General features: G+C 63.8%; 53 protein-coding genes (2 of these 53 only partly in view). 20 read left to right on the top strand and 33 right to left on the bottom strand.

The features are described 5' to 3' along the window. Together ACQRA4_RS02900 and ACQRA4_RS02895 are read left to right on the top strand one after the other, a co-directional pair. Nucleotides 1-57: the 3' portion of a dicarboxylate/amino acid:cation symporter gene (locus tag ACQRA4_RS02900; RefSeq protein ID WP_427821577.1), read on the top strand. The gene continues 1,149 nt to the left of window position 1, outside the view; 57 of the gene's 1,206 nt are visible here — the last part of the coding sequence; its start codon lies beyond the left edge, outside the window; its stop codon occupies nt 55-57. Next, entirely contained in the window at nt 54-1,325 is a 1,272-nt protein-coding gene (locus tag ACQRA4_RS02895) for a serine dehydratase subunit alpha family protein (RefSeq protein ID WP_427821576.1), read from the top strand. Before ACQRA4_RS02900 ends, ACQRA4_RS02895 begins: the two co-directional genes overlap by 4 nt. Before the next feature lie 241 nt (nt 1,326-1,566). On the opposite strand, the gene sat is transcribed toward ACQRA4_RS02895, so the two are convergent. From sat to ACQRA4_RS02860, 7 genes are all read right to left on the bottom strand, one after another. Continuing rightward, nucleotides 1,567-2,838: a sulfate adenylyltransferase gene (gene sat, locus ACQRA4_RS02890; RefSeq protein ID WP_427821575.1), complete on the bottom strand. Its 1,272-nt coding sequence runs from the start codon at nt 2,836-2,838 to the stop codon at nt 1,567-1,569. 651 nt (nt 2,839-3,489) lie between these two features. Continuing rightward, the gene (locus ACQRA4_RS02885) at nt 3,490-4,032 is read right to left on the bottom strand and encodes a single-stranded DNA-binding protein (RefSeq protein WP_427821574.1); all 543 of its coding nucleotides are present in this window, start codon (nt 4,030-4,032) and stop codon (nt 3,490-3,492) included. Nucleotides 4,033-4,241: 209 nt separating this feature from the next. After that, a complete protein-coding gene (locus ACQRA4_RS02880; RefSeq protein ID WP_427821573.1) occupies nt 4,242-4,415 on the bottom strand; it encodes a hypothetical protein in 174 nt (57 codons plus the stop codon). Between the two features lie 152 nt (nt 4,416-4,567). Then, entirely contained in the window at nt 4,568-5,218 is a 651-nt protein-coding gene (locus ACQRA4_RS02875) for a biotin attachment protein (RefSeq protein ID WP_427821572.1), read from the bottom strand. 314 nt (nt 5,219-5,532) lie between these two features. Then, nucleotides 5,533-7,782 (bottom strand): acetyl-CoA carboxylase carboxyl transferase subunit alpha/beta, encoded by a 2,250-nt coding sequence (locus tag ACQRA4_RS02870; protein ID WP_427821571.1) that lies wholly within the window; start codon nt 7,780-7,782, stop codon nt 5,533-5,535. A gap of 18 nt (nt 7,783-7,800) precedes the next feature. Further along, nucleotides 7,801-8,484 (bottom strand): DUF1847 domain-containing protein, encoded by a 684-nt coding sequence (locus tag ACQRA4_RS02865; RefSeq protein WP_427821570.1) that lies wholly within the window; start codon nt 8,482-8,484, stop codon nt 7,801-7,803. Between the two features lie 19 nt (nt 8,485-8,503). Then, a complete protein-coding gene (locus ACQRA4_RS02860; RefSeq protein WP_427821629.1) occupies nt 8,504-9,922 on the bottom strand; it encodes a biotin carboxylase N-terminal domain-containing protein in 1,419 nt (472 codons plus the stop codon). Nucleotides 9,923-10,106: 184 nt separating this feature from the next. On the opposite strand from ACQRA4_RS02860, the gene ACQRA4_RS02855 reads away from it, so the two are divergent. The 3 genes from ACQRA4_RS02855 (at nt 10,107) to ACQRA4_RS02845 (ending at nt 13,723) form a co-directional block, all read left to right on the top strand. Continuing rightward, on the top strand, nt 10,107-10,976 hold the full coding sequence (locus ACQRA4_RS02855; RefSeq protein ID WP_427821569.1) for a purine-nucleoside phosphorylase: 870 nt from the start codon (nt 10,107-10,109) through the stop codon (nt 10,974-10,976). 156 nt (nt 10,977-11,132) lie between these two features. Continuing rightward, the gene (typA, locus tag ACQRA4_RS02850; protein ID WP_427821568.1) at nt 11,133-12,968 is read left to right on the top strand and encodes a translational GTPase TypA; all 1,836 of its coding nucleotides are present in this window, start codon (nt 11,133-11,135) and stop codon (nt 12,966-12,968) included. Nucleotides 12,969-13,138: 170 nt separating this feature from the next. Next, nucleotides 13,139-13,723: a hypothetical protein gene (locus ACQRA4_RS02845; RefSeq protein ID WP_427821567.1), complete on the top strand. Its 585-nt coding sequence runs from the start codon at nt 13,139-13,141 to the stop codon at nt 13,721-13,723. Between the two features lie 366 nt (nt 13,724-14,089). Here ACQRA4_RS02845 and ACQRA4_RS02840 read toward each other — a convergent pair whose 3' ends face one another. From ACQRA4_RS02840 to ACQRA4_RS02825, 4 genes are all read right to left on the bottom strand, one after another. Then, on the bottom strand, nt 14,090-15,298 hold the full coding sequence (locus tag ACQRA4_RS02840) for an FprA family A-type flavoprotein (protein ID WP_427821566.1): 1,209 nt from the start codon (nt 15,296-15,298) through the stop codon (nt 14,090-14,092). A gap of 132 nt (nt 15,299-15,430) precedes the next feature. Further along, a complete protein-coding gene (locus ACQRA4_RS02835) occupies nt 15,431-15,568 on the bottom strand; it encodes a rubredoxin (RefSeq protein WP_427821565.1) in 138 nt (45 codons plus the stop codon). Between the two features lie 94 nt (nt 15,569-15,662). Then, nucleotides 15,663-16,043 carry a desulfoferrodoxin gene (locus tag ACQRA4_RS02830; protein WP_427821564.1) on the bottom strand — a complete coding sequence of 127 codons (381 nt, stop codon included), beginning with the start codon at nt 16,041-16,043 and terminating at the stop codon, nt 15,663-15,665. Between the two features lie 199 nt (nt 16,044-16,242). After that, nucleotides 16,243-17,214 (bottom strand): phosphodiester glycosidase family protein, encoded by a 972-nt coding sequence (locus ACQRA4_RS02825; RefSeq protein ID WP_427821563.1) that lies wholly within the window; start codon nt 17,212-17,214, stop codon nt 16,243-16,245. Nucleotides 17,215-17,495: 281 nt separating this feature from the next. On the opposite strand from ACQRA4_RS02825, the gene ACQRA4_RS02820 reads away from it, so the two are divergent. The 11 genes from ACQRA4_RS02820 to fliW all read left to right on the top strand — a co-directional run bounded on the left by ACQRA4_RS02820 (nt 17,496) and on the right by fliW (nt 28,480). Further along, on the top strand, nt 17,496-18,395 hold the full coding sequence (locus tag ACQRA4_RS02820) for a methylenetetrahydrofolate reductase (protein ID WP_427821562.1): 900 nt from the start codon (nt 17,496-17,498) through the stop codon (nt 18,393-18,395). A 32-nt stretch (nt 18,396-18,427) separates the two neighbouring features. After that, entirely contained in the window at nt 18,428-19,801 is a 1,374-nt protein-coding gene (locus ACQRA4_RS02815) for an MFS transporter (RefSeq protein WP_427821561.1), read from the top strand. A gap of 242 nt (nt 19,802-20,043) precedes the next feature. Continuing rightward, the gene (locus tag ACQRA4_RS02810) at nt 20,044-20,478 is read left to right on the top strand and encodes a DVU0524 family FlgM-associated protein (RefSeq protein ID WP_427821560.1); all 435 of its coding nucleotides are present in this window, start codon (nt 20,044-20,046) and stop codon (nt 20,476-20,478) included. 38 nt (nt 20,479-20,516) lie between these two features. Beyond that, nucleotides 20,517-20,828, top strand: coding sequence for a flagellar biosynthesis anti-sigma factor FlgM (gene flgM, locus ACQRA4_RS02805; protein ID WP_427821559.1), 312 nt, complete (start codon nt 20,517-20,519; stop codon nt 20,826-20,828). Nucleotides 20,829-20,972: 144 nt separating this feature from the next. Beyond that, complete coding sequence (locus tag ACQRA4_RS02800) at nt 20,973-22,085, top strand: flagellar basal body P-ring protein FlgI (RefSeq protein ID WP_427821558.1); 1,113 nt, start codon at nt 20,973-20,975, stop codon at nt 22,083-22,085. 1 nt (nt 22,086) lies between these two features. Continuing rightward, complete coding sequence (locus ACQRA4_RS02795; protein ID WP_427821557.1) at nt 22,087-23,466, top strand: rod-binding protein; 1,380 nt, start codon at nt 22,087-22,089, stop codon at nt 23,464-23,466. Nucleotides 23,467-23,571: 105 nt separating this feature from the next. Then, nucleotides 23,572-24,039 carry a flagellar protein FlgN gene (locus ACQRA4_RS02790; RefSeq protein ID WP_427821556.1) on the top strand — a complete coding sequence of 156 codons (468 nt, stop codon included), beginning with the start codon at nt 23,572-23,574 and terminating at the stop codon, nt 24,037-24,039. A 3-nt stretch (nt 24,040-24,042) separates the two neighbouring features. Continuing rightward, entirely contained in the window at nt 24,043-26,184 is a 2,142-nt protein-coding gene (flgK, locus tag ACQRA4_RS02785; protein WP_427821555.1) for a flagellar hook-associated protein FlgK, read from the top strand. A 17-nt stretch (nt 26,185-26,201) separates the two neighbouring features. After that, entirely contained in the window at nt 26,202-27,752 is a 1,551-nt protein-coding gene (locus ACQRA4_RS02780) for a flagellar hook protein (protein ID WP_427821554.1), read from the top strand. A gap of 15 nt (nt 27,753-27,767) precedes the next feature. Beyond that, complete coding sequence (gene csrA / locus ACQRA4_RS02775; RefSeq protein WP_427821553.1) at nt 27,768-28,004, top strand: carbon storage regulator CsrA; 237 nt, start codon at nt 27,768-27,770, stop codon at nt 28,002-28,004. Then, the gene (gene fliW / locus ACQRA4_RS02770; RefSeq protein ID WP_427821552.1) at nt 27,983-28,480 is read left to right on the top strand and encodes a flagellar assembly protein FliW; all 498 of its coding nucleotides are present in this window, start codon (nt 27,983-27,985) and stop codon (nt 28,478-28,480) included. The genes csrA and fliW overlap by 22 nt, the downstream gene beginning before the upstream one ends. A gap of 362 nt (nt 28,481-28,842) precedes the next feature. Here the strand turns inward: fliW and dnaJ are convergent, their stop codons facing one another. Continuing rightward, a complete protein-coding gene (dnaJ, locus tag ACQRA4_RS02765) occupies nt 28,843-29,952 on the bottom strand; it encodes a molecular chaperone DnaJ (protein ID WP_427821551.1) in 1,110 nt (369 codons plus the stop codon). A 350-nt stretch (nt 29,953-30,302) separates the two neighbouring features. Next, complete coding sequence (gene rpoZ / locus ACQRA4_RS02760; protein ID WP_427821550.1) at nt 30,303-30,542, bottom strand: DNA-directed RNA polymerase subunit omega; 240 nt, start codon at nt 30,540-30,542, stop codon at nt 30,303-30,305. 353 nt (nt 30,543-30,895) lie between these two features. Here rpoZ and ACQRA4_RS02755 point away from each other — a divergent pair, with 353 nt between their 5' ends. Beyond that, complete coding sequence (locus tag ACQRA4_RS02755) at nt 30,896-31,681, top strand: tRNA lysidine(34) synthetase (RefSeq protein WP_427821549.1); 786 nt, start codon at nt 30,896-30,898, stop codon at nt 31,679-31,681. An 86-nt stretch (nt 31,682-31,767) separates the two neighbouring features. On the opposite strand, the gene ACQRA4_RS02750 is transcribed toward ACQRA4_RS02755, so the two are convergent. The 12 genes from ACQRA4_RS02750 to ACQRA4_RS02695 all read right to left on the bottom strand — a co-directional run bounded on the left by ACQRA4_RS02750 (nt 31,768) and on the right by ACQRA4_RS02695 (nt 43,427). Continuing rightward, nucleotides 31,768-32,355, bottom strand: coding sequence for a 4Fe-4S dicluster domain-containing protein (locus ACQRA4_RS02750; protein ID WP_427821548.1), 588 nt, complete (start codon nt 32,353-32,355; stop codon nt 31,768-31,770). After that, nucleotides 32,348-32,731 (bottom strand): hydrogenase maturation nickel metallochaperone HypA, encoded by a 384-nt coding sequence (locus ACQRA4_RS02745; RefSeq protein WP_427821547.1) that lies wholly within the window; start codon nt 32,729-32,731, stop codon nt 32,348-32,350. Before ACQRA4_RS02745 ends, ACQRA4_RS02750 begins: the two co-directional genes overlap by 8 nt. Before the next feature lie 7 nt (nt 32,732-32,738). Then, a complete protein-coding gene (locus ACQRA4_RS02740) occupies nt 32,739-33,821 on the bottom strand; it encodes a nickel-dependent hydrogenase large subunit (RefSeq protein WP_427821546.1) in 1,083 nt (360 codons plus the stop codon). Further along, nucleotides 33,818-34,354 carry an NADH-quinone oxidoreductase subunit C gene (locus tag ACQRA4_RS02735; protein WP_427821545.1) on the bottom strand — a complete coding sequence of 179 codons (537 nt, stop codon included), beginning with the start codon at nt 34,352-34,354 and terminating at the stop codon, nt 33,818-33,820. Before ACQRA4_RS02735 ends, ACQRA4_RS02740 begins: the two co-directional genes overlap by 4 nt. A 30-nt stretch (nt 34,355-34,384) precedes the next feature. Continuing rightward, a complete protein-coding gene (locus ACQRA4_RS02730) occupies nt 34,385-34,963 on the bottom strand; it encodes a 4Fe-4S binding protein (protein ID WP_427821544.1) in 579 nt (192 codons plus the stop codon). 1 nt (nt 34,964) lies between these two features. Then, nucleotides 34,965-35,126 (bottom strand): hypothetical protein, encoded by a 162-nt coding sequence (locus tag ACQRA4_RS02725; protein ID WP_427821543.1) that lies wholly within the window; start codon nt 35,124-35,126, stop codon nt 34,965-34,967. Continuing rightward, nucleotides 35,127-35,561, bottom strand: a complete 435-nt coding sequence (locus ACQRA4_RS02720) for an NADH-quinone oxidoreductase subunit B family protein (RefSeq protein WP_427821628.1) — start codon at nt 35,559-35,561, stop codon at nt 35,127-35,129. It abuts the gene before it with no gap. Nucleotides 35,562-35,586: 25 nt separating this feature from the next. Then, nucleotides 35,587-36,558: a respiratory chain complex I subunit 1 family protein gene (locus tag ACQRA4_RS02715; RefSeq protein ID WP_427821542.1), complete on the bottom strand. Its 972-nt coding sequence runs from the start codon at nt 36,556-36,558 to the stop codon at nt 35,587-35,589. After that, entirely contained in the window at nt 36,558-40,298 is a 3,741-nt protein-coding gene (locus ACQRA4_RS02710) for a complex I subunit 5 family protein (protein ID WP_427821541.1), read from the bottom strand. The genes ACQRA4_RS02715 and ACQRA4_RS02710 overlap by 1 nt, the downstream gene beginning before the upstream one ends. A 212-nt stretch (nt 40,299-40,510) precedes the next feature. After that, complete coding sequence (locus ACQRA4_RS02705) at nt 40,511-41,521, bottom strand: NAD(P)H-dependent glycerol-3-phosphate dehydrogenase (RefSeq protein ID WP_427821540.1); 1,011 nt, start codon at nt 41,519-41,521, stop codon at nt 40,511-40,513. A 4-nt stretch (nt 41,522-41,525) separates the two neighbouring features. Next, nucleotides 41,526-43,010, bottom strand: a complete 1,485-nt coding sequence (locus ACQRA4_RS02700) for a M99 family carboxypeptidase catalytic domain-containing protein (RefSeq protein WP_427821539.1) — start codon at nt 43,008-43,010, stop codon at nt 41,526-41,528. A gap of 219 nt (nt 43,011-43,229) precedes the next feature. Further along, a complete protein-coding gene (locus tag ACQRA4_RS02695) occupies nt 43,230-43,427 on the bottom strand; it encodes a heavy-metal-associated domain-containing protein (protein WP_427821538.1) in 198 nt (65 codons plus the stop codon). Nucleotides 43,428-43,514: 87 nt separating this feature from the next. On the opposite strand from ACQRA4_RS02695, the gene ACQRA4_RS02690 reads away from it, so the two are divergent. Beyond that, nucleotides 43,515-45,887, top strand: coding sequence for a heavy metal translocating P-type ATPase (locus ACQRA4_RS02690; protein WP_427821537.1), 2,373 nt, complete (start codon nt 43,515-43,517; stop codon nt 45,885-45,887). Between the two features lie 155 nt (nt 45,888-46,042). Here ACQRA4_RS02690 and ACQRA4_RS02685 read toward each other — a convergent pair whose 3' ends face one another. The 5 genes from ACQRA4_RS02685 to ACQRA4_RS02665 form a co-directional block, all read right to left on the bottom strand. Continuing rightward, nucleotides 46,043-46,369, bottom strand: a complete 327-nt coding sequence (locus ACQRA4_RS02685) for a DMT family transporter (RefSeq protein WP_427821536.1) — start codon at nt 46,367-46,369, stop codon at nt 46,043-46,045. Beyond that, nucleotides 46,366-47,259 (bottom strand): tRNA (adenine-N1)-methyltransferase, encoded by an 894-nt coding sequence (locus ACQRA4_RS02680; RefSeq protein ID WP_427821535.1) that lies wholly within the window; start codon nt 47,257-47,259, stop codon nt 46,366-46,368. The genes ACQRA4_RS02685 and ACQRA4_RS02680 overlap by 4 nt, the downstream gene beginning before the upstream one ends. Before the next feature lie 132 nt (nt 47,260-47,391). Continuing rightward, nucleotides 47,392-49,830, bottom strand: coding sequence for a penicillin-binding protein 1A (locus ACQRA4_RS02675; protein ID WP_427821534.1), 2,439 nt, complete (start codon nt 49,828-49,830; stop codon nt 47,392-47,394). Nucleotides 49,831-50,076: 246 nt separating this feature from the next. After that, a complete protein-coding gene (locus tag ACQRA4_RS02670; protein ID WP_297828003.1) occupies nt 50,077-50,394 on the bottom strand; it encodes a TusE/DsrC/DsvC family sulfur relay protein in 318 nt (105 codons plus the stop codon). A gap of 335 nt (nt 50,395-50,729) precedes the next feature. Then, nucleotides 50,730-51,398, bottom strand: coding sequence for a CBS and ACT domain-containing protein (locus ACQRA4_RS02665; protein WP_427821533.1), 669 nt, complete (start codon nt 51,396-51,398; stop codon nt 50,730-50,732). Nucleotides 51,399-51,570: 172 nt separating this feature from the next. Between ACQRA4_RS02665 and ACQRA4_RS02660 the strand changes: the two genes are divergently transcribed. Together ACQRA4_RS02660 and ACQRA4_RS02655 are read left to right on the top strand one after the other, a co-directional pair. Continuing rightward, nucleotides 51,571-52,719, top strand: a complete 1,149-nt coding sequence (locus tag ACQRA4_RS02660) for a LarC family nickel insertion protein (RefSeq protein WP_427821532.1) — start codon at nt 51,571-51,573, stop codon at nt 52,717-52,719. 81 nt (nt 52,720-52,800) lie between these two features. Then, on the top strand, nt 52,801-53,340 hold the full coding sequence (locus ACQRA4_RS02655) for a hypothetical protein (RefSeq protein ID WP_427821531.1): 540 nt from the start codon (nt 52,801-52,803) through the stop codon (nt 53,338-53,340). Nucleotides 53,341-53,523: 183 nt separating this feature from the next. On the opposite strand, the gene ACQRA4_RS02650 is transcribed toward ACQRA4_RS02655, so the two are convergent. The 3 genes from ACQRA4_RS02650 to dut all read right to left on the bottom strand — a co-directional run. Further along, nucleotides 53,524-53,745: a TraR/DksA family transcriptional regulator gene (locus ACQRA4_RS02650; protein ID WP_427821627.1), complete on the bottom strand. Its 222-nt coding sequence runs from the start codon at nt 53,743-53,745 to the stop codon at nt 53,524-53,526. 276 nt (nt 53,746-54,021) lie between these two features. Beyond that, nucleotides 54,022-55,221, bottom strand: coding sequence for an aspartate aminotransferase family protein (locus ACQRA4_RS02645; protein ID WP_427821530.1), 1,200 nt, complete (start codon nt 55,219-55,221; stop codon nt 54,022-54,024). Between the two features lie 41 nt (nt 55,222-55,262). Beyond that, nucleotides 55,263-55,478, bottom strand: the 3' end of a protein-coding gene (dut, locus tag ACQRA4_RS02640; protein ID WP_427821529.1) for a dUTP diphosphatase. It continues 297 nt past the right edge of the window; only the last 216 of its 513 coding nucleotides appear in the window; its start codon lies off the right edge, out of view; the stop codon is at nt 55,263-55,265.

Genomic DNA, 55,478 nt, shown 5'->3' with positions numbered 1-55,478 from the left:
AACCGTCACGGCAAACTGGGGGCCATGCAGCATTCGGAGGGTTCGGAGAACGCATGAGCGCAGCCTTTCTTGACCTGATCCACCAGGAGGTGGTGCCCGCCCTGGGCTGCACCGAGCCTGTCGCCGTGGCTCTCACGGCGGCCAGGGCCGCCGAAACGCTGGCGACCGCGCCCGAAAGCCTGCATGTGGAGGTCAGCGCCAACCTGCTCAAGAACGGCATGGGGGTGATGGTGCCCGGCGTCGGAGAGGCGGGCCTGCACATCGCGGCGGCGGCCGGCGCGCTGGGCGGCAAAAGCGCGCTGGGGCTGGAATGCCTGCGCGATCTGACGTCCGGCCAGGTGGAGGCCGCCAGGGCCATGATCAAAGCCGGTCAGGTGGAGCTGCAACTGCCGGACAATGACCTGCTGCTGTACTGCTCGGTCACCGCCGTTGCCGCCGGGCATACGGCCAGGGTCGAATTGAGGGACAGCCACGCCAACATCACCAGGGTCTGGCGCGACGGAACGCTGATTTTTGAAAAGAAGGACGCCGCGACGACAAGCCAGACCGATGGCGCTGGCTGGCCCCTGACCATGGCCGGCATTTACGACTTCGCCACCACGGCTCCGCTGAAGGATATAGCCTTTATTCTGGAGGCCGCGCGCATGAATCGCCGGGTGGCCGAGGAAGGCCTGAACCGCCAGTACGGCCTGGCCGTGGGCAAGAGCATGGACGACCAGGTGCGGCGGCGCATCCTGGCCGACGACATGCCCACTTTTGCGATCAAGCTTACGGCGGCGGCCGCGGACGCGCGCATGGCCGGGGTGATGATGCCGGTCATGAGCAATTCCGGCAGCGGCAACCAGGGCATTACCTGCACCATGCCGGTGGTGGCCTGCGCCATCCGCCAGGAAAAGAGCGACGAGGAACTGGCCCGCGCCCTGATCATGAGCCATCTGACCTCCATTCACATCAAGCGCCACCTGGGGCGGCTGTCGGCCCACTGCGGGGCCATGGCTGCGGGCACGGCCGCGGCCTGCGGCATCGCCCTGCTGCTGGGCGGCGGCCTGCGGGAAATGGAAATGACCGTGCGCAACATGGTGGGCAATATGGCGGGCATGATCTGCGACGGGGCCAAAAGTTCCTGCGCGCTCAAGGTGGCTTCGGCCGTGGGCGCGGGCATCCAGGCCGTGATGCTGGCGCTGGAAGGCTCCGCCGTGCCCGGCAACGAAGGCATTGTGGATGAGGATATTGAAACCTGCATCGCCAATCTGGGCCGGCTCGGCTCCACTGGCATGCGCGAGACGGACAAGGTGATTCTGGATATCATGCTGCACAAAAAATAGCGCCCGCCCAGGGCGGGACTGACTTGCGGCCTCTTCCGCACCTTGCGGCGTTATCAGCGCATGCGGCGACAGGCCCGCAACGCTCATGCGCGGGCCTCCGGCGGCGCTGGATGAAGCCGGCTTCCACGCCGCTCAAGCCTCTGCGGCGGTCTGGACGGAGCAAACACCGCAAGGCGGCTTGTCATCAATAAAAAAAGGACGCCCCGAAGGGCGCCCTTTTTTATCATATGGAGGCGGTTCACTACATGGTGGTGCCGGCAGCGGCGCGCTGCATCTTGATTTCCACCTTTTCGGTCAGACCGGAATAGTATTCGCGCAGGATGGCGAGCACTTCTTCGCGGCCAAAGTGATCCGGCACTTCCGCGCCTTCGGAGAGCATCTTGCGCAGCTTGGTGCCCGACAGAATAACGCGGTCTTCCTTGCTGTGCGGGCAGGTGCGCATGGAGGCCATGCCGTCGCACTTTTTGCAGTAGAAGGTCCAGTCGATGTTCAGGGGCGCGCAGAGCAGGCGTTTGCCTTCCTCGGCGGGCACAGGCATCTTGCGGAAGATTTCCTGGGCTTCAAACATGCCGTAGAAGTCGCCCACGCCGGCGTGGTCGCGGCCCACCAGCAGGTTGTTGATGCCGTAGTTCTGACGGAAGGTGGCGTGCAGCAGGGCTTCACGCGGGCCGGCATAGCGCATGTCCAGCGGATAGCCGGCCTGGATCACAAAGTCTTTGACAAAATATTTGTCCACCAGGGTGTCAATGCACTTCACGCGCACTTCGGCCGGAATGTCGCCGGGTTTCAGAGAACCCACCAGAGAGTGGATGACCACGCCGTCGCAGACTTCCACACCGATTTTGGCCAGATATTCGTGCGAGCGGTGCATGGGGTTGCGCAACTGCAGGGCGGCCACTTTCTGCCAGCCGCGTTCGTCCATTTTTTCGCGCAGCTGGGCGGGGGTCATGTACACGCCGGGGAACTTTTTGGGGAATTCGCCCTGCGAGAGCACCTTCACCGGACCGGCAATGTTGTATTCTTTCTGGGCCAGCACCATTTTGACGCCGGGGTGGTCATTGGGGGCCACTTCCCAGAATTTTTCGGAGTCCGGGCCTTCGCCCTTGAAGACCAGTTCGCATTCCCATTTCTTGTCGGCTTCAGTCATCTCGTAGATTTCTTCCACCTTCATGGTGGCCATGATTTCGCCCTTGCGGACGAGGGCCACTTCCTGACCAGGCTTCAGATCTTTGGCGTCTTCGGCGGAGATGTCGAGGGTCACCGGCACGGGCCAGAAAGTGCCGTCGGCGAGCAGCATCTTTTCGCACACGCTTTTCCAGTCAGCCTTGCCCATGAAGCCGGTCAGGGGCGAAAAACCGCCAATGCCCATCATGATCAGGTCGCCCTTGGCGCGGGAAGAAATCTCGATCTGCTTCAGGCCGGCGGCTTTTTTCTTTTCATCTTCCAAGGCCTTGCCTTCCAGCAGGCAACACACCAGGCCTTTGCCGCCATGCGGGGGTACCAGTTTGGACATCGCGAAATCCTCCGTGTTTTGGTTATGAAAGCCTCACCGCGCCGGACAAATCCAGGTCGGTCGGAAAGGGGCTGTTCCTGTACACATCTTGTGAATAATCTAACAAAAAGTCAACCACCTTCAGGAATTTTTTGTGGCTGCTTTTGCCGTCTCGACGCAGGCATGCAAAAAAGCCCGCGCGACGACCTTGCGGACAGCGCGCGGGCCGACGCCCATGCTTTTGTGTATGCCGCGCGAGGGCTTTTAGGCTCAGGCCTTATAAAAAGACGTCATGGATTTTGTTTGTCGGCAAAAGGGAGATTTTTCGCTCGCCGCCGAAGCGGAGCCAAGGGCGGAACACAGCCGGCAGCACACCTGACCAGCAGCGCAGTAACAGGGTCTGGCTCTAAAGTGAGCTGCCGGCAGCCGCCGCGAAAAAGGCTGACTGTAATCATGCGGCATTGCGCAAGCCGCCGCGTCTCAAACCGGCAGCGCGTTGGCAATGCCCGCTCTGGGCTATGCGCTTTGGCAAGCCACACTTTCAAAAGCGACGCGGCATTTCCCCGCGGAGTGGGGCAAGCGCCTGAAAAACTCGCTTTTCAGGCGCGGCGGGCGCGGGCGTCCGCTCTCGCGGCCGCCGGAAGCTCATGCCTTTTGCAAAGACAATGGGTTTTAAAAGGGCACTTCGTCCATATTGGAGGCTTCCGAGGGGAAGGCCGGGCCCAGATCGTCCTCCTGGGGCTGCTGGCGCGGCGCATGACGTTGCGGCGTCTGGCCGCCTTGGTTGCGCTGGCCGCCCTGTCCGCCGCTTTGAGCGCGGGGGGCCTGCCGGGGCGCGCCGCCGGCGGGCGCGCCCGCGTACTCATCTTCATAACCGCCCTGTCCCGCGCCCTTGCGATCCAGAAACTGCACGCGCTGGGCCTTGATTTCCGTCGTGTAGCGATCCTGCCCCTGCTGGTCCTGCCATTTGCGGGTTTGCAGGCTGCCCTCCACATACACAAGACTGCCCTTGGAAAGATAGTTGGCGCAGTTTTCGGCCTGGCGCTGGAATACCGACACGCGGTGCCATTCGGTGCGTTCCACCTTGTTGCCGTCACGGTCGGTGTAGGATTCGTCGGTGGCCACATTCAGGCTGGCCACCGGCGAGCCGCTCTGGGTATAACGCAGTTCGGGGTCGCGGCCCAGACGGCCGATAATCATGACTTTATTCAGCATTGCTGTGCTCCCGGATGAATACGGATTCAGGGGCTGACGCCGGCTCAGGCCACGAATGCCTGCTCCAGCTGATCCAGCACATCTTCCAGTTGATCGCTCAGGGCGTTGGCCTCGCGCGGCTGCCAGTCGGCCAGAGCGTTTTCAATATCTCGCTTCAGGCGCGCGGCCTCGCGAATGCCCCGCCCCAGCGCCTCCCGGCGGGCATTGGACTATTTCATGAAGGTCAGGCCCTCGTCCAGTGCGCGCACCATTTCCAGCACGCCGCGTTTTTCGTGTCTGACGGGCACGCTGAAAGCCAGCTCGCTCAGTCGCGGCCAGAGTTTTTCCAGCAGATCCTCATTCCAGGTCACGGCGCTGACCCGGATTTGCAGTGCTTTTCCCATAATGACATGCCATATTGTAAGAAACCGCTGATTTGTTCTGTGAATAAATCAGCTCCATGCCCCAAGAGGCTTTTGCCCCTCATGCAACGTGAAAAGCGGCTTTTGTCTTTTCACGGCGTATCCTTAGAAAGGTTGAGCGGCATGCCGCGTCGCTACTCTTTTTCCGTCCATTCGGTCTGGACGCGCATGATCACGTCCTGAATGGCGGGAAGCTGATTTTGCGGGCAGACGCCGATGAGCGGCGCGCCCGTATCCATATTTTCGTTGTACTTGAAGTAGACGGCGTAGATGACGCCGTCCGGGCCCGTGTAGTGCAGGGGCACCTCGCGCTTCATGCGCGACATGATCAGCAGCTCCATGCCGTCCCGCACCGTCACGGAATGGGCGTCCGATGCGCGTATCTTTTTGTCCACTTCGGGCGTGAAATAGTATTTGGCGCGCTCCGGCGCGCGGAAGAGGTGCAGGGCCTTTTGCAGGATGACCCGCTGCACCTCCTCGCGGGTGAGCATGTGGCGCAGCACCGCCAAAGGCGTGCCCGCCTCCACGAAGCAGCCTTCCAGTTCGCTGTGCAGCACGCTGATTTCGCCTTTTTCCGGCGCGCAGATGGGCTTTGGGTTGCGCTCGCGCTCCAGAGTGGCAATCTGGGTGCCGGGTTTTTCCTTCCACTGGCCCTGGGGGCCCACGACCTTGTCGCCGGTTTGCAGACCGGCGAAAGTGACGCGCCCGGTATGGGGCGTGGCGATGACTATCTCGCGGTAGGGCGAGGCCTTGATTTCATCCAGCAGAGCGGAAATATCAATCATTTTTTGTCCGTAGGTTCTCTTTTGGGGCGCAACGCCCAAAGCCCGTCCGGGGAGAATGATTTCCCGGACTCCCGCGCCTCTTGCGTCGCGCGGCGGCGCCATACCGGCCGGACGCGGGGGCGGCGCGCCTCTGTTGAAACAGGAGCAAAGCCCCGATTCAAGGTTGCCGACAATACAAATTTCTGCCGCCAATGGCGACGCCCTTCCCGGATGCCTTGAATGCGGCAGCCGCTGGCGGCGCAGGCCGCCTTGCGGGCGGCGGCAGTGACTGTTTGGCAATATTTTTGTGCGACACCGGCTTTCCAGAGCGCGTGTCAGCGATAATACAAATTTCTGCCGCCAATGGTGAGCAGGGCCTGCTTGAGGTTGCCCCTGATCTGCCTCCGGTCCCAGATTCCCTGAATGTGGCCGCGCGACAGGGCGCGATAAGAGCGGTGGTACTTGGGCGGAATGTCCATGCCCGTGGTCTCCTTGATGACGCCCGGTCCGGCAAAGCCGATATTGGAGGAGCGCACCGCGAACTGATAGGGCGAACACCCCAGAAAGCTGGCCACTGGCCCGGCGAAGGAATTGGTGTCGTAAAGCACCATGTACAGGCCGCCGGATTCGATGTAGCGCCGCACGGCCACGGTGCAGCGCGGCATCTGGATCACGCCGTGGGTGCCCTCCTGAATGCGGATGCCCGCCGTGCCGTGCACATAAGCCAGGAAGGGATAGCGCTTTTTGGCGGCGCGCTGCGCGGCCTCCACGAACTTATAGCCCTCGGCCGCGCCCACGGAGCCGCCCCGGAAGGTGCCCATAAGCATGGCCACCACCATCTTGATATTGTCAATGCGGGCTTCAAAGGTCATGCAGCCGCTTTTGGCCCCGGTTTTTTTCTGCGCCTCGGCGATGCGTTCGGCAAAAGCGGGAAAGTCCAGAGGATTGCCCGCCTCGATTTCACTGTTGAACTCAAAGACCGAACCCGGGTCAAAGACGTTTTTCACATACCATTCGGGCTCCATGGGGAAGTGGTAGCCGCAGTGGCTGCACACGCCCGCGAATTCCGCGAACAGATCAGGGCCCCAGAGGTCGGGGCAACCGTACGAGGCGCTGTTGGGACAGGTCAGGGTGCGGTCAATCTTGTAACGCGGCGAAAGGTAGTTCCACTTGTGGCGGCGCGAATCTTCGGACCAGGCCGAAAGGGCGGTGAGCTCCCTGGCCCTGTTGTCCGTCCGGCTGGGCAGGTTGCGGGTCAGCTTGCGCCAGGGGGCGAACAGGCGGTTTTTGAACATCTCCCATTCATTGTCCATCTCTTCCATAAAGCTTCGTATCTGCCGCTGGTGCTTGCGATAGAAATCGTACTTGAAGCTGACCCAGGGCTTGGAAAACCAGTCCCAGAAGGCGGCGGCGGTCTTGGTCAGGAAGGGGCGGCGGTCGCGCGCGGCCTGCCGCGAGAGACGCAGAAACTTCTGCTGGCGGCGCTCGCACAGGCGGTCTTTGGCCGTCGCGGACAGGCCCCAGCGAATATGCAGTTCATCCAGATCGGCCTCGGGGTTGCGATGGCGCGAAAGCGCCAGACCGCGAAACACGGGCAGCCTGCGGGTGGAGATGACCACCTCGTCGGTGGCACGGATGACCTCCTGGCGCAGATGGCGGAAAAAGTCGAAATGCCAGGGGCGCGCGCCCAGGGGCGGCTCCTGCACAATGTGGTCGATGTAGCCGAAGCGCAGATTGTCCTGAGCCGTGATGCGCAGGTTTTCGGCGCAATGCTCGATGAGCTCGGGCGTGGCGCGCTGTCCGGCCTTGAGCCGCCCCTCGATGGCCGCCCCGCCCTCCGGCGAGATGACGGAATAATAGCCGTGCGAGAGCATCAGACGCCTGTCCGCCAGGCCGATGGCCTCGGCCCCGCCGGAGCCGCCCTCGGAAATGACGGCCACGATGGGCACGCGCAGGCCCGCCATGCCGTAAATGTTGCGGGCGATCTGCTGGGCAGCGCCGGGGTAGTCCTCCAGAGGAAAGGAACCGGGCGTGAAAATATAGGCGTGGATGGGAATGCCCTCGGTTTCGGCCACGCGCATGTACTGGAGGGCCTTGGCGTTGCCCCAGGGCTTGACGGAACCGCCGTTGCGAAACTCCGCGCCGTGCCCCTTTTCCTGTCCGATGACCATGACCGACTGGGTATAGGTTTTTTTGCCCCGGCGGCGGGTGATCACCGCGCGGGCGATGAGCATGCTGGGGTCCAGGCTGTGCTCGTCCTGGCCGCCCACTTCCGTGAAATTGTCATAGACGTTTTCCAGAATGTCCCGCAGGCAGATGCGCTGGGGATGGCGCACGATGCGCACCCTGTCCATGGGCGTGACGCCGCTTTCCAGCCGGCGTTCCACATAGGCGAACAGGTCTTCAACCGTGGAGAGCTCCGCATGGGGGTCGTTGAGCGAACCGGCGCGGGCGCGCTCGGCGAAAGCCGAGAGCCGCTCTTCCAGCAGGGCCGCGTTATCCTTGTGCTTGCCCGCGAAGATGTCCTGCATGTAGGTCAGTCTGTCGCGCAGGCTTTGGATGCGTTTTTCAATAGTGTTGTCCATAGTGTGGGGGTGCGCCGGTTACATCGGTGTCTTGAGGTAGTTGAAATAGCTGTCGCTGCACTGGACAGCGGCCAGCGGATTATGCCCCAGCATGCGGTCTTTGACGGCCAGCACCGTGGCCGGGGCCTCCAGATGGCGCAGGGCCAGAGTGTCGTGCCCCACGCAGAGGCCCAGCAGTATGTTGAAGTCCACCTGGGAGCGGTTCATCAGTTCGGCCTGAAGCAGCGGATTGCACATGCTTTCCGGCTGTTCCGGATTGAGCAGGTCATCGCCCGTCAGGCCCAGTTCGCTTTTGGACAGGCCGCCCGCCTTGCAGATCGCGGAAACAACCTCCAGGCCCTGAGCCTTGAATATTTCCGCCGCGCCCGCGGCTTCGCGCCGCAGGCCGATGCAAAAGAGCAGCCCTAGGCGCTGATAGCCCATTGCCCTGGCAAAGGCCACGATTTCAAGAATGCGGGGGCGGCAGGGCATGCGCCCGCCGCCGGCCGTCAGGATGTAGCTGCGCCGCTCCACCCTGGCGGCCTGGCGCGCGAAATGCCGGATGTCGGGCCTGGCGTAAGCCTGGCGGCTTTGTTCCACCAGGTCGCGGCAGGTCGCCGAGGGGCAGTCCGGCGGGTGTTTGCCGCCGGGAACGCAGCAGAGCCTTTCCTCGCGTTTGAAGGGGCAGGCCGCGCAATGGGGCGAAAGAGAAGCGCCGTGCATACGGAAAACCCGGTTGCGGTTAAAAAAGCAGAATGCGTCCGGTGTTGGCTTTCAGAAATTCCACGTTGGATTTGAGGGGCTCGCCCGCGCCGTTGCGGCCTTCCAGACGCAGCGTGTTCAGAAACTCCAGCCCGCGCGCCTTGACTTCGTCCAGATCCTTGCCCCAGATGATGGCCAGGGCCAGATTGGGGTCAAATTCAGTGGGGATTTCGTACGGTTCGTCACGGGGCACATGGGTCAGCATGGTCAGCCAGGGCTGGTCTTTCCACTGGAAGCGCTCGATACGGCCCACCCAGGGGGTGAAGCTGTTGTCCGGGTCTTCGGCAATGAGGCGATATTCAATGCCCACGCCTTCAGAGGCGATGTCCGCCTGGCTGTAGCCCAGAGGCTGCCCCAGGCCGATACGGATCTGCTCGGCGATAAGATCCACGCCCGGCTTGCCGCGCACATGCGAGATGCGGGCCGAAACGCCGTTTTCCACCTGAATGCGGGTGTTGACTTCCATCAGGAAGGGCTCGCCCTTGCGGGTGACGATCCATTCCCAGGTGCCCACATTGTCGTAACCCACCTTGCGGGCCATGGCCAGCGAGTAGTCCACAATGTTCGTGAGCACGCGGCCCGCGTTGAAGGTGTACTCCAACTCGTCCGGCGCGAAACCGGGCGCGACCTCGACGCGCTTTTGCAGGCCCGTGGACTGGATGGAGCAGTTGCGCGTGCCGAAATGCACGGGGTTTGCGCCCGAACGGTCAGAAACTATCTGCACTTCCAGGTGGTTGAAGTCGGTGATGCGCTGCTCGATGAGCACGCCTTCGTCCTTGAACTGGCGCATGGCGTAATTGCGTATGCGCCGGTAAACCGAACGGAACTGATCCGGATCATACACCTCCTCAATGCCCATGCCGCCGCCGCCGGCCGAAGCCTTGACCAGCACCAGCGGACGCCGGATGCCCTGCTGCTCCTGAAATTCAAAGACCGACTTGGCGATGCGTTCGGCCTCCATCTCGTCATAGATGGGCCGGTCCGACCCGGGCACCGTGGGCACGCCCAGGCTGCGCGCCAGACGCTTGGTGTTGATCTTGTCGCCCAGTTCGCGGATGATTTTCCAGGAAGGGCCGATGAATATCAGTTTGCGGTCGCGCTTGGCGACCCGCCGGGCAAAGCGGAAATCCTCGGCGAAAAAACCGTAGCCCGGATGCACCGCGGTGCATCCCGCCTCGTCGGCCACGGCCATCAGCTCGTTGGCGTCGTGGTAGGAAGAGATGCGGAAGAGACTTTTTTCGCCGCCTTCCTCGCGGGCCAGGCGCACATGGCCGGAGGCCGCGTCCTCGGCGGTATAGATGGCCGTAAAGGCAACACCCAGCTTGCGGCAGGCCCGCATGATGCGCATGGCGATTTCGCCCCGGTTGGCCACCAGAACCTTGTGGCCGCTCAACGTGATTTCCGCGGCCGCGTCCTTGGCGGCCCTCTTTTTGCTGCTGTCCTGAGCCTTGTTCAAGCCATTCCCCCGGGAATATCCTTTCCTTCGCGTCGCCCCTCACGCCCTTGTGAACGGGCAACGGGCGGGCTATAGTGGATGGGCCGTACGGCGACCCGAAAACTGCCAGAAGTCGAGAGATAATCTTATGCAAAATCCGCAAGAAGTCCAGCTTGCCGTTGACGCCTTACGGGCCGCGCTGCCCGCCGCGGCGCCGGATGAAAAACCGCCGCTGGGGCTGATTCTTGGCACCGGCCTTTCCGGTCTGGCCGCCGGGCTGCTGACCGGACGCCCGAACGGCCCGACGGCCGGGGGCGCGCCGGGCGTGCGCGTGCCCTTCGCCGGTTTGCCCGGCTTTCCGTTGCCCGGCGTGGATTCGCACCAGGGGGCCTTTGTGCGGGGCTGGCTGAACGGCGTGCCGGTGCTGGCCCAGCAGGGTCGCTGCCATTTGTACGAGGGCAGAAGCCCGGGCGAAGTCTGCATGGGGGTGAGGGTCATGGCCGGGCTGGGCGTCAGGACGCTGATCATCACCAATGCCGCCGGGGCGCTGAACCCGCGATTCGAGGCCGGAAGCCTGATGTGCATGGCCGACCAGATCAACCACACCGGCGTGTCGCCTCTGACCGGCCCCAACTGCGCGGCCTGGGGAGAGCGCTTTCCAGACATGAGCGCGCCCTTTGACCACGCCCTGCAAATGCTGGCCCTGGAAACGGCGGGGGCGCTGGGCATTCGCCTGGAGCGCGGGGTTTATATCGGCGTGCGCGGGCCTGAAATGGAAAGCCCGGCGGAAACGCGCATGTACCGCCAATGGGGGGCCGACGCCGTGGGCATGAGCACCGTGCTGGAGGTTATCGCGGCGCGCCATCTGGGCATGCGGGTGCTGGGCGTTTCCTGCCTTTCCAACAAGAATCTGCCGGACTGCATGACGCCCGTGCCCCTGGCGGAGGTCATTGCCGTGGCCGGCCGCGCGGGCGAAAATCTGGCGCGGCTGCTGCGCTCGCTGGTGACAAAGCTCTGAAAAACGCGTACAAGGCGAACTTCTTTCAGAGCATGCGGCCGGTGATCATCCCCATTCGCGATGTTCCGGGGCGTCGGCGTCAGGACGCTTGCGCGGCTCCCACGGCGGACCATTTTGTCCGCCGTTGTCATTCTTTTCTAATGTAAGGTTTTTTCCATGCAGCAGAATGATTCTCTCCGCAATGTGGCCATCATCGCCCATGTCGATCACGGCAAGACCACGCTGGTGGACGCCCTTTTCAAGCAGAGCGGCGTATTTCGCGCCGACCAGCGGGTGGACGACCGCGTTATGGACAAAATGGATCTGGAACGCGAGCGCGGCATCACCATTGCCGCCAAAAACTGCGCCGTGCGCTGGAAAGGCGTAAAGATCAACATCATCGACACGCCGGGCCACGCGGACTTCGGCGGCGAGGTGGAACGCTCTCTGTCCATGGCCAGCGGCGCCATTCTGCTGGTTGACTCTTCGGAAGGGCCCCTGCCCCAGACCCGTTTCGTGCTGCGCAAAACCCTGGAAGCCGGCCTGCCCGTGGTGGTGGTCATCAACAAGATCGACCGCAAGGACGCCCGGCCCCAGGAAGTGCTCAATGAAATCTATGACCTGTTCATTGACCTGGGGGCCAGCGAGGAGCAACTGGAATTTCCCGTGCTCTACGCCATCGGGCGCGCGGGCGTGGCCATGCGCAATCTCGATGACCCGCAGAAGGATTTGTCCCCGCTGTTTGAAACCATTCTGACCAGACTGCCCGGCCCGGCCCACGACCCTGAGCAGCCCTTTCAGATGCTGGTGGCTGATCTGGACTATTCGGAGTATCTGGGGCGTCTGGCCGTGGGCCGGATCATGCATGGCAGGGTCTTCGCCAAGGAAGCCCTGGCCTGCGTCGGCGAGGACGGCGCGCCCCGCCCCCTGCGGGCCACCCGGCTTCAGGTGTACGACGGCTTGCAGCTTTCCGAGGTGGAAGAGGCCCGGCCCGGCGACATCGTGGTGCTGGCCGGCATTGAGGATGTGACCATCGGCGACACCATCTGCACCCGCGAGAGCCCGCGCGCCCTGCCGCGCATCCGGGTGGACGAACCCACCGTGGCCATGCGCTTCGGCATCAACACGTCGCCCCTGGCCGGCCGCGAGGGCAAAATCGTGCAAAGCCGGGCCATTCAGGAGCGTCTGATCAAGGAAAGCCTGCGCAACGTGGCCATTCGCGTGGAGGAAACAGCGGACCGTGACGCGTTTCTGGTCAAGGGACGTGGCGAATTTCAGATGGCCATCCTCATCGAAACCATGCGCCGGGAGGGCTTTGAACTGTCGGTGGGACGGCCCGAAGTTATCCTGAAAAAAGACGCCGCCGGCAAGACCCTTGAGCCCATCGAGCGCCTGTATGTGGACTGCGACGAGGTTTTCATGGGCGTGGTCACGGACAAGCTGGCCCAGCGCAAGGGCCGCATGCTCAACTGCATCAATAACGGCACGGGCCGGGTGCGGCTGGAGTTTTCCGTGCCGTCGCGCGGGCTGATCGGCTATCGCGACGAATTTCTCACGGACACCAAGGGCACGGGCATCATGAATTCCTATCTGGAAGGCTATGAGGAATGGCGCGGCGACTTTCCCACGCGCTTTTCCGGCTCCATCGTGGCCGACCGCCCCGGCGTGGGCGTGGCGTACGCCCTCTTCAACCTGGAGCCGCGCGGCACGCTCTTTGTGGAGCCAGGCGACCCGGTCTACGAGGGCATGATCGTGGGCGAGCACAACCGCGACAACGACATTGACGTTAACGCCACCAAGGAAAAGAAACTCACCAACCTGCGCGCCGCGGGCAAGGATGAAAACGTCATTCTCACGCCTGTGAAAAAGATGACCCTGGAGCACGCCCTGCACTTCGTGCGCGAGGATGAACTGGTGGAAGTGACGCCCCAGTCCATCCGCTTGCGCAAGGCCGAGCTGTCAGCCCTGCGGCGCTACCAGATCGCGGGCAAGGCCGCCAGGAACAAGGGGTGACGGCCTGCCGGGGGCGGCGGTCTTCTGACGCCGCGCCGAAACGCGGATGCAATGCCCCGTCGCATGCTCGGCGGGGTTTTGCGCCCTGATCCGGGCTGTGGACTTCAATGCGCACACGCGTTTCCGCGGTCGACCTTTACAGAAGTGCGGCGGCTGAAGTAGAAACAGTCATGCTGAAGAGAAAAGTGATTCTGGCCTGCGCCGCGCTGGCGTTTCTGATCTGCGGCCTGCGCTCGGATATTCCGGCGGCGGAACGGGCAGGCGAATGGGGCAGGCGGGACGCCGCCCCCGCCGGAAAAAGGAAGGCCCTGCACGGCCCGGCCTGGGCTTTTGGCCAGTCTGGCGACCGCGATGCGGCCCTCTGGCGGGACGGCATGCCTGTGCAGCGCCTGCACGAGAGGGCCGTGGGCGGAAAAAAAGCCATGAATACCGCGTCGGGCATTGACAACGCCCTGAACGCGGCCAACGAAAACGAGAAGAAACCCAGAGGCGGCTTGGGCATCAGCGTTGAAAACGAAACCTCCACCTGGCGGGAACGCCTGCCGGCGGAGGGCGCGCGGCCCGACGAAAGTCTGCCGCTGGAAAGCCGCCATGTGGTGCGGGCATTCGCGGATGTGGAAGCCGGGGATGCTCTGAGCATCAGCGTGGGGCCGGAACTGATCATAAGGGACGAGCAGAACCGGGAGCACAGCGCCAGCAACAGCCAGCCCGATTCGGCGCTGGGGCTTGGCATGCAGTTCAAGCTGGACTTTTAGGCTCGGGCCTGCCAAAAGCCCATGCCTGCCAGCGGATTTTCCGGCTTCAAGGGGAGCCGGCGGATGGCGCAAGAGGATATGCCCAGTTAGCATGCTGAAAGCGCATGATAACTGGGCATATCTGGATTTTCTGAAACCGCTTGGCAACGTCACTGGCAAGGCGCCTTGAAACCGGCGCGCGTCAGCCGCCCGTTTGCGGGCGGCCTGTGCGCGCGAACCGGGCCATGGCCTGCCCGTGGAGCATTTTTTGATTGAAAATATCCGTTTTCAATCACTTCGCCGCCGTCATTTCGCGTTCGGAACGCGGCCTGGCGCCCATTCGGCGCGGGCGTCAGACAAGGCTGTCGCCAGAGCGGTTTGACAGCTCTAACCTTCCTGACATTTTTTTTTGAGCGCTTCGGCCACGGTTTTGCCCAGCTCGTGGCAGGCGCGGAACACGTCCTTGTCTGGAGCCCAGTTGCACTTCACGGGTTCGGCGGGCATCTCCATATTCATGGCGGCCAGTTGTTCCTGGAGATATTTGGGCGCTTCGCCGGACCAGCCGTAAGAGCCGAAGGCCCCGCCCACGCGGTTGAGCGGCCGCAGCCCCTTCATATAGGTGAGCTGCGCGGCCACCAGGGGCAGCACCGTATTGTTGTGGGTGGGCGAACCGGCCAGCACCGCGCCGCAATCGGCCAGCTCGGTCATGACGGCGCTGTGGTGGTTGTGCTTCACGGACATGATTCGCGCGGGCACGCCGTTTTCCTCCAGGCCGCTGCACACGGCATAGGCCATATGCTCTGTGGACTTCCACATGGTGTCGTAGAAAATCAGGGCGCGCTGCTGGGGCTTCTGTTCGGCCATGCGGCGGTACATGTCGATGATGAAGCGCACGGCCTTTTCGCCGCGATGGATCAGGCCGTGATCCGGGGCGATCATGTCGATGTCCAGTTTTTCCACCACGGGCAGGGCCTTGAGCACTATGGGGGAGTAAGGCAGCACAATGTTGTAGAAATATTCCTTGATCCGCTTCACAAATTCGCCTTCATCCCCGAAGTCGTCCGTAAAGCGGGCGCTGCCGGCAATGTTCTGGCCGAAGATGTCGTTGCTGATCAGCAGCTTCTCTTCGGGGATATAGGAAACCATGCTGTCCGGCCAGTGCAGCATGCGGGTTTCCTGAAACACGATATTGCGGCTGCCGATGTTCAGGGTATCGCCGCTTTTCACCGCCTGCACGGGCCAGTTGCGGCCCGCGAAATAGCCGGCCATGGATTTCAGCCCGGTCTGGGAGACGAAAATTTTTTCAGGCTTGATCCGCTCCGCCACTTCGGCCAGAGCGCCCGCATGGTCCAGTTCCATGTGGTTGCAGATAATGTAGTCCACCTTTTCGGGCGGGAGGGTCTTGGCCAGGCGGCAGAGCAGCGTGCCGGCGCAGCCCGGCGCCACGGTGTCCACCAGCACGTTTTTCTGATCTTTGATCAGATAGGCATTGTAGGTGGAGCCGTCCGGCGAGCGGGAATAGCCATGAAAGTCGCGGTGGTCGTAATCGACGCAGCCCACCCAGTAAATGTCTTTTTTGATTTCAACAGGTTGCATGTGTGTTCTCCAGAAACTGCAAAGGTGGAAAGGGGCGTTCCGTCACGAAAAGCCCCGCCCGCCGGGCGGGCCGGCAAGGCGGGGAAAGGACGAAAATACAGACCTCAATCAGAGGTTCAGGGCGCCTTTGCCCTAGGCGGGGGTGAACTGGTCCTTGCTCACGCCGCAGACCGGGCAGACCCAGTCATCAGGCAGCTGATCAAAGGGCACGTTGTCATGTTCCGCCGGATCATATTCATAGCCGCAAACGCCACAGACGTATTTCTGCATCAGGGTTCTCCTTTATGATAAGCGCGGACGCGCCGCGCAGGCGATATCAGAGCATTTTCACATTGAAAATGCTCTGCCGACAGCGAGAGAAGCTCTAGTTTTCAGCCTTCCAGAGCCCGTGCAGATTGCAGTATTCACGGGCGGTCACCCTGGCGGCGTCAACCTTGAAAAAGGCTTCGGGCGCGTCGCCGGGCTTGAGGAACTTGGTATAGCTTCTGCCGTCGGCCAGCAGTTCGATCCATTCAATATAATGCTTTTCTTCCATGGGGTGGGGCGCGCCGCCCACCTTGACCTTGTAGCCGTCGTCCACTTTTTCAATCACCGGCACATGCTTTTCCAGCGCGCCGTCGGTGGCGCCTTCTTTCATCAGCTTCATGGCTTCGCCACAGCAGACGAGTTCGGCTCCGCCGCCGTGCAGCACTTCAACAATGTTGCCGCAATGGGGGCATTTATAGATTTCCAGTTGATTCGGCATGATAATCCTCACTATGTCATAAAATCGTATGGGGCAAAGGCTGTCCGGCCCGCACAAGGGGGCGAATCGGCACACCTGCCGGCGGGCGTGGCCCGCTGGAAAGTCTTTCGGCGGCGTTCCCTGGGGATTCATTCACCGAAATACCCATATGGAGTCTGGAGCAAAAACGCTTTTTTGTAAAGCGCTGTTCAGGGCTATTTTACTGATGTGAAGAAGCGGGCCGGCCGGCCGGGGGCGCGGGGGCGTTCGCGGCCTTGCGGCGCGCGCCCAGCACATTGGGCAGAAGTGCCTTGAGATTGCCGGTCACCAGAAACGAGGGCGCATGGCTGCCGGCCAGCTCACGCCTGAGCGAGGCGGAACGCACCAGCAGGCCGGCCTGGGCCCCGCCTTCCACATACATGACCGTGCGCACGTCCAGGGGCAGGTGCAGCAACTGCTGGGCAAAGGCGTACGCCTCCACGGGCGCGCGGCAGTGCAGAAAGAGAATCCGGCCGCCGCCGTCCTGGGCCACGGCGGATATGGAATAGTGCGGCCCGCCCGGGGCCCAGAGGATGCGCCGTTCGGCGCTGATCATCCGATAGTTCTGGACTACCAGGGCATAGCGGTCGATCAGCCGCCGCCAGTCGGCATTGTCCCGATCCAGAATGGCCGCGGGGGGCAGGTCAGGGCTGTCGGGCCCGGCCACGAAAAACGCGCCGAAACGCTGCGCCAGGCGCTTGTTGTTGAGATGCTCGCCCTGGCGCATGTAGCCGGTGCTGGTGCTGCCGTCGGGCAGATACATGCTGGCGTTGATGGCGGCCGCGAGATCATACTGTTCGCCCCAGTCGCCCAGGGCGCGGGCCGGGCGGCCATCCTGGGAGCTGGCGCAGAGCAGAAAGTCGAAGCGGGCGGGGTCAATGCGCAATGCCGTGAGCCTGGCCTCGCTGTCGTCGAGCTGAAATTCGCCGAAAGCCAGGCCGGGTTCCAGCTCTGTCCAGGCCGGTTGCCCTTCCGGGTTCACGCCGTGTCGCCCCGCCGGCGCAAGCGGGGCGTTATCCGCCCCGGAAGCGGGCGACGGGCGGGCCTGCTCCGCCGCGTCTTCCGGCGGCAGGTCTGTCGTCGTGTCCGGAGCCGCCGCCGGGCTGTGCTCCGCGCTCACGGTTGCCGCCGGCAGCAGCCAGCAGAGCAGCATCAGGGCTTGCGCGAGCGCGCGGCGGCGGGCGCGGGGGGGGAGGGGGCGGGGCCGAGCTGAAGCCGGTGCAAGCGGCGCTGCGATGCGGCCGGCACAGCGGTTTGTTGCTTCAAAAAGCGTGCGCATGTTGTTCCCTTACGACCAAGCCCGGCATTTGGCAAGGCCGGGAACGCGCGGGGGCATTGACATATCAGCTTATCTTGATATATACATAACCAATATTCACTGTCACAACGCCACGAAACGGCCCCACGGGCCGGGCTCTGCGCAAGGAGCGGAACATGCAGATAAGTTCGCTGATTCAGGCCGCCACAGGGCCTTTTTTTTCTCTGGAATTTTTTCCCCCCTCGGCTGAGGCGGATTTGCCGTCCTTTTACGCCACAGTGGAGCAACTGCGCGCGCTCCATCCCCTGTTTGCGTCCGTCACCTACGGCGCGGGGGGAGCGCGGCGGCGCAACACCCTGGCGGTCACCGCCGAACTGGCGCGGCGCGGTTTTACAACGATGGCCCATCTGACCTGCGTGGGGGCCGATCCCGAGAGCATCGCCGTCTTTCTGAAGGACTTGCGCGCCGTCGGCGTGGATAATGTGCTGGCTCTGCGCGGCGACCCTCCCATGGACGGGCGCTGGGACTGGAAAGAGGGTTATTTTCAGCACGCGGTCGATCTGGTGGCCTTTACGCGCGAGCGCCAGCCGGATATGGGCATCGGCGTGGCCGTGTATCCCGCGCCGCATCCCGAATCTCCCTCTTTTGCCCTGGATCGCCGTCACACGGCGGACAAGCTGCGCGCCGGGGCGGGCTTTGCCGTGAGCCAGCTTTTCTTTGATGTGCGCGAATACGAAGCCCTGGTGGCGGACTTGCGGGCCAGGGGCCTGGACACGCCCGTGGTGCCGGGCATTCTGCCCATTCAGAGCTTCGATTCTCTGCGCCGGGTGCTCTCGTTGTGCGGGGCCAACATCCCGGGCAAGCTTTACCTCAGCCTGGAGGAGGCCGACCGCAAGGGCGGGGCCGAGGCCGTGCGCGACGCGGGACTGGACTTTGCCGTGCGCCAGATACGCCGCTTGCTGGATTGCGGCGCGCCCGGCATTCACCTGTATACCCTGAACAAGGGCGATCTCTGCCTGCGCATCGCCGAGGAAGCGGGCATGCGGCGGTCAGAACCCGCCACGGGCGGCTGTTGACCGTTGCCGCCGCTGGCGCTATATCCCGCGCCATGCCTATTGAAAAAGAACACCGCAGTCTTCTGCTGGCCGTCTGCACGGCGCTGTTTTTCATGCCGTTCATGCTGGCCGGGGTCAACGCGGTGCTGCCGCCCCTGGGCGAAAGCCTGCACGCCAGCGCCCGCCAGCTTGGTCTGGTGGGGGCCTTCTATTCGCTGGGGCTGGCGGTTTTTCAACTGACATCGGGCAGTCTGGGCGACATTTGCGGCCGCCGCCGCGTCTGGCTCTGGGGCGCGGGCGTGTTCGCCCTGGCCGGGGCGCTGCTGGGCTGTGTTGAATCCACGTCGCTCTTTTTAATGTTGCGCTTTGTGCAGGGCATGGGCGGGGCCATGTTCAACGCCAGCGGGCTGGCCCTGCTGGCCTCGGCGGCTCCGCCGGGCCAACGCGCCGCCTATCTGGGCATCAGCGGCGCGGCGGTCTATGCGGGCATTGCCTGCGGCCCGCCGGTGGCGGGGCTTATCGCCGGCTGTCTGGGCTGGCGCTGGCTGTTCTGGGGTAACGCTCTGGCTGTCGCGGGCGCGTTTTTGCTGATGAAATGCCGCGTCAGGCTGGAATGGCGCACGGCCAGGGGCCAGCCGTTCGACTGGCCCGGCTGCGTCGTTTACGGCGGCGCCATGGCCGCCCTGACCCTTGGCGCGTCGGAGCTGGCCCGGAATCCGGCGTTGGCCTGGAGCCTGCTGGGGGCCTTTGCGCTCTTGCTGGTCGTCTTTTGCCTGCTGGAGCTGAAAAGCCGCTACCCTCTGCTGGATCTGCGCCTGCTGGCCCGCAACCGGGTTTTTGCCCTCTCTTCGCTGGCGGCCTTTGTCAATTACAGTTCCTTTTTTGGCATGCTGTTTTTTTTCAGTCTCTATCTGCAGGTGGGGCGCGGCATGAGCGTGCGGCAGGCCGGTTTTTTTCTGGCCCTGCAATCCGTGATGCAGGCCCTGACCACGCCGCTGGCCGCGCGCCTCTGCAACAGGTGGAACCCCGGCCATGTCTGCGCCGTGGGCGTGGCCCTTTGCGGTCTGGGACTCATGGCGACGGGTTTTCTGCAGCTGGATTCGCACCTGGGCCTGATGCTGGGCGCGCAATGCCTGCTGGGCGTGGGCATGAGCCTGTTCGCGCTGCCCAATACCACCATCATTCTGGAAAGCGCCGGGCCGGATCATGTGGGGCAGGCCTCCGGCCTCACCGGGGCCGTGCGCACCGGCGGGCAACTTTGCAATATGGTGATCATCACCCTGACCCTGAGCCTGTTTCTGGGCCAGGAGGCCGTGAGCATCGCCAACATAGACGGCTTTATGCGCGGCATGCGCGCCGACCTGATCATTTTCGGCCTGTTCAATCTGATGGCGGCGGGTTTTGTGCTGGCCCGCAACCGGCGTTGAGGCGCGCCGGCCCGAACGCTGTTTCCTGGCTGTTCCGACCTTGCCTTTTCTTCCGATAGTCTTGATACTGGCGGGGCGGGGAAAGCCTGGCGCGGGCCGCTGCCCGGCGGGCGAGATGAATAAATATTGTATATATTTCAGTATGTTATATTAAATATGACGCCGCATCGCCCAAAAACATAAAAAAAGTCTAAAGTTTCCCGGCGAGAGGTCGAAAAAAGACAACAGGGACGGAAAACGCCATGAGCGAGACGAGCACCACGCAAATGCGCATCATGCTGCAAAGCTATGAGCAGCAATTGCTTGCGGCCCGCCGGCTGGCGCGTTTCCGGGTGCGCCGGCTTCTGGCCGAGGGGCGGGAACCGCAAGACCCCGACCCGTCCATCAAGCGCCGCGCCTATGTGGAAAAAGTGGCGCAAGAGCTGTATGACAGCCTGATCTTCACCGGCAGCGACAATCCGGTGGTGGAGGAAATTCGTCAGGAGCTGGGGCAGGCTGTGGGGCAGGACGTGCAGTTCACCTATCCGCCGGGCGGCAGGCTGCGCATTGTGGGCGAAGGCCCCGACGGGCCGCGCGCCTTGAGCGAAGAGGAGCAGCGCCGCACGCGGCATGCGCTCTGGCGCATCACGCGCCAGAAGGTCGACCAGAGCATGCTGGAAAAGCCGTCCGGTCAATAGCGGGGCATCCCGCGCCGGACAGACAGAGAGCACGAAGTATGGAAATTCAGAATACGACAGCTTCCTTGCCGGAACCCTATGCCGCCGAGTTGGGAAAGAGCGGCGAGGCGCGTGGCCGGAACAGGGCGGAAAGCGCCGAAAGCGATGCCGCGCGCGGCGACACGGTGAGCGTGTCCCAGGACGCCCTCTTGCTGACCGAGGCCCGCCGTACCGCGCAAAATACGCCTGACGTGCGCGCCGACAAGGTGGAATCCCTGCGCATTCAGGTGGCCGACGGCGCCTACAGGCCCGACAGCCGGCTCATCGCGGCCAGCCTGATTCGGGAAGAGCCGGGGCTTTTTCAGATATAGCCCGCATATCCGGGGCGCGCTTTTGGGCGTCTTCGGTCTGTGCCCGCATATTTCGCCGCTTCCGCAAGGGGGCGGCTTTTTTCATGCTCAGGCATGCTTCCTGCATAATGGGTTGTGCCGGTTCTCCGGCAAGGAGCATGCGCCATGAAATTGACGATTACCCGCCATTATGTTCTCTGGCTGACCGTAGCGGCCTTGCTGCTGTGCTGGGCTTTGCCCGCCCAGGCCGTGCGCATCAAGGATATAGCCACCTTCTCAGGCGTGCGGGACAACCAGCTGATCGGCTACGGCCTGGTGGTGGGCCTGGCCGGCACCGGCGACAAAAAAGATTCCGTATTCACCCTGAGTTCCATGAAAAACATGATGGATCGCATGGGCGTCGGCGTGAATTCCTCGGCCCTGAAGATCAAGAACGTGGCCTCGGTCATGGTTACGGCGCGCATGCCGGTATCCTCCAAGCCGGGCAGCCGTCTGGACGTGACCGTATCCTCGGTGGGCGACGCCACTTCGCTGCTGGGCGGCGTGCTTTTGCAGACCGCGCTCAAGGGCGTGGACGGCAAGACCTACTGCCTGGCGCAGGGCGCGCTGACCGTGGGCGGCTTTTCCGTTTCGGGCGCGGCCGCAAGCGCCCAGAAGAACGTCAATACCGTGGGCCTGATCCCCGGCGGCGGCATTGTGGAGCGGGCCATCCCCTTTGAGTTCAACCAGCAGGACAAGCTGACCCTGAATATGCGGGTAGGCGATTTTTCCACAGCCCAGCAGATTGCCGAGAGGCTCAACGCGGCCATGGGCGGCCCTTACGCCCGCGCCGTGGACTCCATGAGCGTGAGCATGGATGTGCCCCCGCAGTACAGAAACAACCTGGTGCCGTTGATGGCCTCGGTGGAAAACCTGGAAGTGACGCCGGACACCGCCGCCAAGGTGGTGGTGGATGAAAAGACCGGAACCGTGGTGCTGGGCCGGGATGTGCGCATTTCGCGCGCCGCCGTGGCTCATGGCAACCTTCAGATTACCGTGCGGGAAGACGAGCAGGTTTCGCAGCCCGGCCCCTTCTCGCAGGGGCAGACAGTGGTCACGCCGCAGACGGATATCAACGTGCGCGAAGAGAATCGCCGTCTGGTAATGGTGGAGGGGGCCACCCTGCAAGAGCTGGTGGACGGTCTGAACGCCATCGGCGCCACGCCCCGCGACCTTATTTCCATCCTGCGCAGCCTGCAGGTTTCGGGCTCATTGCATGCGGAACTGGAGGTGATCTGAGATGACGGCGCCCTTCAATGCCGTTTCGGCCATGATTGCGCCGGAAAGCGCGCCCAACGAAAGTTCACGGCGCGATCTCCAGGCCCGGCTTGCCGGCCTGGGCGACCTGCGCGGCAAAAGGCTTTCGCCTGAGGCCAAGGCCAAAAAATTGCGCGAAGCCTGCGAGGGCTTTGAATCGGTCTTCATTCAGAAAATGTGGCAGGAGATGCGCAATACCCTGCCCAGGAACGGCCTGCTGCACGGACGCGAAGAGCAGTTCTGGCAGGACATGTATGACCAGGAGCTGTCCAAAAAAATGACGTCCGCCGGCGGCATCGGTCTGGCGGATATGATGTATGAACAGCTTTCGCGCAATCTGGTCTCCGCCAGCCGCAGCGCGGCTGGGCCTGGCCGCGCTGCGGTCTTCACGCCTTCGGCGGCGCCTCTTCTGCCGGAAACGCCCGCGACTCCGGCGGCGGAAGGGCGCGTTGCGGCTGACGCAAACGGCGCGTCCGCCACGGGGCGGACGGCTGATGCGGGACGCGTCGCAACTTCCGTCTATGACGGCGTTGCGCCGCAAACAGGCGTGGCGGAGGGCAATGATCCGGCTGGCGCTCCGGCGGCGCGGGCCGAGGCCGCGCGTACCACAAGCGGCCAGCAGGACGCCGAAATATTGAGCAATCCCGAAGTGGAGCGGGCTTTGGCCGCTCTGCGCGCCCGGCAGGCGCTGAACCCGCCCGCACGGGAGAAGGCGGCCGGCGCGCGGCAGGACGGCCTTTCCGGTCTGGAACTGGCCCGGATGGCCCAGCGCGAGGCTGGGGACAAGCTTGGCCCCAACGCCGTGCGCCCCCCGCTGCGGCATTTGAGGCAGCCCGGCAAAAATGTGGAACGGCCCGCCGTTGCGGAACAGGGCGCGACCGCCGCCAGCACCGTGCCGCCGCGGGTTGCCGGCGCGGGGGAAAGCCCGCTTGCGGCCGCGGCCATTCAGGCGGCCACGCTGTCCACACAGGCCGTGGCCGACGCCTCTTCGGCCCAGAACCGTTCGCAGGCGCAAAATCAGGAGCAGACGCAGGCCCGGAACGCCGAGGCCGCCCCGCAGAACCGCACGGTGCGCTATACCACCAATATTCCGCAAAAGGGACGCGGCCGGCGCAGCCAAAACCTGATCCGCACCCTGAATGCGGACGGCACGGGACCGGGCAGCCGCGCCGGCGCCGGACTGGCCGCCTACCACGCGGCCCAGGCCCAGAGCCAGGGCGCCCAGGGCCATGCCGCGCCCGCCACGGGGCAGGCCGTGCCGCCGCTTACCGCGCGGTCGGCGGCGGAACAAGGCGCGACAGGCGGCGGCCCGGCGGCTTCATTCAGCATTCCGCCGCTGACGGCCGGAGATTTGCGCGGCTAAACGGCATGAATTTTGCTTGATTGAGGTCGGGCGGCACTTTCTGCCCGAGGCGCGGCAAGGCGCTGACGGGCCGCCGCCCTGATTCTCAAGGCCAAGCGAGGCGTTATGTACCAGATAATTCAGGAAAGTTTGTCCCGCCAGGACAAGGCGCTTGCCCTGCTGCGCGATCTTCTGGAAGAGGAATACCGCATTCTGCTGTCGCGGGATACGGATGGCGTGGTGGCGCAGGAGTTTTCCATTCAGGAATTGATACGCCAGCTGGCTGTGGAAAAGGCCGTGGTCATCAGGGCGCTGAACGGCGTGCGCGTAGCGGAATACGCCCGCTCCCTGCCGGAGGCCCGGGGCGGGGCGCTGCTTGAGCTGTTTCACGCCGTGGACGCCTATGAACAGCAGGTTTCGCGCCAGGCATCGCGCAACGCCCAGCTTTCGCTGGCGCTGCTGGACCAGAGCAGCCGCACCTTGCAGGCCCTGACCAGCAAGGCCATGCCGCCCAGGGCGGAAACTTACGGCCGCAGGGGCGGCATGCGCCCTGAGGCCCATCCGCAGGCGGCCATCATTTCCGGGAGACTCTAAGCCATGCTCAATGGTCTGCTCAATATCGGCCAGTCGGCCCTCAACGCTTCCCAGGCCTGGATTTCGGTCACGGGCAACAACCTTGCCAATGTGGATACCGAAGGCTACTCGCGTCAGTATGTGGATCAGCGCGACGCGGGCGGCCTTACGGCGACCAAGCCGGGCGCGCAGGGGCTGGGGGTCAACGCCCAGCAGATCATGCGTTTTTTTGACGCCTTTCTGGAACGCTCTTATGTGCGCCAGTCCACCAATTCCGCGCGCTGGGACGAGCAGGACACCATTATGACCTCGCTGGAGAACATCTTCAACGAGTCCAACCGCGCGGGCCTCAGCTCGTCGCTGAACGCATTTTTCACCGCCTGGCAGGATCTGGCCCTGCGCCCGGACGATACGGCCACCCGCGAGAGTCTGCTTTCGTATGCCGACAATCTCAGCGACATGTTCGGCAGCACGATGGACGGCATCAAGGCCATCCAGAATGAAATGGATGTCTCCATCGGCCAGACCGTGGATCGCATCAACGATATCGCCAAATCCATCGCGGACCTCAATCGGCAGATCACCGCCAATACCGTGGACGGCATCAGCAATCCCAACAGTCTGCTGGACAAGCGCGACCAACTGGTGCGCGAGCTGGCCACCCTGGCCGATGTGGAGACCATCGACAACGGCAAGGGCGATTTTCGGGTACAGCTGACCACAGGGCAACCCCTGGTGGACGAGCTGACCAGCTATGAGCTGCGGGTCATGGGGCCGCAGGTTGAAGACCGGGTCATGGGCAATTCCGCCTATACGGGAACCGTCAAGTACGACGGCTCGGACAGCCATGAATATACGGTGGACATCGTCACTGGCGGCGATGTGGGCGACGTGCCGCCGCCGCAGTTCCGCGTTTCTCTGGACGGCGGCAAAACCTGGCTGCGCGACGAGAATGGTCAGGAACTGCATTTCGACATTACAGACAATGACGGAGATGGCAGTGTTGACCCGGTTCTGGTCAAGGATCTGAAAATTTCCTTTACCAGTCCGACTGATTTTCATGCCGGCGACAAGTTTGACATAGTGCCCAAGAGCGGCCTGTACTGGATTGAGCCCACGCACGGCCCGCAGAACATCACGCCGCAGGTTCGTTTTGACGGCACCGACAACCAGAACCGGCTTACCGGCGGCAAGCTGGCCGCGTACTACAATATCCGCGACGACAACTGCGGCCGCTACATGGACGAGCTCAACGCCGTGGCTTCCTCCCTGATCTGGGAGGTGAACCGCATCCACAGTCAGGGCACGGGGCTGAGCATGCTGGATTACGCACAGGGCCAGCAGAAGGTGGAGGACGCCAGCCAGGCCCTGGGGTCGGCTCAGGCCATTCTGCCCTTTTCAGACAGGCTTCAGGCGGGCAACGTCAATTTTCATTTTTACGACAAGACCACCGGCGACTATCTGGAATCCGAAATGCTGGACTTTTCGGGCATCAACCCTCCGGGAAGCGTGAATTTTGACCCCGCGCACCATTCTCTGGAAAACGTGCGCGACGTCATCAACAACATGAGCGTCACCAAGACTGACGGCACTGTGGTCACGCCGCTCAACGCCAGCATCCAGGACGGCAAGCTGATCATTGAAACCACGCCGGGCGCGGATGTGCAGTTCGGCATGGGCGTGGACAGCACGGGCCTGATGGCCGCCCTGGGCATCAATACCTTTTTCAGCGGCGACAATGCCTCCAATCTGGCGGTGAACAGCCAGGTGCACAGCAATACCAATCTGATCGCTTCGGGGCAGGTCAACGGTCAGCATCAGGCCAATGCGGGCGACAACGCCACCGCCACGGAGATAGGCAAGCTGGCCGACAAAACCGTTACCATCTCCACGCTTTGGAAGACTGTGGACAACCAGAGCATCTCCCAGTATTACGCCAATCTGGTCACCACCGTGGGCGCTGACCGCCGGCTTTCCAAAACCAACGCCGAATACCACGGCGCGCTGACCGATGATCTGGCCGAGCGCACAGCCTCGGTGTCGGGCGTGAACATGGATGAGGAAATGAGCAACCTGATCAAGTTCCAGCACTCCTACACGGCGGCGGCCAAGCTGATCACCACCGCCGACCAGATGCTGCAAACCCTGCTCGGCCTCAAGCAGTAGGCGCGAGGGGAGGGCGTATGGCTATCCGCATCACTCAGCGCATGATGTACAGCGACATGGTCGGCCAGATGCAGAGAAATCTGGCGGCCTATATGGAGAGCAACGAGCAGGGCTCCACCCAGAAAAAGATCAACCGCCCCTCGGACGATCCCGCCGGAACCTATCGCGTGCTTACCGCCCGTGACGACCTGAACGCCACCGCCCAGTACCAGACCAACGTGGATACGGCCAAGGGCTGGATAGACCTGGGCATGGATATTCTGGGCAGCAAGGTGTCCACGGCCATCACGGGCCTCAAAAGCCTGGCCGAGCAGGCTTCCACCGGCACATACACCGCCGCTGAGCGCGAAATCATGGCCGATCAGGCCCGGCAGTACTTTGGCCAGCTGCTCAACTATTCCAATACGGAATTTGAGGGCAAAAGCCTGTTCGCCGGGCACAGATACGACAGCAACGCCTTTGAGGAGGGGCTGGCCCTGAGCAGCTGGGACGATAACTGGTCGGCGACGATCAATCAGGGCGACTACACTATTCAGGGCGCCGCGGACACGACCACGCTGATCCAGTTCACCAGCAACGGCAGCCTGAGCGACCCCGCCACCTACCGCTGGTCCAGAGACGGCGGCGAAACCTGGCAGGACGGACAGGTGCGCGTTAACGCCGGCCCCCCGCAGACGTATGAGCTGGAGGCCGACGGCGTCGTTGTGACCCTGAACCAGGACAGGCCGGTCAGCGCGGCTGATGTGGACGCGGGGCCGGGAGCCAAAAACGGCACCCTGCTTTATGTTCGCCCCACGGCCGTGTACCAGGGCGACGACAAGGATCCGCCGCCGGAAATGACCATCATGGGCGGCCAGCAGGGGCTCACGGCTTCGGCCAGCGGCGCTTTCAGCAAGAATGTGCTGGTGCGTATGGACAGCGATGTGAACCTGGCTGCTGTGGGCGATGAATTTACCTGGTCCTACAGCACGGACGGCGGTTCCACCTGGGTCACCGCCAGGGGGCAGACCACAGGCGGCGACACGGTGCGCCTGCCCGTGCCCGGCGGTTATCTGGATATGGACGCCACAGCGGCCGCCGGCGGCTCCACAGTGCCGGCCGGCGCGCAGGTGCTGATTCATCCCTCCCGCGCCGACCTGAATTACGAGATATTCAAGGATACCTATATTTCCGTAAACGGAGTGGGCAAGGATATTTTCGGCGGCTACTATCAGGGCAAGCCTTCCATTGAAGGCGACAACAACCTTTTTGAGGTGGTGGGCAATTTCATCGGTTATCTTGAAGGCAATAATCAGGAAGGCTGTCAGAAAACCCTGGCCGCTCTGGAAAAGGCGCATGAAACGGTGCTTGCCGAATCCACCCGCCTGGGGGGGCTGTCCAACCGTCTGGAAATGGCCTCGGATGTGCTCAGTTTTCAGAAGCTGGACCAACAGGAACGATTGAGCTATACTGAAGACATAGATTTGACTGAATTGCTGACCAAGCTCACCCGGCAACAGCTCACCTATCAGACGGTGCTTCAGTCTTCATCCATGATCATGCAACTGAGCCTCGCCAACTATGTATAGTGTAATGGATACGCCATGCTGATATTGACGCGACGCCCCGGCGAGAGCCTGTATCTGGGCGAGAATATACGCATAACCGTTCTGGGTATGCAGGGCAAACAGGTCAAGCTCGGCCTGGAGGTGCCCGGCGACACCACGGTCTATCGCGAAGAGGTTTACGAGCGGGTTATTGAAGAGAACCGCCGGGCGCTGGCGACAAGCAATGAAGATTTCATGGTGGCTGCTGAATTATGGCACGAAACAAAGAAATAGAGATCGACACCCGTCTCGGGCGGCGCTGCATCGACGCCGAAAAAGTGATCCGTTTTCCGCGCGGCCTGGCCGGCTTTGAGGACGAGCGGGATTTTATTCTGCTTCAGATCCGGCCCGAAGCGCCGCTGCTTATCCTGCAAAGCGTGAACAAGCCGCAGGTGGGTCTGCTGGTGGCTGATCCTTACAGCTTTCTGCAATCTTATCCGGTCATGCTGGGCGAGGCGGAGCAAAAGCTGCTTCAGATCGAACGGATGGAAGACGCGGCCATTCTGGTGACGGTGGCCATTCCCGCCGGGGAGCCGGAAAAGGCCACGCTCAATCTTACCGGGCCCATTGTCATCAATCACAAGGCGCGTATTGGCATTCAGGTGCCCCAGGGCGTCGAAGGCCCGGCCCAGATCAACATGCACTCGCTCAAGCCTGTGGAGCCGGCCCAGGAAGCGGGCGTCGCGCCCGGCGCGGAACCCGCCGTCTGAGACAGGCATGTTTCAGGTGTCGCAAAGGCCGCCCGGGCAGAGCGGCCTTTGCCTGACTCTGACTTTTTGCAATTAGACGCGCGAGTAATGCACTGTTGGGTGTTGCCGGTTGTGTTCCGCCGCAAGTCGTCAAAAACGGTCTGTTTGGCGCTGGCGCGTCACTGTGCGATTTTTGTCGGTCATGTGCATGAGCGCACTCCCTCCAAAAATCGCCCTTTTTCTTGTCAGCGCAAAAAGGCCTGTTTTTTGGGGGCGCTGTGGCGACAGCCCCGCCCTTGACGTCGCTTCGGCGGCGAGCCGGCGCGCGCTCCCTTTGTACCGACAGACAAAAGCCGTAACGTCTTTTTTAATGAGGTCTGAGCCTAATCCAGCCCCATGGCCTTGCCGATTTTTTTGGCGGCCTTTTTAACCTTTTCCAGGGGGGTCTGCTCTCCGGCTTTTTCAAATTCACGCAACAGCTCTTCCTGCCTGGCGGAAAGGCGGGTGGGGGTAAGCACCTTGATTTCCACCAGAAGGTCGCCGCGCTGCTTGCGGCCGGGGTAGGGCAGGCCCTCGCCGGAGAGGCGCAGCAATGTGCCGCTTTGCACGCCTTTGGGAATTTCCAGGGGCAAGTTGCCGTCAATGCCCGGCACTTCCACTTTGTGCCCCAGAGCGGCCTGCACAAAGCTGACTTCCTGGCTGTAAATCAGATCCTGCCCCTGGCGCTGCCAGCGTTTGTCCTGCTCCACCGTGAGCGCCACATACAAATCGCCGGGGGGGCCGCCGTGCACGCCGGCTTCCCCCTCGCCGCGCACACGCAGGCGGGTGCCGGTATCAACGCCCGCGGGCACGCGCACCACCAGTTCCCGCGTGTCGGTGACAATGCCCTCGCCCCGGCACTTGGCGCAGGGCTTGGCGATCATCTGTCCCGTGCCCTGGCAGACTGGACAGGGCATGGCGATCTGGAAAAAGCCCTGTGAACGGCGCACCTGGCCCGTGCCGTTGCACTGGCGGCAGCTTTCCACCTTGCTGCCGGGCGCTGCGCCGCTGCCCTTGCAGTCCGGGCAGGTGACGTGCTTGGGCAGGGACAGGGTAATTTCATCGCCCTTGGCCGCCTGTTCAAAGCTGACCGTCAGATTGTAGCGCAGATCCGCGCCGGCCATGGCGCGCGGGCCGCGCGAGGCTGAGGAAAAACCGAAGAGGTCGCCGAAAATATCGCTGAAATGGGCAAAGATATCCTCGGTGCTGCCGAAGCCCCCGCCGCCGCCCTGTACACCCGCATGGCCGAAGCGGTCGTAACGGGCGCGTTTATCCGGGTCACGCAGCACGTCATAGGCTTCGGCGGCCTCCTTGAAGCGCTGTTCGGCCTCGGCGTCGCCGGGGTTGTGATCTGGATGATACTTCAGGGCCATTTTCCGGTAGGCGCGCTTGATTTCATCCTCTCCGGCGGTACGGCTGACGTTCAAAACTTCGTAATAGTCGCGCTGCATCATGGTTTTCGGTGCTCTTGCATGTGTATCGGTGGGGCGAAACCGCCCACGCTGACGCCTGTCCCCCGGCCCGCGTCACGGGCCGGGGGACAGGGAAATTCGCGCCATTGTTCCTCTTTGCCCGTGCGAGGCGTCGGATTTCGCTTGTTTTTTGGGGTTGAGCGCCAGAAGGGCGCAACCCTCAGCGCGGGCGCGCCCGCCTTGCTGGCAAACAAAAATTCGAGAGTATCGGCGGGCCCCGGAGCAACCAGCATTGGCCTTGTGCAAAATCAATGTCAAAGCCAGGGCGCATGGGCGCGCCACGCTGACGGCAGCGTGGCGCGCCGCATAGTCAGGCCCAATGCGAAAATGCTCTAACCCTCGGTATCGGGCGCTTTCTGCCCTTCGGGCAGCGGATTGTACAGGCTTTTGTCATCCGGCATGACCTTGCCGGCCGCGATTTCACGCAGGGCGGTGACAACCTCCTTGTTGCGCGTCTCCACCAGGGCCTCATAGCCCTCGCGGTACTGACGCACGCGCTTGATGGCCATCTGCACCAGCAGAAATCGGTTGTCCACGCGTTCCTGACAATCTTCCACAGTAATACGGGCCATGCTGCCTCCGTGTCCGGCCGGCCTTGACGCGCCGACCTCCGTTCCGGGATAAGCGGGATAAGCCGGTTGAAAATAATGCCGCCCGGCCTGTTGTAAAGAGGGCGGGCGGGCGTATGCGCCTGAATGCAGAACTTTGCCTGCTGAAACAAGATATGATAGAGGGATGGGGTAAATCTGTCAAGAACCATCGGCCGCCGTCCTGTACGGCGCGCTTCGGGAGGGGCCATGCCTGTCGTTTGTCTGTTTCGTTTCCCCTGCCCGCCAGGGGGGGCGCGCGTCACGTCGCCCGTCAAAAACGCGGAAAAAAAGCGGGCCATGCTCCGCGCTGGCCCCAGCCTGCCGGAGAAACGCCCGTGAGCCGCGAAAAACGTTCTTTTGCTCAGGAGGTCTGCGTCAAAAGCGCGGGCAAGGCCATGCAGAAAACCGGCATGCTCTGGCCCGGCTGTCGGGTGGGCGTGGCGGTATCCGGCGGGGTGGACAGTTTCGTGCTGCTCAAGACTCTGAAAATTCGTCAGGGCATAGTGCCCTTTCGTTTTGAGCTTATGGCCCTGCACCTCAACCCCGGCTTTGACCCGCGCGGCCATGCGGCTCTTCTGCCCTGGCTGGCCCGCGAAGGCATTGCCGCCCATCTGGAGGTGACCGCATTCGGGCCGCGCGCTCATTCAGAGGAAAATCTGCGCCGTTCAGCCTGTTTTCGTTGCGCCTGGCTGAGGCGCAAGCGCCTCTTTGAGCTTTGCGCGCGTTATGGCCTGACGCATCTGGCGCTGGGGCACAACGCCGAAGACCTGGTGGAGACGTTTTTCATGAATCTCTGCCGCAACGGCAGGGTGGACGGCATGAGCATGTGCGAACCCTTTTTCAGCGGCGGGCTGTATCTGATCCGGCCTTTGCTGCTGGTGGAAAAAAAGTTCATCCTGAAGGCCGCCAGACAATGGGCCCTGCCGGTCTGGTCCAATGCCTGCCCTTCGGCCGGGCGCACCGCGCGCAGCGGCATGGCCGAAACCCTGGCCGGCCTTTACAGCCTGACCAAGGACGCCCGGCGCTGCATTTTTAACGGGCTGACACGCTGGCAGCTGGATAAAAACAGCCTGCCGGAGAGCGGGCGCGCTGACGCCGCGCCGGACGACGCCACGCCATAAAGCGCGCGCTGCCACGGAACCCGCGTGTCAGGCCGCGCGCGTGCAGGCATGGCAAGCGGCAACCGCCGCAAACATTTTGTGCGGGCTTATTCCGCCGGCTTTTCCTGAGGCTTTTCCTTGGCTTCCACAGCGGCCTTTTTCTCAGGCAGCGGCGCTTCAACCACCGTGCCGTCCGGCTCCACCATGGACAGGGCGTGCGCCGGGCAGGCCTCCATGCAGGCGGTGATTTTTTTGCCGTTTTCCTCGCGCCAGGCGCGACACATGTCGCAGCGCACGGCAACTTCCCGGCGGGCGCGCTGGGCGATGGTTTCCGCGTCGTCGCCGCTCAGATCGGGCATGCCGATAGTGTCCAGGGAAATGGTGCCATAGGGGCAGGCCGCAATACACATTTTACAGGCCACGCAGAATTGCACGCGCATGGTGATGCGGCCGTCTTCCTCCTGCTGCAGCGCGCCGGTGGGGCAGACGTTGCAGCAGGGCGCGGGGTCGCACTGATGACAACGCACCGTGGTTTTGAAGCCCTCGGCCTTGACAACCTGCACGCGCGAAACCAGCACGTCCCGGTGCTTCATGGCCTCCTTGAAAGACATGCCGTGGTGGGCCGCGATGCAGGCCACTTCACAACGGCGGCAGGCGCGGCACTTGTCGGGTATGACCTGGATGTGTTCAATCATGGTCCGTTTCCTCGGATTCAACGCGCAGGGACTGGAGCGTAAGCCCGTGCCCTCCGCTGAAATGGATGTTTTCGCCGCCGCAGGCCGGGCAGATGAAGCGGCGTTGCGTCAGACTGAAAGTGTGGCCGCAGCTTTCGCAACGGCAGGCCAGGGGGGGCGTGTTCAGCGTGAGCGTCGCGCCCTCGGCCAATGTGCCTTCGGCAAAAAGTTCAAAACAGGCGGTCAGGGTTCGGGCCTCCACACAGGCAATCAGCCCCAGTTCACAGACAATTTCCTGAATCCGCGCGACGCGCTGGCCGGGATGGGCGCTATTGTGCTTCTCCACGGCGTTCAGGGCTATGTCCAGAAGGCCCTGAACCAGACTGGCCTCGTGCATGCGTCCCTTACCGCTCCGTGCAGGAGACGCAGGGGTCAATGCTGTTGGTGATCAGCGCCACGTCCGCCACCTTGCAGTCGCGCATCATCACGCCCAGGGCCTCCCAGTTCATGTACGAGGGCACGCGCCATTTGAGGCGCGCGGGCATTTCCGTGCCGTTGGTGCGGATGTAGTAAAACACCTCGCCGCGCGGCGCTTCGGTGCGGGCGCAGGCCTCGGCCGTGCGAATCTGGCGCATGGGCGCGGTCACAGGGCCGTCGGGCGCGCGCCGGCAGCACTGGCGGATCAGCTTGAAGGATTCAAAAATTTCGTTCAGGCGCACCATTGTTCGGGCGTGAATGTCGCAGCCGTCGGCAACGATGCTTTCAAATTCCAGATCAGGGTAGGCCGCGTACGGAGAATCCTTGCGCACGTCAATATGCACGCCGGAACCGCGCGCCACCGGGCCAACCACGCCCAGGCGCAACGCGTCGGCCCTGGGCAGCAGGCCCATGCCCCTGGTGCGGGCCAGCACCATGCCGTTGGTGGCGTATATTTCGCGAATTTCATCCACCGCCGGTTCCATCTTGGCGACCATGTCCAGAATGTAGCCCAGCAGTTCGCGATCCACATCGCATTTGACGCCGCCAATGCAGTTGGAGGCCAGGTTCATGCGGTTGCCGTAGACCGTCTCCTTCACGTCCTGCATCATTTCACGCACTTCCATGACGTGCATGAACAGGGACTTGAAGCCGATGATGTGGGCCTGAATGGCGGTATTGAAAAGATGCGAGGCCACACGCTTGATTTCTTCAGCCAGCACCCGCAGATAGCGCGCCCGCTCTGGGATGGAGATGCCCAGCACGTTTTCCACAGACATGCAGTAGGTGAAGGAATGGCTGTTGGAGCAGAGAGAACAGACCCGCTCGGTAAGCGTGGTGTTCATGATCAGGTTGCGCTGGGTGGCCATGGCCTCCATGCCGCGGTGCACATGGCCCGAGGTCAGCTCCACGCGCCGCACCGTTTCGCCTTCCACCGTGAGATTGAAGTAGACCGGCTCTTCCAGGGCTACATGCACCGGCCCCAGAGGCATGGTGAAGGTGCTGCTCATGGCCGCTTCTCCTTGTCTTTCAGAATGCGCTCCCAGAGATCCGTGGTGCAGGCCCCGTTCATCATGATGGACAGGGGCACGGCCTCGTTGAGAATGCCCGCGTCCAGCTCTTCGTCCAGAAAGAGACGGCGCGGATTGGGATGATCCGTAACCTGAATGCCGTACAGCTCCATCATTTCGCGTTCGTGCCAGTCGGCATTGGCAAACAGCGGGGTAATGGAAGGCACGGTGGGCCATTGGCCGTTGAGCGTCACCGTAAGATTGTAGACAGTGCCCTGCAGCTCGAAATGGTAGCAGATTTCCTGCATGGGTTCGCTCAACTGGCGGCGGTTGTACGCAGTAACCATAGCCAGGCGGGCCCCGGCCGTGTGCAGAACGGCGGCGGCCCGCGTCAGCAGGCGCGGCGTGTCCAGCCGGAACCAGTGAAAGGCGTTGCCGTAACTGTCGATGCTGTGATGGATGGCGTCGCTTTCGGCGCAGAAGGGCGTAATGCCCCCAATGACCCGCGCGTCGCCCCGGATTGTGTCTTGCATGGCGTATCCTTTGTGGTTTCCGCTCGTCTCTTATTCCCTGGTGGGCGCGGCTGACGTCACGCGCTCTTCCGGCTTCTCCTCCGGGGGCGAAGGCAGGCGGCAGGCATTGCGCTTGGCGTCTTCGATCTGGCGGCATTTGGGACAGAGATGGCGGATCAGCTCCGGGTCGATGTCCGGATTCTTGGCGTAAAGGCGCTGGGCCAGACGCGCCGGAATGGGCCGCATCAGCGTGCCGCAGTGGGCGCAGGGCTCATACTTGATGGTATGCTGCTCCAGGCGGTCAAACTTGTCCTTTTCCGGGTGGGCCGAATGCCAGTCGTCGCTGATGCTCATGGCCCCGGTGGGGCAGTAATGCCGGCAGGAGGCGCACAGACAGCAGGAATTCTGCCAGATGGTGATGGTGTAGCCGCCGCCGTCCGGCAGCTGGGCGATGTTGATGGCCCCGGCCGCGCAGACGTGACGGCAGACGCCGCAGCCCACGCAAAGGTTGGGATCCACTTTGGCCCGGCCGCGCAGACGCGCCGGAGTGAAGGTTTCGCCCAGCGGGAAGGGATCGGTGCTCGGGCCCTCCAGCAGATTGCGGAACAGAACTTTCAGAAAGCCCGCCATATTATTCCTCCAGAGCCTTGGCGTCGTTACGGGGCTTTTGTCGCCCCAGCAGGCCGCAAACATGATGACAGACGCCGCAACGCAGGCAGGTATGCCCGCTGTCGGTCGACGCCGCCCGCAGTCGCGCGCGAACCATGCGCAAAGCGTGCCGCAGCGCTGCCATTTATTCCTCCAGACCCAGTTTTTTGAGCCAGATGGAGCGGGCCAGCACCACGCCTTCCAGAATGGCCTGGGGGCGCGGCGGGCAGCCGGGCACATTGAGGTCTACCGGCAGATAGCGGTCAAGAGGCCCCTCAATGGAATAACCCTCGCGGAAGACGCCGCCGGAAATGGGGCAGATGCCCACGGCAACGGTGACCTTGGGTTCGGGAATTTCATGCCAGACCCGCAGCACACGGTCGCGCACCCTGGTGGTCAGCGGGCCGGTGATCAGCACGATGTCCGCATGTCGGGGGCTGCCGCAGTATTTACAGCCAAGGCGTTCCACGTCATAGCGCGGAATGCAGGCCGTGGTGGCCAGTTCCACGTCGCAACCGTTGCAGGAGCCGGCGTTGATCCGGAACAGCCACGGCGAGCGCACGGAAAGTTTTTTGAGCATGTTGTCCAAAGCCACAGTGGCCTCCTTACATCACCCAGACCAGAATCAGACTGCACAGCGCAAGCGCCGTGGGCACCGTCACATAAAAGCGGAAGGCCTGATCAATGCGAAAACGCCCGGTGGCCGACTTGACCAGGGTCAGAGACACCAGCATCAGCCCCAGACACTTGAGCACGAACCAGAGCAGATTTACCGGCCACCATTCACATATAGTGCCGGGAAAGAAAAGCGCCACCCCCAGACCCAGCACCACAAAGGTCTTCAGCGCCGCCGCCACCTGAAACAGCGCCAGCAGCGGGCCGCCGTACTCCAGCAGGGGGCCTTCGATGATTTCCGTTTCCGCCTCCGGGATGTCGAAGGGGGCCACGCCCATAGTGCCGGGCAGAAAGATCAGGTAGGCCAGCAATGCCGGAATCATGGCCGGGTTGAAGCCCAGAGAGCCGCTGTGCTGCTGCCAGGCCACAATTTTGAGCAGAGAAAACTCCGCCCCCCAGTCGCCGCCGGAAATGCCCTTGCCCACCAGCATGGCCACCGCCAGCAGAATCATCAGCAGCGGAGTTTCATACGCCAGCATCAGCAGCATTTCACGCGAAAAGCCCACCGCGCCGAAAGGCGAACTGGAAGCCGAGCCGCCCAGCATCAGCGCCATGGCCGGAATGGGCAGCAAATAGAAAAGCACCAGCAGGTCGCCCATGTTGAACAGGCCATTGAACACCCCCGGCACCGGAATGAAGGCCGCGCACACGGCCATGCCCGTAAAGCCGAAGACCGGCGCCAGCAGAAAGGCCGAACGGCAGGCGGTTTTCGGAATCAAGGTCTCCTTGGTCAGCAGCTTGGCGATGTCCAGCCAGGGCTGGATCAGCGGCGGCCCCACGCGGCGCTGGAGGCGGGCTTCCACCCGCCGGTCCAGGCCCTTGAAGAAGAATCCCACAGCCAGGGCAAAAACCCCGCCCGGAAAGACGCACATATGCAGAATGGCAAACAGGGTGTCGCTCATCAGCGGTTCTCCTTGGATGCGCGCCAGCCCAGCAGGCGCGTCAGATCGCCGTAAATGCTGGAGGGCGTCATGCGGCTGGCGGCGATTTCCGGCGGCAGGCCGCAGGCGTGCACGTCGATTTCACGCAGGCGCGTGAAGCGGCGCACAAACCAGCCGCCCGTCAGGAAGGCCAGGGCCGCCATCACGAACATGCCTGTGGCGTTCCATGCGCCCGGCCCGGAAAGCACGCCGGAAAGGCCCACATTGAGGGGTTCCAGTCCGTATTCGCCCAGCACGCTGTTGATGGGCAGAAGGGCCAGTCCCGGGAAGACGCCCGTCAGCACGCAACCGGCGGCCAGAATGCCCATGGTCGCGCGCATGACCTTGGGTGCTTCATGCACATGATCCAGGTCTGGAGCGGGCTGGCCCAAAAAGGCCGCGTGCAGGAACTTGGCGATATAGGCCAGGGTCAGCACGCTGCCCACCAGGGAAAGCAGCGCCAGGAAGGGCTGGCCGGCCTGCATCAGGGCGTGGTAGATCAGCCATTTGGAGGAGAACCCGCTGGTGGGCGGCACGCCCACCACGGACAGGCCCGCGATGGCGAACATGAAGAGCGTGAAGGGCATCTTGCGCCCTATGCCGCCCAGATCGTCCAGGCTTTCCCGATGTGTGGCGAACATCACCGCCCCGCAGATCAGGAAGAGCAGGTCTTTGAAGAAGACATGGTTGATAAGGTGCAGCATGCCGCCCGCGTAGCCCAAAGCCCCGCCTGCGGCCACGGCCAGCACCATATAGCCAAGCTGGCTCACGGTGGAGTAGATGAAGATCAGCTTGACGCCGTTGGTTCTCAGGGCCTGCACGGCGGCCATGATGATGGTGACGCCGCCGATCCACATGACCGCGGTGCTGATCACGCTCTGTTCAAAGCCGCCCAGAATGCCCGCCAGGGCGAAACCGCCGCCCAGCAGCATAAAGAGCTTGATCAGGCCGATGAGCGCGCTTTTCAGCAGCACGGAAGAGATGTAGCCGGATACCGGCGTGGGGGCCAGCGCCGGGTGCATCTGCCAGTCAATGCGGAAGGGCAGTTGGGCGGCCTTCATCACAAAGCCGGCGGCCAGCAGGGCCATGCCCAGCCAGGCGGCGCCCGACGGCAGGTTCGGAACGAGCCCGGTCAGCAGGCCCGTGTTGAAGGGCGTGAAGGGCCCCAGCACGCAGACCCCCACAAAGAGGAAGCCCGCGCCCAGCAGATTGAAAAGGAAGTACTTGAAGGCTTCGCGCAGCGAACCCTTGTCGCCCTCATGGGCGATGGCCATATACAGACTCCAGGAACTCATGATTTCCCAGAACAGGAAGAAGCTCAACAGGTACTGGCTGGACGCCATGCCGACAAGGCCGCCGCACATGCAGGTGAAGGCGCAGTAAAAGCGCCACTGGCTGTGACTGTGCTCCATGTAGCCCACGGCGTAGGCCATGTTCACCGCGCCCAGCAGGGGCACGATCAGGGCGAAGGAGAAGGAGAGCGTGTCCAGATTTCGCCCGAAGAGAGCCACCAGCAGGGCCGTCAGCAGCAGTACGCCCACGCTGGTCCAGCCCGCCATCTTGCGGCAGCTCGCGAACAGGGCCGGAAGCGCCGCGCCGAACACGGGCAGCAGCACATAAACGGGCCAGGAGACGTTTATGGCCGCGATAATCTGCGGCACGTCCGCGGCGGGCGGGTAGCAGAGCGAGGCCACAGGCAGCACCAGAGGCACGAGCGCCTGCGGGAAGAGGCCCAGCAGCAGGCTGACGATCGCCAGAACCAGCAGGCCCAGGCGCATGGTGAAGGGGGCCTCTTCCACCTGGGGCAGGTGATCCGGCCGCTTTTCAAAAACCAGGGTTTTCAGAATGCGGGTGTAGTACACGGCCCCTACCAGCGAGGCCGCCAGAATCAGGGCCGCCAGCCATATCTGGCCGGCCTCCACAGCGGCCTGAATCATCAGGAATTTGCCATAGAACGCGCCGAAGGGCGGCAGGCCCATGATGCTCACCAGGCCCACGGCCATGCAGGCCACCGTCCAGGGCATATGGCGGCCCAGGCCGCGCAGGTCGGCGAGGTTGCGGCTGCCGGCGCGCATGATCAGCGCGCCAGCGCCCAAAAAGAGCAGGTCTTTCATTACGGCGTGATTGAACATGTGCCAGAGCGCCCCGGTCGTGGCCAGCCATGTGCCCAGGCCCAGCACCAGCGCGATTTCGCCGATCTGCCCCAGGGTGGAGTAGGCCAGCATGCGCTTGATGTCTTCCTGGCGCAGGGCCATGAGTTCGCCGTAAATCAGGGTGGCCGCGCCCATGCCGGTGAGGCCCGCGCCGAACCAGGACAGGCCGAACATGCCGCGCATTTCGCCGGCGGCCTGGCCCACGCCCATGATGATCACGCTGACGATGCCGAATATGCCCATCTTGGTGATGATGCCCGACAAGGGGGCGGACACCGAGGAGGGCGCGGCGGGGTGGGCGTCGGGCAGCCAGGAGTGCAGGGGCGCCAGACCGGCCTTGACGCCAAAGCCCGCCAGGCAGAGCGCCAGCGCCGCCTGGAACCAGAACGGAAAGTGAAAGGCCGCCAGCGGCGCGGCGGAAAAGACGCCGAGAATGAACAGGCCGGGCAGCATGAACAACGCGCCGCCCGCGCACATCACATAGTATTTGAGGCCGGCTTCATAGGCCGTGCGCCGCCCCTCGTGAACCACCAGAAAGTATGAGGCAAAGGTCATCAACTCCCAGTAGCCATACATGGCCGCCGTATCCGGCGTGGAGACGATGCCCGCCAGAGAGGCGAAGGTCAGCAGCAGGAAGAACCAGTACCAGCCCTTGCGGTCGCCGTGAATGTAGCTCAGGGAGTAGACGCTGACCACCAGGGCCACCAGAGTGATCATCACCAGGAAAAGCCGCGCCAGAGGCGGCGCGGGCACGACGCAAACCGCTGCGAAGGCCAGGGCCGAGAACAGGGCCGCGATCTGCGGCGCCGCGCGCAGGCGCAGCAGAAAGGCCAGCCCGGCGACGAACGCGCCCACATAGAAACACCAGTAGGCCGGATGCGCGGGCGCATGCAGAACCGTCAGGCCAAAGTGCCCGCCCACGGCGTCGGTCAGGGGGCCGCGCAGCAGCCCCAGGGCCGCCGTCAGCAGACCCAGGCCCAGCAGCGGAAGCGGCAGCCCGCCGAGGGCGGGGCGCGCTGGCGGCGCGTCCTGCGCGTCTTCCGCAGCGGGGGCTTCCAGGCATACGCGGCGCGTGGCGTCCACATACAGCCAGATGAATACCGTGGTGGCCGCCGCCATCAGCAGCAGGCAGAACATGCCGCCGGCCGGGGCGGATTCCAGCAGGGCCTGAACAATGAGCGCGCGCGCTTCGGGCAGGAGGAAGGGCGAACCGCCCACGGCGGCCAGCAGGCCCAGACCGAAGAGCGCCCCGGCCCAGGGCTGCCGGCGGCCCGCGCCGCGCAGGCCGTCCAGAGTGGCGGCGGGCGCAAGGCGCGCCAGCGCGGCCAGCGCCAGCAGCCTGGTCGAAAGCTGGAAGATGATGAACAGCCACAGACCTGTCAGGCCCAGAGCCGTTTGCGCGGTCATCGCCATGCAGGCTATGCCCGCGTCGTGCAGCGCGCCCCAGAGAATCAGGCGGCGCGGATCATTGCGTTCCTGCACGGCTTTGACCGTGGCAAACAGCAAAAGAACCGCGCCGAGCAGCAGAGGCGGCCAGGAGCCGCCAGCCATGAACAGTGGTGATGTCATACACGCCCCGTGATTTGTGGATCATCCGGATCGCATGCGCCTGTCCGGCATTGCGGTCCGGGTCGATATGCGTCGCCACGGCGGATGGAATTTCGCACGAGACCGCCGGCAAGCGACGGTCATTTGTGAAAAAATTCCTCTCTAATGTTCTGTCAATATCCTACTTCATGTCCAGGCGCAAGCCTGAAAATTTTTTCGCTGCGCGCGGCGGCCTATTCCTCGCGCAGACCACGGCTCATCAGGCTTTTGAGAGCTTCGCGCGGAGGGCGTTTCTCGTAAAGGACGGCATGCATGGCGGCGGTGATGGGCGCGTCAATGCCCAGCCGCAGGGCCAGCGCATGCACGGCGGCGGTGGTTTTGACGCCCTCGGCCACCATGCCAAGGCTGTGGGTGATGGCATCCAGACGTTCGCCGCGGCCCAGTCGCAGACCCACCTGGCGGTTGCGCGAAAGGTCGCCGGCGCAGGTCAGGGTGAGGTCGCCCAGGCCGGACAGCCCCATGAAGGTGCCCCGGCTGGCTCCGCAGGCCACGCCCAGGCGGCTCATCTCGGCCAGGCCCCGCGTGATCAGGGCGGCCCGGCTGTTGTGGCCCAGGCCCAGTCCGTCACAAACGCCGGCGGCGATGGCCATGACGTTCTTGAGCGCGCCGCCCATCTCCACGCCGGTGACATCCGTGCTGGAATAGCAGCGAAAGGCCGGGCCGGAGAACAGCTCCCGCAGGGAGCGGCCCAGAGTTTCGTCGCGCGCGGCCAGCACCACGGCCGTGGGCAGGCCCCGCAAAACTTCCGCCGCGAAAGAAGGGCCGGAGAGCGCCGCGTAGCGGGGTTCAAGCCCGGCCAGCGCCTCGGCGGTCACTGTTTCGCAGGTGGAGAGGCTGCCGGTTTCCAGCCCCTTGGCCGCGTTGACCAGCACCAGACCGGGCTGAAAATGCTTTTTGCGCTCGGTCAGCCAGCCCCGCAACTGTTGGGCGGGCACGGCCAGCACCAGCCAGGGGCGGTCAAGGGCGGTGGGGTTCGTGTCGGCTGTCAGACGGGCGTCCAGGGCCAGGCCCGGCAGATAGCGCGGATTTTCGTGGCGCAGGTTGATGGCGCGGGCCACATCCGCATCTCTCAGCCAAAGGGTCACGGGCAGGCCGCGCGCGGCCAGCAGGTGGGCCAGGGCCGTACCCCAACTGCCGCCGCCCGCCACGGTGACGGGCGTTGTGCCGGAAAGCGCGCCTGGCATGGGTTCAGAATCCCAGTTCTGATTCGGGGCCGGGCCGGTCGGGCAGAATGGGGCGGGCCCTGGCCACGCGGGCGTTTCTGGCCCCGAAGCGCAGCAGAAACATGCCGGTGAACCGCTGGTTTTTGTACACTTCCACCCGAAAGAGCGTTCCCCGGCGATCCACGGAGAAGTTCGGCGCAAAGTCCCTGAGGCGCAGGGGCAGGCCGCTTTCGTCGCGGCGGCCGCTGTCAAAGCCGATGGCGTTGACCCGGAAGCCTTTTTGCGGATGCACGCGCGCCGTGTCTTCCACATCCAGCACCCGGCCGAAGGGCACGATTTCGTCGCGACCGTCCACGGTGACGCGCACGGCGTCCAGGCTGTGATCCATTTCGCGCCAGTCAGGGCGGATCAGGGTGATGGTGCGGTTGCCGTAGTGGATGCAGAGCCGGTCGTCACGGCCCTGGCAGGGCAGCACCGCCATGATGGGCTTGCTGGTCACGGCTCTGGCCGGGCTGCCCTTGGGCAGAGGCAGGTAATTGATGGCGGGGCGCACATCCTCCAGAGGCAGAAAAACGCGGTTTTCGGCAAAGGAAACCCCCAGATTGGCCCGCAGGGCTTCGCCCACGCCCCGCGGCGTCAGGGCGAAGTCGCGTTTGAAGCTCACGCCCGCCTGGCGCAGAAAGGCTTCCACCATGCACAAATGGTAATAGGCGCGCAATTCCACCGGAAATTCCTTGCTGGCCTCCAGACCGAAAGCGGCCTTGCCCTGGCGCACGGCGTAATAGGACAGGCTTTTTTCCATCTCCTTGTCCCCGGCGGCGGTGTGCGTATTGTGAACATGGAGAACATGCAGGGGCTTGATCAGACGGCGGTTGACCTCTTCCGTCACCCTGGCCGCCTCCTCGGCCAGCGCGCTCATGAACACGCCGGGGGGCAGATCGTCCTGATCAATGATCACCGACTGGCCCCAGCGGGCCGGGTTGCAGAGATAATTCTGATAGTTCCGGCGGTAGTAGCCGCTGCCGTCGTGCAGATTGAGCACCAGGCCCACATCCGGGTGGCGGATCAGCTCCTGAATGCGGCGCACTGTGGAAAATTGCGGGTCGCTCTCGTCCAGGCGGGCAAACTTGCGGTTCATGTCGCCGTGCAGACCGCGCGAGCGCTTGATAATGCTGGGAAAGTTGAGGTTGGGCACGACCCAGACCGCCCCTTCCTGAATTTCATAGCGGGTGGCCAGCAGGGTGGCGGCGGAAAATCCCCCCGGTTCGTCGCCCTGAATGCCGCCCACCACCAGCACGGCGCGTGGAGCGCTGCCCAGGCGGATGGTGGTGAAGTCAAGGGGAAAGACTTCTTCGCAGCGCGCCGGCGCGGGCGGGCAGAGGGCGAAAAGGGCGCAGAGCAGCGGCAGGCATGCCGCCATATGCGACAACAGACACGGCCACAGGCCGGGGCGACCGTGAAAAACCGGCTCGGAGCCGGGAACGGACATGGGGCATGGGCTTGTATTCATTGCCTGTTCCTGCTGTGGATGACAGAGGAACGGTACGCCATTTGGCGCGGAACGGCAAGGAGGCGCAAGGCGGGAGAGATTCGCTTTTTTACGGGCCGTCAGAAAAGCGAATCTCTCAGGAATGGAGCGGGTCTGCGCCCGGATGCTGATTTGTCCACACGGACATGACGCCTCTCGCTCCGCCTGAATCCGGGCCGGTTTCCCGAGCGGAAGGCAATGCTATTCCGGGTCGAAGCCTATATCGCGAATGGCTGACTTCAGCGCGTCCAGATCCACGGGGGCGGATTCTTCATAGCGCAGTTCCTTGGCGGCCAGATCCACTTCAGGCGCGCTCACGCCGGGCACGCCGGAGGCGGCTTCCTCCACGGCGGCTTTGCAGTGGCCGCAGTGCATGCCGTTGACTTTTAGCGTTTTCATCTTATCCTCCAAACTAATTCAGTTTTCATTTTCAGTGGGTTCAGGCTACGCCGGGTTCGCTGAAAAAACAAGTCCGGAGGCGCGGTCATGACTGCGGAGAAAGAAACAGCCAACGCGGAAGGGGCCTGCCCCTTGCGTTTTGATATCGGCGGCATGCACTGCGCCGCCTGCTCCTCGCGCATTGAGCGGGTGGTGGGCCGCATGGACGGCGTGGAGAAGATCAATGTGAACCTGCCCTTGGCCACGGCCAGGGTCTGGGTCAGGCCCGGCCATGAGGAGGCGGCGCGCAAGGCCATTGTGGAGCGTGTGGCCGCGCTGGGCTTTTCAGCCACGCCGGCGGCGGATGTGGACGCCGCGACCCAGTACGAAACTTCAAGGGCCAAAGCCCGGCAGGACCGGCGGCAACGCCTGGGCCGCCTCCGGTCCATGATTGGTTTTTCCGTGCCGTTGCTGGTCGTCTCCATGGGGCATATGCTGGGCCTCAGTCTGCCCCCCTGGCTGGAGCCGCACAGCGCGCCCAGGGCCTTCATGCTGCTGCAACTGCTGCTGACCCTGCCGGTGGTCTGGCTGGGGCGGCATTTTTATCTTGAGGGCGTGGCGACCCTGCTGCACAAGTCTCCGACTATGGACAGCCTGGTGGCCGTGGGCACGGGCGCGGCCTTTCTGTACAGTCTGGGCAACACTGTGCTGGGCGCGCTGGGTTTCGACCCGGTCATGCGGGCCATGAACCTCTACTATGAATCCTGCGCCGTGCTGCTGACCATGATAGAGCTGGGCCAGTTTCTGGAAGCCGCGGCCAGGCGCAAGGCCGGCGACGCCATGGGCGCGCTGATGAGCCTCGCGCCGGAGACGGCCCTGCGTCTTGACCCTGAGGATCCGGCCGCGCCGCCCGAAGAGACGCCGGTTGCCGACCTGCGCGCGGGCGACCGCCTGCTGGTTCGGCCCGGCAGTCGCGTGCCCGTGGACGGCGTGGTGCTGACCGGCAAGAGCGCCGTTGACCTCTCCCTGCTGACAGGGGAATCCATTCCCGTGCCCGTGAAACCGGAAGACAAGCTGGTGGCGGGCAGCGTCAACGGCGAAGGCTCGCTTACCATGCGCGCGGAAGCCGTGGGCCAGGACACGCGCCTGGCGCGCATCATCCGTCTGGTGCGCGAGGCTCAGGGCAGCAAGGCCCCCATCGCGCGCCTGGCCGACCGGGCGAGTTTTTATTTCGTGCCCGCGGTCATGATTTTCGCCGTGCTGGCGGCCCTGGCCTGGCTGGTCTTCAGCGCCGAACCCGTCAGCACGCCGTTGACCGTGTTTGTGGCTGTGCTGGTCATGGCCTGTCCCTGCGCCATGGGCCTGGCCACGCCCATGTCCATCATGGTGGGCACGGGTCGGGGCGCGCAACTGGGCGTGCTGATCAAGAACGGCGCGGCCCTTGAGCAGGCCGGGCGGCTCACTGTGCTGGCTGTGGACAAAACCGGCACCCTGACCACGGGCAAGCCCGTGCTCACCGGCATTTCGGTGCTGGACGCCGCCGGTTCGGTCGCGAACTCGACCGCGGACGGGCTGGACGCAACGGCCCTGCTGACGCTGGCGGCGGCGCTGGAGGCGCGCTCCGAGCACCCGCTGGCCCTGGCCCTGATCAATGCCGGGCGCGAGCGCAACTGCCCGCCCTGCCCGGTGGAGGATGTGGAGGTTGCGCCGGGCCTGGGCATTGCCGGCACGGTGACGCTGAACGGGCAGAGCCACGCCGTGGCCGTGGGCAACCGGGCCTTTATGAAGGAACGCGGGCTGGAAGTCGCCGGGGAGGCCGACGCGCGACTGGCGGCTCTGGCCGGGGCCGGGCAGACCCCGCTGCTGCTCGCCGTGGGGGCCGCCGGCGCGGCGCGTCTGGCCGGCATTCTGGCCCTGGCCGACGCCCTGCGGCCGGAATCTCCGGCGGTGGTTTCCCGCCTGCGGGCTATGGGCGTGCGGGTTGTCATGCTCACCGGCGACAATGAGCGCACGGCCCGCGCCGTGGCCCGCCAGGCCGGGGTGGACGAGGCGGTCGCCGGGCTGCTGCCCGCCGAAAAGGCCGACTATGTGCGCCGCCTTCAGAATCAGGGGCAGGTGGTGGGCATGGTGGGCGACGGCATCAATGACGCTCCGGCCCTGGCCCTGGCCGATGTGGGCATGGCCGTGGGCACGGGGGTGGACGTCAGCGCCGAAGCCGGGGATATTGTGCTGATGCGCGGCGGCATGGAAGCCGTGCTCACCGCCCTGTCGCTGTCGCGCGCCACCATGCGCAACATTCGCGAAAATCTGGGCTGGGCCTTTGGCTACAACATTCTTGGCCTGCCTGTGGCCGCCGGTCTGCTGCATGCCTTCGGCGGTCCCATGCTTTCGCCCATGCTGGCGGGCACGGCCATGGCCCTGTCTTCGGTATCCGTGGTGACAAACGCCCTGCGGCTGCGCTTTTTCAAGATCACGTCGTAGCGTCCGCCGCGTCGACGGCTGGCTGGGGCCGGCATGATTCGGAGCGTCCGCGGCCGCGGTCGTGGCGCTTTCGTCTCATGGAATCGCTGGATGCGGCTGGCGGACGGCGCGGCATGCCCCGCGCCGGTCAGCGCGGCGTGAAAGGCTCTGCCCGCCTATGGCGAAACGGCCTTGAGCACAATGACGCCGCCCACGATCATCAGCGCGCCCAGAACCCGGCCCCAGTGCAGGGCGTCGCCGAACACGGCCACGCCGATCAGAAAGGCTCCCGCCGCGCCGATGCCCGTCCAGACCGCGTAGGCCGTGCCGATGGGAATATGCTTCTGCGCCAGGAACAAGAGCCAGCCGCTGGCGGCCATGCTCAGGACGGAAAAGGCAATGGAGGTCACACGCCAGGCGGGTGCGGTCTGGGCCAGCTTGAAACCCAGGGGCCAGCCGATTTCACACAGGCCGGCGGCTATGAGCAGCAGCCAGGGGTTCACGCCTCATCCCCGTCCGCTCCCGCGCGTTCCGCGGCGCCGGGCGCTGTCAGGCCCAGGCGGGCCAGGCGCGCGGCTTCCCGCTTGCGTTCGCGCGTGCCCAGAGGACGGCGGGATTCAAAGTCTTCGCTGCGCTCCTGCTGACGACAGAAGACCAGAAAGCCGGTGTGCGCGGTCATCCTGTCTTCAGGCCGCAGGCGGTCGGCCACGGGTTTCCAGCGGCGGATCAGTATCTCGCAGACCTCCTGCTCCGCGAAGGGGCCGCGTTCCAGCCCCAGCAGCAGTTTGCCCACCTGATCCACCGTTGGCAGCAGAAAGCCCAGACACGCGCCGGGCCGCACGGCCCGGGCCGCCTGATCCAGATACTCCCAGGGGGTGCGCACATCCAGAAAGAGCGCGTCGGCTCCGCTGACGGCAAAGCCCTCGGCCACATCCCGGTGGTGCAGTTCCACATTGTCGCCCACTCCGGCCCACTCCAGGTTGCGGCGGGCCAGGCGTACAAATTCCTCGCGCGCGTCATGGCTGACCACCCTGCCCGTGGGTCCGCAGAACCAGGAAAAACCCGCGGTCAGACCGCCGGAACCGCAGCCCGCCTCAATGATGGTGCGGCCCGGCCCGACGCCGAGGCGCAGGCAGATATAGGCAATGTCCTTGGCGTAGATGATCTGGGTCTGGCGCTTGACGCCCTGCAGGCGGTCGAAAAGCGTGGCCTCCTGCACGCGTATGGGCACATCCAGCGTGGTGCGGGTTTCCGCGCCGAAGTCCAGAGCCGCCACCTGCGCGGCGGTCAGGACGCCGTCATTGCTGTGCCAGTCCTGGCCTTCCTCCAGCCGTTTGATGTAGCGTCTGCCCTTGGGCGTCACATAGACGACGAGAGAACCATAGGGAATCATATTTTTCCTTTACGCATTTCGCATTGAAAACGGTCTGCCGGCGGCGAGGGCCGCTTTTTATCGCGCATGCCCGCCTTGCCGGCGGGCGGCATTTCCGTCGCGGGCGCGGCGGCGGCAAACAGGGCAAACTCGTCAGAACATCTGGCGCATGAGGTTCTCGCCGCCCTCGGAAGTGTCCACCACCATGCCGTCCTGCACGCCGGCATCCGTGGCCGAGACGCCTTCCAGGGGCATGTCTGTCCGGTAGGCGAAGTTGCCGGACATGACGACGCCCTCAGGCATGGTGAAGTCCCTGGCTTCGTACAGATTTTCCACCACGCCGCGATAATAGCGGAAAATGGGCGCGGCGGTGCGCCCGCCCTGTTCCAGACGGCCCAGAGACTGCAACTGGTCATAGCCCACATAGACGCCGGTGACCAGATAGGGCGTGAAGCCCACGAACCACGCGTCGCGCTCTTCATTGGTGGTGCCGGTTTTGCCCGCGATGAAGCGCCCTTCGATCTTGCCGCGCGAGCCGGTGCCGGCGTTGACCACGTTTTTGAGCAGAGTCGCCATGATATAGGCGTTCTGCGGGCTGACGGCCTGCCAGTGCTCCTCGTCCTGCCGGTAGAGCTCACGCCCCCGGGCGTCGGTGATGGAGGTGATGATTCTTGGGCGCACGCCCAGTCCCTGATTGGCGAAAGCCGCATACGCCTGGGTCAGATTGAGCGGAGACACCGCCACCGCGCCCAGGCTTACTGAAAGTTCCTGCGGGAAGGCGGGTTCCAACCCCAGGGCCTTGGCCCGCTGAATCACATTGGCGATGCCCACCTGCTGGGCCACGCGCACGGTGCAGGTGTTGCGCGAAAGGGCCAGTGCCTGATGCAGGGGCAACTGGCCCTTGAAGTTGTGCTCGTAGTTGGAGGGACGCCAAACCTCGTTGGTATAGGGGTTCACATAGACAAAAGGCGCGTCCAGCACAATGGATGACGGCGTAAAGCCGCAATCCATCGCCGTGGAATACACCACGGGCTTGAAGCTGGAACCCGGCTGGCGGCGGGCCTGGGTGGCGCGGTTGAAATGGCTTTCTCCGAACCGGTACCCGCCGATCAGGGCCACCACGTCGCCGCTCTGCGGCTCCAGAGAGGCCAAAGCCCCCTGCACGGCCGGCTCCTGTTGCAGAAGCAGGGGAATGGGCGTGTTCTTTTTGACCTCGGCGGGGTCAAAGGGCACGGCATGCTGTTCCTTGCGGCCCTTGGCGTTGGCGGCGACGGCAGTGCGCGGCGCGGCGGAAACCCGAATCAGGTCGCCGGGGCTGAGAACCAGCCTGGCGTCCTTGACGGCCGGGGCGTGTATGCCCGCCACTTTGGGATTGGGCTTGCGCGCCCAGGACATATGGGCCACCGGGATGACGCCAGTGTAGCCCCCGCCCAGGGCCACGCGGGCTTCCCTGGCGTCCACGGCGGTGACCAGCGCCCTGACCCACGCGCCGCCCGCCAGGTCCAGGGGCGCGAAGGCCGTATCCGCTTCAAAGGCGCGCTGTCTGTCGGCATCCAGGTGTTCCAGGGGGCCGCGCCAGCCCTGGCGCTTGTCCAGCTCTTCCAGGCCGCGTCGCAGGGCTTGCCCTGCGGCTTCCTGATGGGCCGGGGCCATGGCGGTGCGCACGGTGAGGCCCGCCTCATAAACATAGTCCTCGCCATATTTGCGGGTGTCCACGCCCAGGGCCTTGAGGTTGCGCTCGGTGAAAAATTCGATGAGCAGGCGGCGGGCTTCCTCCAGATACCAGCGGGCGGCGCCGCCCTGGCCCTCCGGCATGCTCCAGTAGACCAGGGGTTCCGCGACGGCCTGGGCGTATTCTTCGGGGGTGATCCATTTCAGGTCGCGCAGACGGCCCAGCACATACATCTGGCGGTTTTTGGCGGCAGCGGGATGGCGAAAGGGATTGTAGCTGCTGGGGGCCTTGGGCAAACCGGCGATGACCGCGCTCTCGGCCAGGGTAATGTCAGAAGCGTGCTTGCCGAAATAGGCGCGCGCGGCGGCCTCCACGCCGTAGGCGTGCTCGCCCAGATATATCTGGTTCAGATAGATGGTCAGTATTTCATCCTTGGAGAGATCCTTTTCCAGGCGGTAGGCCAGGATGGCCTCCTTCATCTTGCGGCTGTAGCTGCGTTCCGAGGTCAGCAGAAGCTGTTTGATGAGCTGCTGGGTGATGGTGCTGCCGCCCTCGCCGGCGCGGCCCCTGCGAAAGTTGTTGATGGCCGCGCGGGCAATGGCCATCGGATCCACGCCCATGTGCCGGTAAAAGGAATCGTCCTCCGCCGCCAGAAAAGACATGGGCAGAAAGCGGGACATGTCCTTGAGGCCGATGACAAAGCGTTTTTCATGGTAAAGGAGGCCCAGCGCCGAACCGTCGCGGGCCAGCACCGTGGTGGCCTGCGGGGGATTGTAGTCGGCAATGCGGGTGATGTTGGGCAGGTCGCGGGAGGCCCAGTACAGCAGCATGGCCGCCGCGCCGCCGCCCGCCAGGGCGCAGAACAAGAAGATGCCCACCAGCCAGAGGGCGAGCTTTTTCCAGGAAAAGCGGATGTTCATGGCAGGGCAGTACCGTTTTTTTGCGTTGGCGTAAAGGGCGGGGTGGAGAAGCGCCGCTGGAAAACGCGCGGGCCGCGCGTCAGGCGTCGCCTGAAAAGAACGGGCAGGCGGCCGGGGGCGGCCAGGAGGGCATCAGGGAGCGACGCTGTGAAGCCGGCGCGCGAACCGGGGGAACGGCAACGGGGTAATGACAAAAAAAGGCGGAAGGGCAAACCTTCCGCCTTTTTTTCAAAAATCGGGCCAGGACTACACGCAGCCGGTGGGCTTGGGCAGGCCGGCCATTTTGCAGGCGCCTTTGCCGGGGCCGGAGGGGAAGAGTTCGTACACTTCCTTCAGCTTGTAGCCGGTATTCTTGGAAAGAATACGAACCATGGGGGCAATGCCGTTCTTTTTGTAGTAATCCTGCAGGAAGTCGAGGATCTTCTGATGATCGGCGGTGATCTCGGAGATGCCTTCGGATTCCTTCACATATTCCATCCATTCGGGGCACCAGTCGTCAAAACGCAGCAGGAAACCGTCTTCGTCAACTTCAAAGCTTTTGCCTTTATAGGTGATCTCAGCCATGCGTGTCCTCCTTGGACAGATATTGCTTAACTCGCCGGGACAATATGCCCTGACGCTACGCCAGCCGGAATGTCCGACCCCGACCGAATTCCGCTTGAAGACGCGGTTGCGGTTCCAACCGCAGGTACAGGCATGCTTATTTCACAAAATGGTGACGATGGCAAGCCCTGTGCGCTTTTTTTCGTTTCTCCCAGCCTATTTGCCTGAAAACGAATGTATTAGAGGCAAGGCTTTCTCCGTATGCGCATGCCGGGGGCAACCCTTGTGAAAACGCCGCCGTGAAAAGCCGCATTTTCACGGCGGCGTCGCATGCAGGCGGATTATGCGGGCCGCCCCTAAACCAGATGCACCTCGTTGCGCGCCCAGTAGAGCAGGTGGGCGTGCTCCTTGACGTCGGCGATGACCGCTTCTTCGGCTTCGCGGCTTTCCATGTCGCGCAGGCGCAGAAAAACCCTGCGCTCGCCATCCTGATTGTTGGCGGAGAGCACTGAGAGAATTCTGGCCCCGTGCGCGCGCAGCAGGTCAAAAATGGGTTTCATGGCTCCGGGCCGGTTGGCGATTTCAATGCCGAGCTGGATGCCGCCCTCGCGCACGCCGGTGATGTTCACCAGCGCCTTGAACACGTCCTGGTCCGAAATAATGCCCACCAGGCGTCCGCTTTCCTCCACCACGGGCAGCCCGCCAAACTTGTTGTCCAGCATCAGCATGGCCGCTTTTTCCACCGTGTCCGTGGGTTTGACTGTGAAGGGCCGGGGCGTCATAATGTCTTTGGCCTTGAGTTCGGCCAGCAGGTAATGCATCTCATACATGTCAAGGGTGGTCGCCTTGGAGGGCGAGGCGTCCCTCACGTCGCGGTCGGAGATGATGCCGACCACATGCTCCTTGTCGTCCAGTACGGGCAGGCGACGCACGTTGTTGTCGCGCATCAGCTTGCCGATTTTGAGCAGGGACGTTTCGGGCGTCACGGCAATCACCTCTGTGGTCATCCAGTTTTGTATGAGCATGCTTCCTCCCAAATAGGCGGTTGAAATCATCGTGCGGCGCGGCCCGCGAAAGCCGCGCGCCGGGAACCGTGTTCCCGTCTTCCTCATACACCAAGGGCGGGCCGCCGCACAAGCCCGTCATGGCGCGCCGGCAACCGGCCGGGCGCGCGTTTTTGCCGGCAGGAGGGCATGTATGGATATGTATCTGGATTGCGGCAACGGCATCAGCGGCGATATGACCCTGGCGGCCCTGGTTCACCTGGGGCTGAACCTGGCCCCGCTGACGGCGGCCCTGGCCCGCGCCGGGGTGGATTGCCGTATTGAGGCCCGGCCTGAAACGCGTGGCGGCGGCCCCGGCAGACGGGTGGACGTGAGCTGGGACGACGGTCAGCCCTTGCGGCATCCGGCGGATATCGCGGCCATCCTCAACCGTCTGGAAGTGGGCGATACGGCGCGGCGGCGGGCTTTGGCCGTGCTGGAGGCCCTGACTCTGGCCGAGGCCGAGGCGCATCAGATCGCGCCGGAAGAAGTGCATTTTCACGAAGTGGGGGCCGTTGACACTCTGGTGGATATAATCGGGGTCTGCTGGGGGCTGGAGCAGCTGGGCGCGGGCCGCGTCACGGCTTCGCCCCTGCCCTGGTTCTCCGGCACGGTGGAGTGCGCGCACGGCCTGATTCCCCTGCCCGCGCCCGCCTGCGCCTGGCTGATGCGCGGCAAGCCCGTATGGCCCACCGGCGCGCGGGAGGAACTGGTCACGCCCACGGGCGCGGCCCTGACGCATGTGCTGGTGGATGAATTCACGGATGGCCCGCAAGGCGTGCCGATCGCCCTTGGCACGGGCTACGGTTCTCGCCCCGCTTCCGCGGGTCTGCGGGTCTGGCTGGTGGAGCCCGTGGCCGAAAGCGTTCCGCACGCGCGGGGCGGTCTGGAACATGTGCTGCAACTGGAAAGCCATCTGGATCATCTCAGCGGCGAGGAACTGGGCCTGGCCATCACGGCTTTGGCGGCATTGCCCGAAACGCTGGATGTGCTCTGGCTGCCCGGCATCGGCAAAAAGAACCGCCCGGCGGGTCTGCTGCGCGTGCTTTGCCGCCCCCAGGACGGCGAGAGCGTGAGCCTGGCCGTGCTGCGCCACACCCACAGCCTGGGGCTGCGGCGGCAACGGCTGGAACGTCTCGTTCTGCCGCGGGAGGCCGCCGGGCTGAGCCGCGCGGGCGAAACCCTGGAGGCCAAGGCCTATACGCTGGAGGGGCGGCGCTATGTGCGGGCCGAGGCCGACGCGGTCAGGGCGGCGGCGGCCCGTCTGGGCGTGGGGGCTCCGGCCCTGCGCTTTGGCGAATGACCGCCAGGCTTTCTCTTGCCTCCGCGTTGACTTGGGCTTATTGTAACATCCGGGCGCCAAGCCCGTTGCAAGGAGGTATGTATGCATATGAAACATGTCTGGCGGCCGCTGGGCCTGTGCGCCGTGGCCGCGGCCGTATGGCTGGCCGGCGGCCTGAATGCCCATGCCGCGCCCGCCGCCGTTGCGGAAAGCATGCCCGCTGTGGCCGGTCATGCCCTGCCCGGCAAGGCCGTGGCGGACAAGACTGACCGCAAGCGTGAAGACTTCGAGCGCCGTCAGGATCGCAAACGCGATGATTTTGAACGCCGTCAGGAGCGCAAAAAGGATCAGTTTGACCGGCGCGACGAGCGCAAGGCGGACAAGCGGGATCGCAAATATGATCGCAAAGGCGACAAGTATGACCGGCGGGACGACCGGCGCCATGATGACAGGCATGACCGCGACCGTTACGAGCACCGTCGCGACGACCGCGATCACCGGCGTGACGAACGTTATGACCACCGCCGCGATGACCGGCGGGACGGGCGTTATGACCACCGTCGGGACTATGACAGCAAGCATGACGAACGCTACGACAGGCGCGGCCCGCGCCATGACGACCGCAGGTCCATGCCGTTGTAATCGCTGATGAAGCGAATGTGGGCTAAAAAGCGCGCCTCGTGAAAACGGGGCGCGCTTTCGCGTGACGCCTGTGAAGAGCCGTTGCGGGCGCGTCGGAGCGCGCGGCAAGAGCGACGCGATGCTGTTTCGCACGCGCGGCCCGCGCAGACCCGCGGCCCCGGCGGCGCGAATATGGGAAATGATTCAGCGGCCGCTGTTTTCGCGTTCTTCCTGACAGGCGCGGCACAAGCCCACGCCGGGCAGGGCGTCCAGGCGTTTTTGCGGGATGGGGTCGCCGCATTCGCGGCAGCAGGCCACGCCGTCGATCCATTCCGGTCCGCTGCGATCCATGGAGGCGCGCGCCCGCACCAGGGCGGACTCCCTGTCCAGGCGTTCCAGTTCGGTGGCCTGATCAAACACGTCCATCATTGTCTCCTTGTTTCCTGTATGGCGGCTGTCAGCTCCCGCTGCCAGCGGGCCGTACTCAATGTGAAAATGCTTTCGGGCAGACCGTGTGAGAAACGCCATCCGCCAAAAAGCGCGTTTTCCGGTCGGCGGCCTTGCGGCAGGCGGGTGCGGTTGCCCCTGGGCAAAGTAAGCGGCAACCCCGCCGGAGCGGGGTTGCCGTATGTTTGTGCGCATGTTTCAAGGGTTGCTTGCCTAACACAAGAAGCTGAAGCTGTAAAGTCTTGTCCGCGGCGGTCAGTTGGCCCGCAGCGCCTCTTCCAGCACACGCGTGAAGCCGTCCAGGTCAGCCTGGTCAATGGTCAGGGGCGGCAGCAGGCGCAGGGTCACGTCATGGCTCAGGTTGCAGATGTAGCCCCGGCGCAGCAGCTCTGCCCAGACCGCCTGACCGCCGCCGGTCAGTTCAATGCCCAGCATCAGGCCCACGCCGCGCACTTCACGGATTTTTTCGGGCAGCCGCAGTTGCAGGGCCCGCAACTGCTCCTTGAGATGCGCGCCCAGAGCGGCCGCTCGTTCAGCCAGATGGTCTCGCAGCATGATTTCCACGGTTTTGGCGGCCACAGCCGAGGTCAGCGCGCCGCCGCCAAAGGTGGTGGCGTGGCTGCCGGCCTCAAAGCCCCTGGCCATTTCATCCGTGGCCAGCATGGCGCCCATGGGCAGGCCGTTGGCCAGAGATTTGGCCATGCTGATGGCGTCGGGCTTCAGCCCGTAAAGCTGGAAGGCCCAGAACTTGCCGGTGCGGCAGAGGCCGGCCTGCACCTCGTCGCAGAGGAAGAGGATGTCTTTTTCCCGGCAGAGGGCCTGCACCTCATGCAGATAGTCTCCAGGCAGGGGCACCACGCCGCCTTCGCCCTGAACCACTTCCACCAGCACGGCGGCCGTGGCGGGCGTGACGGCCGCGCGCAGAGCCTCCAGGTCTTTGGCCGGAACCTGTCTGAAGCCCCCGGGCAGGGGCGTGAAGCCCTTGCTCAGGCTCTCGCGGCCTGTGGCGGCCAGCGCGCCGAGGGTGCGACCGTGAAAGCAGCCGCCCAGGGTGACGATTTCATAGGCGTCGCGTTGTTTGACGACGCGCATGTAGCGCCGGGCCAGCTTGATGCACGCCTCGTTGGCCTCGGCCCCGGAATTGCAGAAAAACGCCTTGCCGTGGTGGCTGGTGGAGAGCAGCAGCCGCGCCAGGTCGAGCTGTTCCTGCTGGTAAAAAAGATTGCTCACATGCCAGAGCTTGCGGGACTGGCGTTCCAGGGCTTCGCAAACCTCATCGTTGCAATGGCCCAGACCCGCCACGGCAATGCCCGCCAGCAGATCCACATATTCCTTGCCGTCCACATCCCAGAGGCGCGCGCCCCTGCCTCGCGCGACGGCCAGCGGGTAGCGGCTGTACGAGCGGCAGAGCAGGCGTTCTTCCTCGGCTTTGACGGCATTGAAGGCGTGCGACATGGAATGGATTCTCCTTGTGAATGGGCTGAAAACGCTTCGGCTCAGCGCCCTGTGTGGCCAAAACCGCCCGCCCCGCGTTGGGTGGCGGCCAGTTCCGACACTTCTTCCCAAAGGGGGCGGACATAGGGCTGAAAAATCAGCTGGGCCATGCGCTCGCCGAGCGCGAGACCGCGCTCCTCTCTGGAGGTGTTCAGCAGCATGACCAGAATTTCTCCGGTATAGTCCGGGTCGATGACGCCCACGCCCTGGGCCACGGT

This window comes from Desulfovibrio sp. SGI.169, assembly GCF_050313595.1.
Lineage (GTDB): Bacteria > Desulfobacterota > Desulfovibrionia > Desulfovibrionales > Desulfovibrionaceae > Desulfovibrio.
The sequence above is the reverse complement of the archived record's forward strand: the minus strand, read 5'-3'. Positions and strand labels throughout refer to the sequence as shown.

What these genes read in the sequence shown, in the direction of transcription:
- ACQRA4_RS02895 (WP_427821576.1), top strand. Translation starts at nt 54, where the DNA reads ATGAGCGCAGCCTTTCTTGACCTGATCCACCAGGAGGTGGTGCCCGCC.
- sat (WP_427821575.1), bottom strand. Translation starts at nt 2,838, where the DNA reads ATGTCCAAACTGGTACCCCCGCATGGCGGCAAAGGCCTGGTGTGTTGC.
- ACQRA4_RS02885 (WP_427821574.1), bottom strand. Translation starts at nt 4,032, where the DNA reads ATGCTGAATAAAGTCATGATTATCGGCCGTCTGGGCCGCGACCCCGAA.
- ACQRA4_RS02880 (WP_427821573.1), bottom strand. Translation starts at nt 4,415, where the DNA reads ATGGGAAAAGCACTGCAAATCCGGGTCAGCGCCGTGACCTGGAATGAG.
- ACQRA4_RS02875 (WP_427821572.1), bottom strand. Translation starts at nt 5,218, where the DNA reads ATGATTGATATTTCCGCTCTGCTGGATGAAATCAAGGCCTCGCCCTAC.
- ACQRA4_RS02870 (WP_427821571.1), bottom strand. Translation starts at nt 7,782, where the DNA reads ATGGACAACACTATTGAAAAACGCATCCAAAGCCTGCGCGACAGACTG.
- ACQRA4_RS02865 (WP_427821570.1), bottom strand. Translation starts at nt 8,484, where the DNA reads ATGCACGGCGCTTCTCTTTCGCCCCATTGCGCGGCCTGCCCCTTCAAA.
- ACQRA4_RS02855 (WP_427821569.1), top strand. Translation starts at nt 10,107, where the DNA reads ATGCAAAATCCGCAAGAAGTCCAGCTTGCCGTTGACGCCTTACGGGCC.
- typA (WP_427821568.1), top strand. Translation starts at nt 11,133, where the DNA reads ATGCAGCAGAATGATTCTCTCCGCAATGTGGCCATCATCGCCCATGTC.
- ACQRA4_RS02845 (WP_427821567.1), top strand. Translation starts at nt 13,139, where the DNA reads ATGCTGAAGAGAAAAGTGATTCTGGCCTGCGCCGCGCTGGCGTTTCTG.
- ACQRA4_RS02840 (WP_427821566.1), bottom strand. Translation starts at nt 15,298, where the DNA reads ATGCAACCTGTTGAAATCAAAAAAGACATTTACTGGGTGGGCTGCGTC.
- ACQRA4_RS02835 (WP_427821565.1), bottom strand. Translation starts at nt 15,568, where the DNA reads ATGCAGAAATACGTCTGTGGCGTTTGCGGCTATGAATATGATCCGGCG.
- ACQRA4_RS02830 (WP_427821564.1), bottom strand. Translation starts at nt 16,043, where the DNA reads ATGCCGAATCAACTGGAAATCTATAAATGCCCCCATTGCGGCAACATT.
- ACQRA4_RS02825 (WP_427821563.1), bottom strand. Translation starts at nt 17,214, where the DNA reads ATGCTGCTCTGCTGGCTGCTGCCGGCGGCAACCGTGAGCGCGGAGCAC.
- ACQRA4_RS02820 (WP_427821562.1), top strand. Translation starts at nt 17,496, where the DNA reads ATGCAGATAAGTTCGCTGATTCAGGCCGCCACAGGGCCTTTTTTTTCT.
- ACQRA4_RS02815 (WP_427821561.1), top strand. Translation starts at nt 18,428, where the DNA reads ATGCCTATTGAAAAAGAACACCGCAGTCTTCTGCTGGCCGTCTGCACG.
- ACQRA4_RS02810 (WP_427821560.1), top strand. Translation starts at nt 20,044, where the DNA reads ATGAGCGAGACGAGCACCACGCAAATGCGCATCATGCTGCAAAGCTAT.
- flgM (WP_427821559.1), top strand. Translation starts at nt 20,517, where the DNA reads ATGGAAATTCAGAATACGACAGCTTCCTTGCCGGAACCCTATGCCGCC.
- ACQRA4_RS02800 (WP_427821558.1), top strand. Translation starts at nt 20,973, where the DNA reads ATGAAATTGACGATTACCCGCCATTATGTTCTCTGGCTGACCGTAGCG.
- ACQRA4_RS02795 (WP_427821557.1), top strand. Translation starts at nt 22,087, where the DNA reads ATGACGGCGCCCTTCAATGCCGTTTCGGCCATGATTGCGCCGGAAAGC.
- ACQRA4_RS02790 (WP_427821556.1), top strand. Translation starts at nt 23,572, where the DNA reads ATGTACCAGATAATTCAGGAAAGTTTGTCCCGCCAGGACAAGGCGCTT.
- flgK (WP_427821555.1), top strand. Translation starts at nt 24,043, where the DNA reads ATGCTCAATGGTCTGCTCAATATCGGCCAGTCGGCCCTCAACGCTTCC.
- ACQRA4_RS02780 (WP_427821554.1), top strand. Translation starts at nt 26,202, where the DNA reads ATGGCTATCCGCATCACTCAGCGCATGATGTACAGCGACATGGTCGGC.
- csrA (WP_427821553.1), top strand. Translation starts at nt 27,768, where the DNA reads ATGCTGATATTGACGCGACGCCCCGGCGAGAGCCTGTATCTGGGCGAG.
- fliW (WP_427821552.1), top strand. Translation starts at nt 27,983, where the DNA reads ATGGCACGAAACAAAGAAATAGAGATCGACACCCGTCTCGGGCGGCGC.
- dnaJ (WP_427821551.1), bottom strand. Translation starts at nt 29,952, where the DNA reads ATGATGCAGCGCGACTATTACGAAGTTTTGAACGTCAGCCGTACCGCC.
- rpoZ (WP_427821550.1), bottom strand. Translation starts at nt 30,542, where the DNA reads ATGGCCCGTATTACTGTGGAAGATTGTCAGGAACGCGTGGACAACCGA.
- ACQRA4_RS02750 (WP_427821548.1), bottom strand. Translation starts at nt 32,355, where the DNA reads ATGATTGAACACATCCAGGTCATACCCGACAAGTGCCGCGCCTGCCGC.
- ACQRA4_RS02745 (WP_427821547.1), bottom strand. Translation starts at nt 32,731, where the DNA reads ATGCACGAGGCCAGTCTGGTTCAGGGCCTTCTGGACATAGCCCTGAAC.
- ACQRA4_RS02740 (WP_427821546.1), bottom strand. Translation starts at nt 33,821, where the DNA reads ATGAGCAGCACCTTCACCATGCCTCTGGGGCCGGTGCATGTAGCCCTG.
- ACQRA4_RS02735 (WP_427821545.1), bottom strand. Translation starts at nt 34,354, where the DNA reads ATGCAAGACACAATCCGGGGCGACGCGCGGGTCATTGGGGGCATTACG.
- ACQRA4_RS02730 (WP_427821544.1), bottom strand. Translation starts at nt 34,963, where the DNA reads ATGGCGGGCTTTCTGAAAGTTCTGTTCCGCAATCTGCTGGAGGGCCCG.
- ACQRA4_RS02725 (WP_427821543.1), bottom strand. Translation starts at nt 35,126, where the DNA reads ATGGCAGCGCTGCGGCACGCTTTGCGCATGGTTCGCGCGCGACTGCGG.
- ACQRA4_RS02720 (WP_427821628.1), bottom strand. Translation starts at nt 35,561, where the DNA reads ATGCTCAAAAAACTTTCCGTGCGCTCGCCGTGGCTGTTCCGGATCAAC.
- ACQRA4_RS02715 (WP_427821542.1), bottom strand. Translation starts at nt 36,558, where the DNA reads ATGAGCGACACCCTGTTTGCCATTCTGCATATGTGCGTCTTTCCGGGC.
- ACQRA4_RS02710 (WP_427821541.1), bottom strand. Translation starts at nt 40,298, where the DNA reads ATGACATCACCACTGTTCATGGCTGGCGGCTCCTGGCCGCCTCTGCTG.
- ACQRA4_RS02705 (WP_427821540.1), bottom strand. Translation starts at nt 41,521, where the DNA reads ATGCCAGGCGCGCTTTCCGGCACAACGCCCGTCACCGTGGCGGGCGGC.
- ACQRA4_RS02700 (WP_427821539.1), bottom strand. Translation starts at nt 43,010, where the DNA reads ATGAATACAAGCCCATGCCCCATGTCCGTTCCCGGCTCCGAGCCGGTT.
- ACQRA4_RS02695 (WP_427821538.1), bottom strand. Translation starts at nt 43,427, where the DNA reads ATGAAAACGCTAAAAGTCAACGGCATGCACTGCGGCCACTGCAAAGCC.
- ACQRA4_RS02690 (WP_427821537.1), top strand. Translation starts at nt 43,515, where the DNA reads ATGACTGCGGAGAAAGAAACAGCCAACGCGGAAGGGGCCTGCCCCTTG.
- ACQRA4_RS02680 (WP_427821535.1), bottom strand. Translation starts at nt 47,259, where the DNA reads ATGATTCCCTATGGTTCTCTCGTCGTCTATGTGACGCCCAAGGGCAGA.
- ACQRA4_RS02675 (WP_427821534.1), bottom strand. Translation starts at nt 49,830, where the DNA reads ATGAACATCCGCTTTTCCTGGAAAAAGCTCGCCCTCTGGCTGGTGGGC.
- ACQRA4_RS02670 (WP_297828003.1), bottom strand. Translation starts at nt 50,394, where the DNA reads ATGGCTGAGATCACCTATAAAGGCAAAAGCTTTGAAGTTGACGAAGAC.
- ACQRA4_RS02665 (WP_427821533.1), bottom strand. Translation starts at nt 51,398, where the DNA reads ATGCTCATACAAAACTGGATGACCACAGAGGTGATTGCCGTGACGCCC.
- ACQRA4_RS02660 (WP_427821532.1), top strand. Translation starts at nt 51,571, where the DNA reads ATGGATATGTATCTGGATTGCGGCAACGGCATCAGCGGCGATATGACC.
- ACQRA4_RS02655 (WP_427821531.1), top strand. Translation starts at nt 52,801, where the DNA reads ATGCATATGAAACATGTCTGGCGGCCGCTGGGCCTGTGCGCCGTGGCC.
- ACQRA4_RS02650 (WP_427821627.1), bottom strand. Translation starts at nt 53,745, where the DNA reads ATGGACGTGTTTGATCAGGCCACCGAACTGGAACGCCTGGACAGGGAG.
- ACQRA4_RS02645 (WP_427821530.1), bottom strand. Translation starts at nt 55,221, where the DNA reads ATGTCGCACGCCTTCAATGCCGTCAAAGCCGAGGAAGAACGCCTGCTC.